Source organism: Arthrobacter sp. TJ-58 (assembly GCF_058269295.1).
This window is the reverse complement of record NZ_JBZCNM010000009.1, coordinates 1-55,067: the sequence shown is the minus strand read 5'-3', so window position 1 is coordinate 55,067 and position 55,067 is coordinate 1. Positions and strand designations below refer to the sequence as shown.

General features: G+C 64.8%; 56 protein-coding genes, 1 pseudogene and 1 riboswitch (1 of these 58 running past the window's edge). Of the genes and pseudogenes, 25 read left to right on the top strand and 32 right to left on the bottom strand.

The annotated features are described in order from the left end of the window. Nucleotides 1-673 carry the 3' portion of an XdhC family protein gene (locus AC4D2W_RS17065; RefSeq protein WP_490928122.1) on the top strand. The gene continues 470 nt to the left of window position 1, outside the view, so 673 of the gene's 1,143 nt are visible here — the last part of the coding sequence; its start codon lies off the left edge, out of view; the stop codon is at nt 671-673. 20 nt (nt 674-693) lie between these two features. Here AC4D2W_RS17065 and AC4D2W_RS17060 read toward each other — a convergent pair whose 3' ends face one another. The 3 genes from AC4D2W_RS17060 to AC4D2W_RS17050 all read right to left on the bottom strand — a co-directional run bounded on the left by AC4D2W_RS17060 (nt 694) and on the right by AC4D2W_RS17050 (nt 4,126). Beyond that, nucleotides 694-861 carry a hypothetical protein gene (locus tag AC4D2W_RS17060; protein ID WP_490928121.1) on the bottom strand — a complete coding sequence of 56 codons (168 nt, stop codon included), beginning with the start codon at nt 859-861 and terminating at the stop codon, nt 694-696. A gap of 86 nt (nt 862-947) precedes the next feature. Beyond that, nucleotides 948-2,345: an FAD-binding oxidoreductase gene (locus tag AC4D2W_RS17055; RefSeq protein WP_490928120.1), complete on the bottom strand. Its 1,398-nt coding sequence runs from the start codon at nt 2,343-2,345 to the stop codon at nt 948-950. Between the two features lie 2 nt (nt 2,346-2,347). Next, complete coding sequence (locus AC4D2W_RS17050) at nt 2,348-4,126, bottom strand: L-lactate permease (protein WP_490928119.1); 1,779 nt, start codon at nt 4,124-4,126, stop codon at nt 2,348-2,350. Nucleotides 4,127-4,354: 228 nt separating this feature from the next. On the opposite strand from AC4D2W_RS17050, the gene AC4D2W_RS17045 reads away from it, so the two are divergent. Further along, a complete protein-coding gene (locus AC4D2W_RS17045) occupies nt 4,355-5,839 on the top strand; it encodes a mannitol dehydrogenase family protein (RefSeq protein ID WP_490928117.1) in 1,485 nt (494 codons plus the stop codon). On the opposite strand, the gene AC4D2W_RS17040 is transcribed toward AC4D2W_RS17045, so the two are convergent. Further along, complete coding sequence (locus tag AC4D2W_RS17040) at nt 5,836-6,702, bottom strand: sugar-binding domain-containing protein (RefSeq protein ID WP_490928115.1); 867 nt, start codon at nt 6,700-6,702, stop codon at nt 5,836-5,838. The genes AC4D2W_RS17045 and AC4D2W_RS17040 overlap by 4 nt on opposite strands. 206 nt (nt 6,703-6,908) lie before the next feature. On the opposite strand from AC4D2W_RS17040, the gene AC4D2W_RS17035 reads away from it, so the two are divergent. Genes AC4D2W_RS17035 through AC4D2W_RS17025 form a run of 3 tightly spaced genes read left to right on the top strand, consistent with a single transcriptional unit; the run spans nt 6,909 to nt 10,128 of the window. Beyond that, the gene (locus AC4D2W_RS17035) at nt 6,909-8,291 is read left to right on the top strand and encodes an ABC transporter substrate-binding protein (protein WP_490928114.1); all 1,383 of its coding nucleotides are present in this window, start codon (nt 6,909-6,911) and stop codon (nt 8,289-8,291) included. Then, nucleotides 8,288-9,232 (top strand): carbohydrate ABC transporter permease, encoded by a 945-nt coding sequence (locus AC4D2W_RS17030; RefSeq protein WP_490928113.1) that lies wholly within the window; start codon nt 8,288-8,290, stop codon nt 9,230-9,232. The genes AC4D2W_RS17035 and AC4D2W_RS17030 overlap by 4 nt, the downstream gene beginning before the upstream one ends. Before the next feature lie 2 nt (nt 9,233-9,234). After that, a complete protein-coding gene (locus AC4D2W_RS17025; protein ID WP_490928112.1) occupies nt 9,235-10,128 on the top strand; it encodes a carbohydrate ABC transporter permease in 894 nt (297 codons plus the stop codon). Between the two features lie 24 nt (nt 10,129-10,152). Here the strand turns inward: AC4D2W_RS17025 and AC4D2W_RS17020 are convergent, their stop codons facing one another. The 6 genes from AC4D2W_RS17020 to gcvP form a co-directional block, all read right to left on the bottom strand. Further along, the gene (locus tag AC4D2W_RS17020) at nt 10,153-10,575 is read right to left on the bottom strand and encodes a ChaB family protein (protein WP_490928110.1); all 423 of its coding nucleotides are present in this window, start codon (nt 10,573-10,575) and stop codon (nt 10,153-10,155) included. A gap of 38 nt (nt 10,576-10,613) precedes the next feature. Continuing rightward, complete coding sequence (locus tag AC4D2W_RS17015) at nt 10,614-12,029, bottom strand: L-serine ammonia-lyase (protein ID WP_490928109.1); 1,416 nt, start codon at nt 12,027-12,029, stop codon at nt 10,614-10,616. Nucleotides 12,030-12,039: 10 nt separating this feature from the next. Continuing rightward, a complete protein-coding gene (gene glyA / locus AC4D2W_RS17010; RefSeq protein ID WP_490928108.1) occupies nt 12,040-13,341 on the bottom strand; it encodes a serine hydroxymethyltransferase in 1,302 nt (433 codons plus the stop codon). Then, nucleotides 13,338-13,715, bottom strand: coding sequence for a glycine cleavage system protein GcvH (gene gcvH, locus AC4D2W_RS17005; RefSeq protein WP_490928107.1), 378 nt, complete (start codon nt 13,713-13,715; stop codon nt 13,338-13,340). Before gcvH ends, glyA begins: the two co-directional genes overlap by 4 nt. A gap of 118 nt (nt 13,716-13,833) precedes the next feature. Further along, entirely contained in the window at nt 13,834-14,955 is a 1,122-nt protein-coding gene (gene gcvT, locus AC4D2W_RS17000; RefSeq protein WP_490928106.1) for a glycine cleavage system aminomethyltransferase GcvT, read from the bottom strand. Between the two features lie 19 nt (nt 14,956-14,974). After that, nucleotides 14,975-17,887, bottom strand: a complete 2,913-nt coding sequence (gene gcvP / locus AC4D2W_RS16995) for an aminomethyl-transferring glycine dehydrogenase (RefSeq protein WP_490928104.1) — start codon at nt 17,885-17,887, stop codon at nt 14,975-14,977. Nucleotides 17,888-18,038: 151 nt separating this feature from the next. Next, nucleotides 18,039-18,161, bottom strand: a riboswitch (glycine riboswitch). Nucleotides 18,162-18,446: 285 nt separating this feature from the next. Here gcvP and cycA point away from each other — a divergent pair. Continuing rightward, nucleotides 18,447-19,943 (top strand): D-serine/D-alanine/glycine transporter, encoded by a 1,497-nt coding sequence (cycA, locus tag AC4D2W_RS16990; protein ID WP_490928102.1) that lies wholly within the window; start codon nt 18,447-18,449, stop codon nt 19,941-19,943. 138 nt (nt 19,944-20,081) lie between these two features. On the opposite strand, the gene AC4D2W_RS16985 is transcribed toward cycA, so the two are convergent. From AC4D2W_RS16985 to AC4D2W_RS16955, 7 genes are all read right to left on the bottom strand, one after another. Further along, a complete protein-coding gene (locus tag AC4D2W_RS16985) occupies nt 20,082-20,426 on the bottom strand; it encodes a DUF805 domain-containing protein (RefSeq protein ID WP_490928101.1) in 345 nt (114 codons plus the stop codon). Between the two features lie 29 nt (nt 20,427-20,455). Next, complete coding sequence (locus AC4D2W_RS16980) at nt 20,456-21,310, bottom strand: MBL fold metallo-hydrolase (protein WP_490928100.1); 855 nt, start codon at nt 21,308-21,310, stop codon at nt 20,456-20,458. Nucleotides 21,311-21,314: 4 nt separating this feature from the next. Beyond that, nucleotides 21,315-21,914: a hypothetical protein gene (locus AC4D2W_RS16975; RefSeq protein WP_490928099.1), complete on the bottom strand. Its 600-nt coding sequence runs from the start codon at nt 21,912-21,914 to the stop codon at nt 21,315-21,317. A gap of 65 nt (nt 21,915-21,979) precedes the next feature. Beyond that, complete coding sequence (locus AC4D2W_RS16970) at nt 21,980-22,546, bottom strand: DUF6286 domain-containing protein (RefSeq protein ID WP_490928098.1); 567 nt, start codon at nt 22,544-22,546, stop codon at nt 21,980-21,982. Beyond that, the gene (locus AC4D2W_RS16965) at nt 22,543-22,965 is read right to left on the bottom strand and encodes an Asp23/Gls24 family envelope stress response protein (protein WP_490928096.1); all 423 of its coding nucleotides are present in this window, start codon (nt 22,963-22,965) and stop codon (nt 22,543-22,545) included. The genes AC4D2W_RS16970 and AC4D2W_RS16965 overlap by 4 nt, the downstream gene beginning before the upstream one ends. Further along, entirely contained in the window at nt 22,962-23,141 is a 180-nt protein-coding gene (locus AC4D2W_RS16960; RefSeq protein ID WP_400930503.1) for a hypothetical protein, read from the bottom strand. Before AC4D2W_RS16960 ends, AC4D2W_RS16965 begins: the two co-directional genes overlap by 4 nt. A 72-nt stretch (nt 23,142-23,213) precedes the next feature. Then, nucleotides 23,214-23,777, bottom strand: a complete 564-nt coding sequence (locus AC4D2W_RS16955) for an Asp23/Gls24 family envelope stress response protein (protein WP_490928095.1) — start codon at nt 23,775-23,777, stop codon at nt 23,214-23,216. A gap of 196 nt (nt 23,778-23,973) precedes the next feature. Between AC4D2W_RS16955 and AC4D2W_RS16950 the strand changes: the two genes are divergently transcribed. The 5 genes from AC4D2W_RS16950 to aceB all read left to right on the top strand — a co-directional run bounded on the left by AC4D2W_RS16950 (nt 23,974) and on the right by aceB (nt 27,899). Further along, nucleotides 23,974-24,609, top strand: coding sequence for an RNA polymerase sigma factor (locus tag AC4D2W_RS16950; protein WP_490928093.1), 636 nt, complete (start codon nt 23,974-23,976; stop codon nt 24,607-24,609). Beyond that, complete coding sequence (locus AC4D2W_RS16945) at nt 24,600-25,160, top strand: Asp23/Gls24 family envelope stress response protein (RefSeq protein ID WP_490928092.1); 561 nt, start codon at nt 24,600-24,602, stop codon at nt 25,158-25,160. The genes AC4D2W_RS16950 and AC4D2W_RS16945 overlap by 10 nt, the downstream gene beginning before the upstream one ends. Next, on the top strand, nt 25,153-25,557 hold the full coding sequence (locus AC4D2W_RS16940; RefSeq protein ID WP_490928091.1) for an Asp23/Gls24 family envelope stress response protein: 405 nt from the start codon (nt 25,153-25,155) through the stop codon (nt 25,555-25,557). Before AC4D2W_RS16945 ends, AC4D2W_RS16940 begins: the two co-directional genes overlap by 8 nt. A gap of 6 nt (nt 25,558-25,563) precedes the next feature. Then, complete coding sequence (locus tag AC4D2W_RS16935) at nt 25,564-26,208, top strand: hypothetical protein (protein ID WP_490928155.1); 645 nt, start codon at nt 25,564-25,566, stop codon at nt 26,206-26,208. A gap of 92 nt (nt 26,209-26,300) precedes the next feature. Then, nucleotides 26,301-27,899, top strand: a complete 1,599-nt coding sequence (gene aceB, locus AC4D2W_RS16930) for a malate synthase A (protein WP_490928089.1) — start codon at nt 26,301-26,303, stop codon at nt 27,897-27,899. Here aceB and AC4D2W_RS16925 read toward each other — a convergent pair. After that, a complete protein-coding gene (locus AC4D2W_RS16925; RefSeq protein WP_490928087.1) occupies nt 27,881-28,927 on the bottom strand; it encodes an alpha/beta hydrolase in 1,047 nt (348 codons plus the stop codon). The genes aceB and AC4D2W_RS16925 overlap by 19 nt on opposite strands. A gap of 158 nt (nt 28,928-29,085) precedes the next feature. Here AC4D2W_RS16925 and AC4D2W_RS16920 point away from each other — a divergent pair, with 158 nt between their 5' ends. Together AC4D2W_RS16920 and ald are read left to right on the top strand one after the other, a co-directional pair. Continuing rightward, nucleotides 29,086-29,580, top strand: coding sequence for a helix-turn-helix domain-containing protein (locus AC4D2W_RS16920; RefSeq protein ID WP_490928086.1), 495 nt, complete (start codon nt 29,086-29,088; stop codon nt 29,578-29,580). Between the two features lie 73 nt (nt 29,581-29,653). Beyond that, nucleotides 29,654-30,772 carry an alanine dehydrogenase gene (gene ald, locus AC4D2W_RS16915; protein WP_490928085.1) on the top strand — a complete coding sequence of 373 codons (1,119 nt, stop codon included), beginning with the start codon at nt 29,654-29,656 and terminating at the stop codon, nt 30,770-30,772. A 53-nt stretch (nt 30,773-30,825) separates the two neighbouring features. On the opposite strand, the pseudogene AC4D2W_RS16910 reads toward ald, so the two are convergent. Next, a pseudogene (locus AC4D2W_RS16910) lies at nt 30,826-30,981 on the bottom strand (ANTAR domain-containing protein); the annotation flags it as partial. A gap of 171 nt (nt 30,982-31,152) precedes the next feature. Between AC4D2W_RS16910 and AC4D2W_RS16905 the strand changes: the two are divergent. Beyond that, nucleotides 31,153-31,338, top strand: coding sequence for a hypothetical protein (locus tag AC4D2W_RS16905; RefSeq protein WP_490928084.1), 186 nt, complete (start codon nt 31,153-31,155; stop codon nt 31,336-31,338). Continuing rightward, on the top strand, nt 31,335-31,757 hold the full coding sequence (locus AC4D2W_RS16900; protein ID WP_490928083.1) for a hypothetical protein: 423 nt from the start codon (nt 31,335-31,337) through the stop codon (nt 31,755-31,757). Before AC4D2W_RS16905 ends, AC4D2W_RS16900 begins: the two co-directional genes overlap by 4 nt. A gap of 103 nt (nt 31,758-31,860) precedes the next feature. Here the strand turns inward: AC4D2W_RS16900 and AC4D2W_RS16895 are convergent, their stop codons facing one another. Continuing rightward, nucleotides 31,861-34,065, bottom strand: coding sequence for a catalase (locus AC4D2W_RS16895; RefSeq protein WP_490928081.1), 2,205 nt, complete (start codon nt 34,063-34,065; stop codon nt 31,861-31,863). An 86-nt stretch (nt 34,066-34,151) separates the two neighbouring features. After that, entirely contained in the window at nt 34,152-34,748 is a 597-nt protein-coding gene (locus AC4D2W_RS16890) for a TetR/AcrR family transcriptional regulator (protein WP_490928080.1), read from the bottom strand. Between the two features lie 105 nt (nt 34,749-34,853). On the opposite strand from AC4D2W_RS16890, the gene AC4D2W_RS16885 reads away from it, so the two are divergent. Continuing rightward, nucleotides 34,854-35,414: an NAD(P)H-dependent oxidoreductase gene (locus AC4D2W_RS16885; protein WP_490928078.1), complete on the top strand. Its 561-nt coding sequence runs from the start codon at nt 34,854-34,856 to the stop codon at nt 35,412-35,414. An 83-nt stretch (nt 35,415-35,497) separates the two neighbouring features. Here AC4D2W_RS16885 and AC4D2W_RS16880 read toward each other — a convergent pair whose 3' ends face one another. Together AC4D2W_RS16880 and AC4D2W_RS16875 are read right to left on the bottom strand one after the other, a co-directional pair. Continuing rightward, a complete protein-coding gene (locus AC4D2W_RS16880) occupies nt 35,498-35,689 on the bottom strand; it encodes a hypothetical protein (RefSeq protein ID WP_490928076.1) in 192 nt (63 codons plus the stop codon). 41 nt (nt 35,690-35,730) lie between these two features. Continuing rightward, nucleotides 35,731-36,687 (bottom strand): lantibiotic dehydratase C-terminal domain-containing protein, encoded by a 957-nt coding sequence (locus AC4D2W_RS16875; RefSeq protein ID WP_490928075.1) that lies wholly within the window; start codon nt 36,685-36,687, stop codon nt 35,731-35,733. A gap of 499 nt (nt 36,688-37,186) precedes the next feature. Here AC4D2W_RS16875 and AC4D2W_RS16870 point away from each other — a divergent pair, with 499 nt between their 5' ends. Continuing rightward, complete coding sequence (locus AC4D2W_RS16870) at nt 37,187-38,143, top strand: helix-turn-helix transcriptional regulator (RefSeq protein ID WP_490928154.1); 957 nt, start codon at nt 37,187-37,189, stop codon at nt 38,141-38,143. A 47-nt stretch (nt 38,144-38,190) separates the two neighbouring features. Continuing rightward, nucleotides 38,191-39,483, top strand: coding sequence for an aminotransferase-like domain-containing protein (locus AC4D2W_RS16865; RefSeq protein WP_490928073.1), 1,293 nt, complete (start codon nt 38,191-38,193; stop codon nt 39,481-39,483). A 12-nt stretch (nt 39,484-39,495) separates the two neighbouring features. Here AC4D2W_RS16865 and AC4D2W_RS16860 read toward each other — a convergent pair whose 3' ends face one another. From AC4D2W_RS16860 to AC4D2W_RS16840, 5 genes are all read right to left on the bottom strand, one after another. After that, nucleotides 39,496-39,705, bottom strand: coding sequence for a hypothetical protein (locus AC4D2W_RS16860; RefSeq protein WP_490928072.1), 210 nt, complete (start codon nt 39,703-39,705; stop codon nt 39,496-39,498). 69 nt (nt 39,706-39,774) lie between these two features. Further along, nucleotides 39,775-41,184, bottom strand: a complete 1,410-nt coding sequence (locus AC4D2W_RS16855) for a dihydrolipoamide acetyltransferase family protein (RefSeq protein WP_490928071.1) — start codon at nt 41,182-41,184, stop codon at nt 39,775-39,777. Between the two features lie 63 nt (nt 41,185-41,247). Further along, nucleotides 41,248-42,222, bottom strand: coding sequence for an alpha-ketoacid dehydrogenase subunit beta (locus tag AC4D2W_RS16850; RefSeq protein ID WP_490928070.1), 975 nt, complete (start codon nt 42,220-42,222; stop codon nt 41,248-41,250). Further along, nucleotides 42,219-43,439 carry a pyruvate dehydrogenase (acetyl-transferring) E1 component subunit alpha gene (gene pdhA, locus AC4D2W_RS16845; RefSeq protein WP_490928068.1) on the bottom strand — a complete coding sequence of 407 codons (1,221 nt, stop codon included), beginning with the start codon at nt 43,437-43,439 and terminating at the stop codon, nt 42,219-42,221. The genes AC4D2W_RS16850 and pdhA overlap by 4 nt, the downstream gene beginning before the upstream one ends. 142 nt (nt 43,440-43,581) lie before the next feature. Beyond that, complete coding sequence (locus AC4D2W_RS16840) at nt 43,582-44,721, bottom strand: histidinol-phosphate transaminase (RefSeq protein WP_490928067.1); 1,140 nt, start codon at nt 44,719-44,721, stop codon at nt 43,582-43,584. A gap of 83 nt (nt 44,722-44,804) precedes the next feature. Between AC4D2W_RS16840 and AC4D2W_RS16835 the strand changes: the two genes are divergently transcribed. Then, nucleotides 44,805-45,203, top strand: a complete 399-nt coding sequence (locus AC4D2W_RS16835) for a phage holin family protein (RefSeq protein ID WP_490928066.1) — start codon at nt 44,805-44,807, stop codon at nt 45,201-45,203. Here the strand turns inward: AC4D2W_RS16835 and AC4D2W_RS16830 are convergent. Together AC4D2W_RS16830 and AC4D2W_RS16825 are read right to left on the bottom strand one after the other, a co-directional pair. After that, complete coding sequence (locus AC4D2W_RS16830) at nt 45,180-46,379, bottom strand: hypothetical protein (RefSeq protein WP_490928065.1); 1,200 nt, start codon at nt 46,377-46,379, stop codon at nt 45,180-45,182. The two genes, AC4D2W_RS16835 and AC4D2W_RS16830, sit on opposite strands and share 24 nt — an antisense overlap. Before the next feature lie 162 nt (nt 46,380-46,541). Further along, the gene (locus AC4D2W_RS16825) at nt 46,542-46,976 is read right to left on the bottom strand and encodes a hypothetical protein (protein WP_490928064.1); all 435 of its coding nucleotides are present in this window, start codon (nt 46,974-46,976) and stop codon (nt 46,542-46,544) included. Nucleotides 46,977-47,066: 90 nt separating this feature from the next. Here AC4D2W_RS16825 and purB point away from each other — a divergent pair, with 90 nt between their 5' ends. Then, complete coding sequence (purB, locus tag AC4D2W_RS16820) at nt 47,067-48,488, top strand: adenylosuccinate lyase (RefSeq protein WP_490928062.1); 1,422 nt, start codon at nt 47,067-47,069, stop codon at nt 48,486-48,488. Nucleotides 48,489-48,580: 92 nt separating this feature from the next. Further along, nucleotides 48,581-48,994, top strand: a complete 414-nt coding sequence (locus tag AC4D2W_RS16815; protein ID WP_490928061.1) for a VOC family protein — start codon at nt 48,581-48,583, stop codon at nt 48,992-48,994. Between the two features lie 13 nt (nt 48,995-49,007). On the opposite strand, the gene rlmN is transcribed toward AC4D2W_RS16815, so the two are convergent. After that, complete coding sequence (gene rlmN, locus AC4D2W_RS16810) at nt 49,008-50,261, bottom strand: dual-specificity RNA methyltransferase RlmN (protein WP_400930448.1); 1,254 nt, start codon at nt 50,259-50,261, stop codon at nt 49,008-49,010. Between the two features lie 137 nt (nt 50,262-50,398). Between rlmN and AC4D2W_RS16805 the strand changes: the two genes are divergently transcribed. Beyond that, on the top strand, nt 50,399-50,935 hold the full coding sequence (locus AC4D2W_RS16805; RefSeq protein WP_490928060.1) for a GNAT family N-acetyltransferase: 537 nt from the start codon (nt 50,399-50,401) through the stop codon (nt 50,933-50,935). 7 nt (nt 50,936-50,942) lie between these two features. On the opposite strand, the gene AC4D2W_RS16800 is transcribed toward AC4D2W_RS16805, so the two are convergent. Next, nucleotides 50,943-51,422, bottom strand: coding sequence for a nucleoside deaminase (locus tag AC4D2W_RS16800; protein ID WP_490928059.1), 480 nt, complete (start codon nt 51,420-51,422; stop codon nt 50,943-50,945). A gap of 267 nt (nt 51,423-51,689) precedes the next feature. Between AC4D2W_RS16800 and AC4D2W_RS16795 the strand changes: the two genes are divergently transcribed. The 3 genes from AC4D2W_RS16795 to AC4D2W_RS16785 are packed head-to-tail and all read left to right on the top strand — an operon-like array spanning nt 51,690 to nt 54,941. Further along, nucleotides 51,690-52,100: a VOC family protein gene (locus AC4D2W_RS16795; RefSeq protein ID WP_490928057.1), complete on the top strand. Its 411-nt coding sequence runs from the start codon at nt 51,690-51,692 to the stop codon at nt 52,098-52,100. A gap of 26 nt (nt 52,101-52,126) precedes the next feature. Then, nucleotides 52,127-52,498, top strand: coding sequence for a VOC family protein (locus AC4D2W_RS16790; protein WP_490928056.1), 372 nt, complete (start codon nt 52,127-52,129; stop codon nt 52,496-52,498). Nucleotides 52,499-52,541: 43 nt separating this feature from the next. Further along, nucleotides 52,542-54,941: an ATP-binding cassette domain-containing protein gene (locus tag AC4D2W_RS16785; RefSeq protein ID WP_490928055.1), complete on the top strand. Its 2,400-nt coding sequence runs from the start codon at nt 52,542-52,544 to the stop codon at nt 54,939-54,941. The last annotated feature ends 126 nt before the right edge of the window (nt 54,942-55,067 follow it).

Genomic DNA, 55,067 nt, shown 5'->3' with positions numbered 1-55,067 from the left:
TGCCTCGGCTCCTGCAGCTGAACACCTTCGGGACTTGATGAGCCGCGGCTTTACCGGGACGGTTCACATCACCGGCAGCCCGCTGGTCCTGTTCCTGGAATCCCGGCAGCCGGCCCCGCGGCTGTACCTGGTCGGCGCGAATGACTTCTCCGCAGCGCTCTCGGCCATGGCCCATCAGCTTGGCTACCGGGTCACCGTCTGCGATGCCCGGCCTGCCTTCACCTCCCGATCGCGCTTTCCCGACGCCGAAGAAGTGGCAGTGCAGTGGCCGGACACATTTCTCCGCGAGCGCGCCGAGGACGGAGAACTCGATGCCAATTCCCTGGTGTGCGTCCTGACCCATGACGCAAAGTTCGATCTGCCGGTGCTGGAGTATGTCCTCCAGCGGGATCTGGCCTACGTGGGTGCCATGGGATCACGCCGCAGCCATGCCCAGCGCATGGCTGCGCTGCGGGCCTCAGGCGTCTCCGAGGACCACCTCACCCGCCTGCATTCGCCTGTCGGGCTGGACATTGGCGCGCTCACACCGGCCGAGGTGGCCGTTTCCATCCTGGCTCACATGGTGGCCGTGAGAAACGGAAACCGCAGCGGGGCACCCCTTACTGCTGTGTCCGGGCCCCTGCATCCTGCCGGACGCCACTCGGCAGAGATTGCAGCTATGTGCGCACCGTGACGGCAGCGGCGGTGGCGCGCCTACCGGGGAGACGCGGATTCCGCAGACGCAGCGCGCAGTTCGGCAATGCGCAGCCGCAGGAAGATGATCAGCAGCACCAGCGCCCACACCGCCAGAACGGCCACTGCGGCGACCACCAGGAAATACAGAATGACGACCAGTGCGCCCACGCCTGTTCCTACGCTCATCACGTTTACCCCATCCTTCAGTGTTGCGGGACCTTCAGTGTTCCGGGGCACCTGTGCGCCGCCGGTGCCCCGAATACTACCGGCGCTCAGATGGCCTTTCCCGGATTCAGGATGCCCAGCGGGTCCAGGGCACGGCGGATGGAGTGCTGCACGCCCACTGACACGTCGCCGAGTTCGGCTCCCACCCAGTCCCGCTTGAGCAAGCCGACCCCGTGTTCGCCGGTCAGGGTTCCGCCGAGCCCCTTGGCAAGGAAGAACATCCGGCCCAGGGCGTCCTTCGCCGGCCCGTCCGTTACGGAATCCCCGGGATCCATCACGATCATGGGATGCAGGTTTCCGTCCGAAGCATGGGCGATCGTAAAAATCCGCACTCCGGTGGCAGCGGAAATTTCTTCCAGCCCGGTGACGGCTTCGGCCAACCGGCCGCGGGGCACACCGATGTCCCCGATTGAAACCCGTCCGATCTTCTCCAGCGAGGGGATGGCGTCCCGCCGGGCGCGGACCATGGCGGCCGCTTCCTCGTCGTCGGCGGCTTTCTCGCATGAGGCGGAATGCTCGCGGACGGCCTGCTGCACCACGTCCTGCTCCAGGTAGGCACCGTAGCCGTCCGTCTGCACGAGAAGGAACGAGGCGCCGCGGGAGCGGAAATCAGTGCCCGTTGCGGCATCCACCGCTGCCAGGGTGGGCCCGTCCATCAGTTCCATCATGGAGGGCTGGATCCGGGCGGCCACCACCGCCGAGGCCGCTCGGGCAGCGCTTTCGACGTCGGGGAAAAACGCCGCCACGGTCGCCGTGGCGACCGGCAGCGGGCGCAGCCGCAGCGTGGCTTCGACGACGACGCCCAGGGTTCCTTCGGAGCCGATCATCAGCGCGTTCAGGTCATACCCGGTGACGCCCTTGATGGTTTCCCTGCCGGTGCGCAGTTCCCGGCCGTCGGCCAGGATAACGCGGAGGGCGAGCACGGATTCCCGGGTGACGCCGTACTTGGCGCAGCGCATTCCGCCGGCGTTGGTCGCGATGTTGCCGCCGATGGAACAGATGGCTGTGCTGGCAGGATCCGGCGCGTAAAACAGGCCGTATTCCGCGGCTGCCGCGTTGATCTCTGCGTTAAGGACCCCGGGCTGGACCACCGCCAGCTGCTCCAGGGGATCGATGCGCAGGATCTTGTTCATCCGGGAGACGTCCAGGACAACTTCCCCCGCGCGCGCGGATGATCCGCCGGCCAGGCCCGTGCCGGCGCCGCGTGTCACCACCGGCACCCGATGCCGGGTGGCGAGGCGCAGCGTGGCCGCCACATCCTCCGCAGACTCGGCAAACACCACACCGTCCGGGTGCGAGTCAGCCACAAATCCCGAGCGGTCCGTGCTGGCATGCTCCCGGTGCGCTGCCTCGCGGGAAGCATGCGGTGCCAGATCCAGCAGCGTAGCGCTCGGCGCCGGGCCTGAAGGCCCGACGGCGGCATCAGGGTCGGAGAAGATGCTCACGGTTACGGGACCATCCAGCCGAGGACGGAGGTTGACTGGAGCCAGATCAGCAACGTCATCAGCACCAGCAGGCCGAGGCTCCAGCCGATGAGTTTGCGCAGCAGCGTGCTCTCAGCCCCTTCAAGGCCCACCGCGGCAGAGGCAATGGCCAGGTTCTGCAGCGAGAGCATCTTCCCCAGTACGCCGGCGGAGGAGTTTGACGCCGCCATCAGAGTGGCCGAAAGCCCCGTCTCATTGGCAGCTGCCACCTGCAGCTGGCCGAAGAGCGAATTTGAGGAAGTGTCCGAACCCGTCAGCGCCACGCCTATCCATCCCAGCAGGGGTGAGAGCAGTGCAAAGAACCCGCCGGCCGAGGCCAGGGCCACGCCCAGTGTGGTGGTCTGACCGGAAAGGTTCATCACGAAGGACAGCGCCAGCACGGCACAGACCGTCACAATGGTCCAGCGCAGCTGCTTCAGCGTTTCTCCGTAGACCTTTACACCCTGGCCGGGGCGGATCCGGTACAGCAGCATGGTCAGGATTCCGGCGAACAGCAACAGGGTTCCGGTGGCCCGGATGTGGTCGAAACGCAGCGTCTGGGCGCTGACGGGCTTGCCGTTCGAATCCACGACGTCCAGACCCGGCCAGTGAAAGGTGACGCTGCCGATCTCCATCAGCCAGGCCTTGACGGCCGGTATCTGCGCAACGGAAAAGACGGCAATGATGATCAGGTACGGAGCAGTGGCCGTCCATACGCTGCGGGCATCGGGACGGGGAGTATTTCCGCCCGCAGCGGCTCCCGCTCCCGGCAGCCCGGCCGAACGGCGGCCCCGGTCCGGAGCGTCCGGACCCGGGCCGTCCAGGGCGCTTCCTGCACTTCCTGCGCCCGCTGCGTCCACCGTTTCGCGGGGTGCGGCCGCTTCCTCCCGGATATCCTCGGTTCCCTGCACCTGCCCCGACATGCCGATGATTTCCGCGGGCTGCCAGACCCGGAGCATCAGCAGCACGGCAATGACGGTGGCTACGGCAGCCACCACGTCGGTCAGCTCCACCACAAAGTAATTTGAGGCCACAAACTGCGAAAGCCCAAAGACAATTCCGGCCACCAGGGCAACCGGCCAGGTTTGCCGCAGCCCGCGCTTGCCGTCCACCAGGAAAACCAGAATCAGGGGTACCACCAGGGCGATGAACGGTGTCTGCCGCCCGGTCATGGACGACAGCTCCTGAAGCGGAATGCCGGTGACACCGTTCAACGCGATGATCGGGGCCGCCATGGCGCCGAAGGCTACGGGGGCAGTGTTGGCCAGCAGCGCCACGATTGCGGACTTGAGCGGTTTCATCCCCGCGGCCATCAACATGGCAGCGGCAATGGCCACGGGCGCGCCGAACCCGGCGAGGGACTCCAGCAATGCACCAAAGCAGAAGGCGATCAGGATGGACAGGATCCGCAGGTCGTCGGAGATGGATCGGATGGTGCGCCCCAGGACCTCGAACCAGGGGGTGGCGACCGTCAGCTTGTAGATCCACAGGGCGTTGATCAGGATCCAGAGGATGGGGAAGATGGCGTAGAACGCACCCAGACCGGTGGCTGCTGCCACCTGTCCCGCGGGCATCTGCCATCCCACGACCGCCAGCACAATGGACAGCACCAGCGAGATGAGACCGGCCTGATACGCCTTCATCCGGAAGACACCGAGCAGGACAAACAACAGCAGCAGCGGCAGGGCCGCCAACACAGCGGACAGGACCAGGGAATCGCCAATCGGGTCCAGCTGCTGGGTGAAAGCAAGCGGTGTCCTCACAAAAACTCCTTTGTCTTTGTTTCACGTCCGTCTGCCCGGTGTTGCCGCTCCAGCATCATCCGCGGTGACGATGGGTTGAGAGTAGGCCGCAACCGTGGGCGGGTCAACGGTGGCGGAGAGATTCCATCCCTCCTCATCACGCGGGGTATCCGCTCATCTGAGGACCCGATATTGCTCACATGATAAGTTGAGCGGCACCTATCCGACTGTCGGCCACGAGGCGGAACCATGAGCAAACTCAGCAGCGCATCCCTATCGAACCTGCCGGGCAATCTGTCCGTTCCCTCCTATGACCGGTCTGAACTCAGCGTTGGCATTGTCCATTTTGGTGTTGGCGGATTTCACCGGGCCCATCAGGCGATGTATCTGGACCGGCTCATGAACGACGGCGGTGCTCGGGATTGGGCGATCTGCGGCGTCGGGGTGTTGCCTGGCGACGCGGCCATGAAGACCGTAATGGATGCCCAGGACTGCCTGTACACACTGGTGCTCAAGAATCCCGACGGCAGCCGCGAGGGGCGCGTCATCGGCTCGATCATCGAGTACTTGCTGGCCCCGGAGGACCCCGAAGCGGTCATTGAGAAAATGGCTGCCCCGGGCACGCGGATCGTCTCGCTGACCATCACGGAGGGCGGCTACAACTTCCACCACGTCACCGGGGAATTTGACGCCGACAACCCCGCAGTCGCCGCAGATCTGCAGCCGGGCGCCACTCCGGCGACGGTCTTCGGGCTGGTTGCGGAGGCACTGCAGCGGCGCCGGGACAGGGGCCTGCCGCCGTTCACTGTTATGTCCTGTGACAACATCCAGGGCAACGGCGATGTGGCCCGCAAAATGTTCACGGCCTTTGCTTCCCTGCGCAATCCCGAGCTGGGTGCCTGGATGCAGGAGAACGTTGCCTTCCCCAACTCCATGGTGGACCGGATCACTCCGGTGACCACGGACCAGGACCGCGCCATGGTCGCGGAAGACTTTGGCGTGGAGGACGCCTGGCCGGTGGTGAGCGAGGACTTTGAGCAGTGGGTGCTGCAGGACGACTTTCCGCAGGGTCGTCCTGCCTATGAAGACGCGGGCGTTCAGCTGGTGGACGACGTCGAACCCTATGAGCTCATGAAGCTGCGCCTGCTCAACGCCAGCCACCAGGGCCTGTGTTACCTGGGTTATCTGGCCGGTTACCGATACGCACATGAAGTCAGCCAGGATCCGCTCTTCGCCGGTTTCCTGCTGGACTACATGAGCCGGGAGGCGAGCCCCACGCTGGCACCCCTTCCCGGCGTCGACCTCCCCGCCTATCAGCACCGGCTGATTGAACGGTTCTCCAACGAGCACGTCCGGGACACCCTTGCCCGGCTCTGCGCCGAGAGCTCGGACCGGATCCCCAAATGGCTCCTGCCGGTCATCCGCGAAAACCTGGCTTCAGGCGGGGAGATCCACCGCTCGGCGACCATTGTGGCCGGTTGGGCGCGCTACGCGGAAGGCACAGATGAGCAGGGCAGACCGATCGAGGTGGTGGACCGGCTGCGCGAAACCCTGATGGCGTCAGCGGCGCGGAACCGCGAAGATCCCCTGGCCTTCATTGCGAACAGTGACCTCTTTGGCGATCTGGCCTCCAACGACCGCTTTGTCCAGGCTTACACCGCTGCTCTGGAGTCCCTGCACGAGGCCGGAGCCGCAGCCACCGTCGCCGGCCTGACTGGGGGTAACCAGGCTTAGGCGGCGCTGCCGGAAAGAGCCGCCGCCAGCTCTTCATCCACCACCAGGGTGGTCACAAAGCCGGCTGCCAGCACTGCCCGGACCGCTGCCGCCCGGGCGGCTCCCTGGGCCACGGCAATGACGCGGGGAGTGTGCTGCAGCTGCTCAAGGGTTACCGCCACAACGCGGCCGTTCAGCTCTGAGTCCACGGGCCTGCCCGCCGCATCCAGCAGCCGCCCGGAGCATTCGGCCACCGCGCCGGCGCGCGCTGCCGCCAGCCGCACACGGTTGTCCACCCGGTCCCAGACAGTGGAGAGACCCGGCTGCCAGGCGCCCACCGCTACGACGGCGACATCCAGGGTGCCGGCCCGTGCCAGGGTGTCGGCGATCTCGGGCTGTCCGCGCAGGCTTTGCGCCGTGGCGGCGTTTTCCACCACCAGGGGTGCCCAGAGCGGCCAGGTTTCCACGCCGTCGTGCCGGCCCAGGTTCTGGATCAGTTCCAGTGAATTTCCACTGCCGGCAACCGGCAGCGCCCCGGCGAGCTGGACGATGCTGCAGGACGGCAGCGCTGTCACATGGCCCGCTGCGAGGTCCAGGGTGCGGGACCACGACATACCCACGGCGGCACCGTCGAAAACTGCTGCCATGAGCTCCTCCGCGGCAGCCTGTGCCATTCCTTCACGGGTGGTGCGGGCATCCGGCCCCGTGGACGTGATGCGAATCTGTTCGATGCCCAGGGCAGCAGCCAGCCCGGCGGGTTCAGCGCTGCAGGAGGCGGCGGCAGGGAAACGGACGTCGATGCGCACGATTCCGAGTGCACGGGCCTCTTCCAGATAACGCGCCACCTGAAAGCGGGAAATGCCGCAGGTCCGGGCTATTTCCACCTTGGAGAGGTTGTTGAGGTAGTAGTCACGGCCAATCCTGGCCAGCAGCTCCTCATGGGATGCGTCTATTCCGGTAATGGCCCTCGCCCTTCCTGTCCCAAAGCCCGTCCTCGAAAAGCATCCGACTGTTGCCCAATGGGATGCATGTGTTTAGAGTTACTCCCCAAATGAGCACAACGCAATTCTCAGATGAGCAAAGGTGACATATGAGAACAGGACGCAGCAGGCCGGGAAGCCGCGGACGCGGTTACCGAAGGAGCGCGGCCGCAGGAGCGGCGGTCCTTGCCCTCATACTCGCGGGGTGCGGCAGCAACAGCGCTGACGGACCCGAGGAAATTGTGGTGGCCATCGTTTCCAACCCGCAAATGACCGATGCAATCTCGCTGGAGGATGAGTTCCGCGCCCGGTACCCGGACGTCGATCCCCAGTTTGTCTCGCTTCCCGAAAACGAGGCCCGGGCCAAAATCACAGCATCCGTGGCAACCGGGGGCGGGGAGTTCGACGTCGTGATGATTTCGAATTATGAAACGCCCATGTGGGCCGAAAACGGCTGGATCACCAATCTCCAGGACTACACGGAGGACACCCCGGGCTATGACCCGGAGGACTTCATTCCCAATATCCGTGAATCGCTCAGCTACGAAGGGGATATGTACTCGGTGCCGTTCTACGGGGAGTCCTCTTTCCTGGCTTACCGCAAGGACCTCTTCGAGGAGGCCGGGCTGGAGATGCCGGCCAAACCCACCTGGCAGGACATCACCGAGTTTGCCGAGAGGTTTAACGACCCGGACAACGGGTTCTCGGGTGTCTGCCTGCGCGGCCTGGCCGGATGGGGCGAAGTGATGGCTCCGCTGACCACCATGATGAACACCTACGGAGGCGGCTGGTTTGACCAGGACTGGAATGCCACCCTGGACTCACCGGAGGTGGAGGCAGCCGTTACCGACTACGTGAACCTGGTGCGCAGCTACGGGCAGCCGGGCGCAGCCACTTCCGGGTTCGGCGATTGCCTCACCCAGTACAGCCAGGGCAACGCGGCCATGTGGTACGACGCCACTTCCATGGTCTCCTCGGTTGAAGATCCGGAATCCTCACTGGTGGTGGGAAAAACCGGCTACGCCCCGGCACCCGTGAATGAGACGGATTCTTCGGGCTGGCTGTACAGCTGGTCTCTGGCCATTCCCGCCACCAGCGAAAAGAAGGATGCAGCCTGGGATTTCATCTCATGGATGACCGACAGGGACTATATCCAGCTGGTCGGTGAGAAAATCAGCTGGGAGCGGGTGCCGCCGGGCAGCAGGCTGTCCACCTACGAGATTCCCGAATTCGCCGAGGTTGCCGAGGCCTATGCCCAACCCACGCTGACCGCCATGGCGGGGGCCTCGCAGGAGTCCAGCATGTTGGGCTCAGTACCGTATCCGGGGCTGCAGTTCGTGGGCATTCCCGAGTTCCAGGACCTCGGCACCCGGGTTGCTCAGCAGATCTCAGCAGCGATCGCGGGACAAAAAACGGTGCCCGAGGCCCTTGAGCAGTCACAGCGCTACGCCGAAACCATCGCGGAGAGCTACCAGTCAGGAGACAGCAAATGAGTGCCCTGGTAGACAAGCACCAAGCCAAGGTCCGCCGGGACGCTGAACAGCGCCATACCCGCGGCATCTCCAGTGCCGAAGGCTGGCGGCGCCGCGCACCGTTGCTGCCGGCACTGGTCTTCACGCTGATCGTGACCCAGGTTCCCTTCCTTTTCACCATTTGGTATTCGCTGCAGAACTGGAACCTGCTGAATCCGGAGGGCGACCGCTTTGTTTGGTTCTCCAATTACATTGAGATTTTTGCCGACTCCACCTTCCGCCAAGCCGCCCTGAACTCGGTGATTTTCACTTTGGGCTGTGTTTTCTTTGCAATGCTCCTGGGCATTGTGTTCGCCATCCTGCTGGACCGGTCCTTCAGAGGACGGGGAATCGTCCGGACCCTGCTGATCACTCCTTTCCTGATCATGCCGGTGGCCGGTTCCCTGCTCTGGTCGGTGTCCATCCTGAACCCCAACTACGGGTTGCTGAACTGGCTGATCGGCCTGGTGGGCATCTCCCCCGTGGACTGGACCTCGGCCCATCCGATTGCCTCCATCCTCATGTCCCTGGTGTGGCAGTGGACGCCGTTCATGATGCTGCTGGTCCTGTCCGGGCTCCAGTCGCAGCCCAAGGACGTTCTGGAAGCAGCGCAGGTTGACGGGGCCGGCTGGTGGCGCACCTTTATTTCGGTGACGCTGCCGCAGCTGCGCCGGTACATCGAACTCGGCGTCCTGCTTGGTGCGATTTACGTGGTCAACACCTTCGACCAGATTTACCTGATGACCGCCGGCGGGCCCGGCACGGCCAGCGCCAACCTGCCGTTTTACATCTACCAGCGCGCCTTCCTGGGCTTCGACATTGGCCAGGCCGCTGCCATGGGCGTGGTGGTGGTGGTTGCCACCATCATCATTGCCACCTTTGCCCTTCGCCTGATCTTCCGCAGCTTCGACGTAAAGGACTAGCCGTGAGCACCCAAACCGAACCGGCTCCTTCCAGAGGCGTCCCCTCCGCGTCCGAAACCCCGGCGGTCCGGCCCAGGCGGGGGAAGCCCCGGACAGGCGCGTCACTACTGACCGCACTGACCTGGATCCTCGCCATCGGCTTCTTCTCGCCGGTGCTGTGGATGGTGCTGACGTCCTTCAAGCAGGAATCGGCCGCCGCCTCCAACCCGCCCACCTTTTTCTTCACGCCCACGCTGGACCAGTACCGCGCAGTGCTCGACGCCGGCGCCGGCAGTTACTTCATCAATTCAGCGATTGCCACCGGAGTGTCCACCCTGCTGGTGGTGATCATGGCCGTTCCGGCGTCCTATGCGCTGAGCATCCGCCCCGTGAAAAAGACCTCCGACGTGCTGTTCTTCTTTATCTCCACCCGGATGCTGCCGGTGGTTGCGGTCATCATGCCCATCTACGTGATTGCCGGGCAGCTGAAGGTGCTGGACAACATCTGGACACTGGTGGTCCTCTACACCTCGATGAACCTGCCGATTGCGGTGTGGATGATGCGCTCCTTCTTCCAGGAGGTTCCCGCTGAGGTGCTCGAGGCGGCGCAAATGGACGGAGCGGGCCTGTTGAAGACACTCTGGCGCGTGCTGATGCCGATGGTCGCCCCCGGCCTGGCGGCCACCGCGCTGATCTGCGTGATCTTCGCGTGGAACGAATTCTTCTTCGCGCTGAACCTTACGGCTGCCAAGTCCGCCACGGTGCCCGTGTTCCTGGTGTCGCAGATGACCAGTGAGGGCCTGTACCTGGCGCAGTTGTCCGCCGCATCGGTCCTCGCGTCACTGCCGGTGGTCCTTGCCGGCTGGGTGGCGCAGAAACAGCTGGTCCGCGGCCTGTCCATGGGTGCCGTGAAATAAGGCGCGGGCAAGACCAGCGGGGAGTCAGTCCTCCCTGGACCTCCGGGTCGCCTTATCGTTGGCCTTTTGAATCGCGTCCACGAGCTCGCTCTTTGTCATTTTCGAACGGCCGGAAATGTCCAGTTTCGTGGCTACGTCATAAAGGTGTTCCTTGGACGCATTCGCGTCCACCCCGCCGGCGGTCTGTGAGGATGAATTCCGCCCTTCCGCAGCTTTGGCGTCGGACGGGCCTTTCTTGTCCTTTTCTTCCCAGTGGTCCCCCACCTTTTCGTGGGTGTGCTTCAAGGCAGCATAGGCAGTGCGGGCAGCACGCTCCGGGTCCCCGTATTCCTCCTCGGCGGAGTCGAACGTCTTGGCGAAGGTGTCCTGTGCCAATGTGTCCGACCGCTGCAAAGTGGAAGGGATTTCTTCCTTGAGGGCATGGCCGTTCTTTCCGGTCTTTGGCATAACGCGTCCTCTCCGTCAGCTGTCAAAAGTCCTTGGAGTCAGCACTCCACCACATTGACGGCCAGTCCGCCAAGAGCGGTCTCCTTGTATTTTGAGCTCATGTCCCGGCCGGTTTCGCGCATGGTGACAATAACTTCGTCCAGCGAGACGCGGTGGTCTCCGTCGCCCCAGAGCGCCATTTTCGCGGCGTTCACGGCCTTGGCGGCACCGATGGCGTTGCGCTCGATGCAGGGGACCTGCACCAGTCCGCCAATCGGATCGCAGGTCAGGCCCAGGTTGTGTTCCATGGCGATTTCGGCGGCGTTTTCCACCTGTTCCGGGGTTCCGCCCAGAATTTCGGCCAGGCCGGCTGCGGCCATGGAGGACGCGGACCCCACCTCGCCCTGGCAGCCCACCTCCGCACCGGAGATGGAGGCCTGTTCCTTGTAGAGAACGCCCACGGCGCCCGCGGCGAGCAGGAACCGCACAACGACGTCGTCCTTCTGTTCCTGCGTGGCGTTTTCCATGCCGGGGCCGTAGTGGGTGGCGTAGAACATGACGGCGGGAATAATGCCGGCGGCGCCGTTGGTGGGCGCGGTGACCACCCGGCCGCCGGACGCGTTTTCCTCGTTGACGGCCAGCGCCACGAGGTTCACCCATTCCTGCCAGAACTTCGGATCGCGGTTCGGGTCCTCGGCGCGCAGCCGGGCGTGCCAGGCCGGCGCCCGGCGGCGGACCTTGAGTCCGCCGGGCAGCAGGCCGGTGCGGCGGATGGCGGAGTTCTTGCATTCCTCCATCACGTCGCGGATGTGAAGCAGGCCCGCCCGGATTTCGGCTTCGGGGCGGGAAACTCGTTCATTGGCGAGCATGACTTCGGAAATGCTCAGCCCGTTGTCGGTGCAGTGCTTGAGGAGCCCGACGGCGGTGCGGAAGGGGAAGGGCAGGGCCGCCTTGGTGGACTCGAGCTCTTCCCGGGCAGCGTCTTCCTCGCCGTCGCGGACAATGAACCCGCCGCCCACGGAGAAGAACGTGGCCTCGTGCAGCACCGATCCGTCAGCGGCACTGGCGGCGAATTTCATGCCGTTGGTGTGCCGCGGCAGGACGGTGAGCGGGTGCAGGACAATGTCCGCTTCGCCGTATTCCAGCACGCAGTCCCCGGCACCGGGCACCTGCGAGCAGAGCTGCAGTTTCCGGGTCGCTTCGATGGCGGCCAGGCGCTCCTCGACTTCTTCGGGCAGGATCTTCTCCGGAGCGAACCCTTCCAATCCCAGCAGCACCGCGGTCATGGTGCCGTGGCCGCGGCCGGTCGCCGCGAGTGACCCGTACAGGTCAACGCGGAGACCGGCCACGGATTCCAGGATGCCGGCGTCGACCAGCTCCGCCGCGAAAACGGCAGCGGCACGCATCGGTCCCACGGTATGGGAACTCGACGGGCCGATGCCCACGGAGAACAGATCAAAAACGCCAACAGCCATGAATATTCCTTTAAACGTGCGCCGGAGCGGTGGCCAGATCGGCCACCTCGGTGTAAAGCGGATGTGCGGAGGCCAGCGCGGTGACGCGGGCCTTCAGTTCCGAGAGGTCCTCGTCTGCACCGGCGATCAGGGCCAGTGCAATGATGTCGGCTACTTCGCGGAAGGCGTCTTCATCGAAGCCGCGGGTGGCCAGCGCCGGGGTGCCGATCCGCAGGCCCGAGGTCACCATCGGCGGCCGCGGGTCAAAGGGAACGGCGTTGCGGTTCACGGTGATGTCGATTTCCGCCAGCCGGTCTTCGGCTTCCTGGCCGTTGAGCTCGGCGTTGCGCAGATCAACCAGCACCAGGTGCACGTCAGTGCCGCCGGAAACCACGGAGATGCCCTTGGCGGCGACGTCGTCGGCCAGCAGGCGTTCGGCGAGGATCCGCGCGCCGGCGAGCGTGCGCTCCTGGCGTTCCTTGAACTCCGGGGTGGCCGCGATCTTGAAGGCAGTGGCCTTTCCGGCGATCACATGCTCCAGCGGGCCGCCCTGCTGCCCGGGGAACACAGCCGAGTTGATCTTCTTGGCGATGTCGGCGTCGTTGGAGAGAATGATGCCGCCGCGCGGACCCGCGAGGGTCTTGTGCGTGGTGGACGTGACCACGTGGGCGTGGGGAACGGGGCTGGGATGCAGACCGGCAGCCACCAGACCCGCAAAGTGGGCCATGTCCACCATGAGGTAGGCGCCCACCTCGTCGGCGATGCGGCGGAATTCGGCAAAGTCCAGCTGGCGGGCGTAGGCGGACCAGCCGGCCACGATCAGCTTGGGCTGGTGCTCGCGGGCGAGGCGCTCCACCTCTGCCATGTCCACCTGGTGGGTGTCCTCGGCAACGTTGTACGGAACCACGTTGTACAGCCGGCCGGAGAAGTTGATCTTCATGCCGTGCGTCAGGTGGCCGCCGTGCGCCAGCGAAAGGCCCAGGATGGTGTCGCCCGGACGGATCAGGGCGTGCATCACCGAGGCGTTGGCCTGGGCGCCGGAATGCGGCTGCACGTTGGCAAAGTTGGCACCGAACAGGGCCTTGGCGCGGTCGATGGCCAGCTGCTCAATGACATCCACGTACTCGCAGCCGCCGTAGTAGCGGCGTCCCGGGTAGCCCTCGGCGTACTTGTTCGTCAGCACCGAGCCCTGGGCTTCCATGACGGCCACGGAGGTGTGGTTTTCCGAGGCGATCATTTCCAGGCCGGACTGCTGGCGGCGGCGCTCGTTGTCGATCTGCTCCGCCACCTCCGGGTCAATCTGCGCCAGATGGGAGTTCAGGTAATCGGTCACAGTTCGCCGCCGTTCTTTTCCGCGTACTCTTCAGCGCTGAGGAGTTCGCCCTCGGACGTGGTGCTCACGGTGAAAAGCCAGCCGGCACCGTACGGGTCCTCGTTCAGCAGGGCCGGATTGTCGATGGCCTCTTGGTTGATTTCCATGATTTCGCCGGAGACCGGAGCGTACAGATCCGAAACGGACTTGGTGGACTCGACTTCGCCGCAGGTCTCACCGGCGGTGATGACAGAGCCGACCTCGGGCAGGTCAACATAGACCACATCGCCCAGGGCGTCGGCAGCGACGGCGGAAATGCCAACCTTGACGGGGCTGGAAGCGTCCACCCACTCGTGTTCGGCGGAGTAGCGGAGTCCTGCGTTCACTTTGCTCATTGTGTGCCTTTCGGTGCATCTGAGGTTCTGCCGGGTTACTTCAAAGTCTAGGCCGCGCGGGATGGCAGTAAGTGCGCGTCTCAGGGCTGAGAGGCGCACTTACTGCCATCTCGGGAGATTAAGAGGGGCGCTTGTAGAACGGGAGAGCGACGACGGTGAAGGATTCAGGCTTCCCGCGAAGGTCCACGTCCAGGGAGGTGCCCGGTTCGGAGAAGGCAGTGTCCACATAGGCCAGCGCGATCGGGTAACCGAGGGTGGGGCTGGGGGCACCGGACGTGACTTCGCCGATCACCGCGCCGTCGGACAGGACCGGGTAATGAGAACGGCCGGCCCGCCGGCCGGCACCCTTCAGCCCCACGAGACGGCGGGCCGGAGCCTGCTCCTTCTTGGCCTCCAGGGCGGTGCGGCCCACAAAGTCCCCCTCCTTGGAAAGGGCGACCACGGGGCCCAGGCCCGCAGCGTAAGGGTCCAGGTCCAGCGTGAGCTCGTTGCCGTACAGCGGCATCCCGGCCTCCAGACGCAGCGAGTCACGGCAGGCCAGACCTGCGGGAATCAGTCCCCGGTCCGCTCCGGCGTCGAGCAGGGCAGCCCACAGGATGGGCGCGGCGTCGTTGGTTACGTAAATCTCAAAACCGTCCTCGCCCGTATAACCGGTGCGGGCCACCAGGAGGTCCGCAGTCCAGGCGCCCAGCACCATCGGCACCTTCGCGGCGGCGTAGTACTTCATCCCTGTAACGGCGTCCCGGTGTTCCGCCGGAACCAGGGCCAGCAGGATGGCTTCCGCGTTGGGTCCCTGTACGGCCACCAGCGAGGTGCCCTCGGAAATGTCGTTGACGGTGACGTCAAAGCCCTCGGCGCGGGCTTCCAGCTCCGCGGCGACTACCTGCGCGTTGCCGGCGTTGGGCACCACCAGGTAGGAGTCGTCGTCGAGCCGGTAGCTGATCAGGTCGTCGATGATCCCGCCGTCGGCATTGGTGATCAGCGAGTACTTGGCCTTGCCCACCTTGACGGCGGACAGCTTGCCCACCAGCGCGTAATCCAGGAAAGCGCCGGCGTCAGGTCCGGTGACCTTCACTTCGCCCATGTGAGAGAGGTCAAACAGTCCCGCTGCTTTGCGGACGGCGTGGTGTTCGGCCAGCTCTGAGCTGTATTTCAGCGGCATCTGCCAGCCGCCGAAGTCGGTGAAGGAGGCGCCGAGGCGTTTGTGCTCTTCGTAGAGCGCAGTGTATTTCTCAGTCATTGTTCTCAGCCTTTGCGCTCTAGTTTTCGAAGTCTTCGATGGGCGGGCAGGAGCAGATGAGGTTGCGGTCCCCGGCTGCTCCGTCGATCCGGCCCACCGGCGGGAAGTACTTGTCCATGCGCTGGCTGCGCATCGGGAAGGCCGCCTGTTCACGCGGGTAGGCGCGGTCCCACTCGTTGCCGGCCAGGACGACGGCGGTGTGCGGCGCGTTGCGCAGCGGGCTGCCCTCCAGGGTGAAGTCCCCGGCGGCAACCTGGTCGATCTCGGCGCGGATGGCGATCATGGCGTCGATGAACCGGTCAATTTCGCCCAGGTCCTCAGACTCGGTGGGTTCCACCATCAGGGTGCCGGCCACCGGGAAGGACAGGGTGGGCGCGTGGAAGCCGTAGTCCACCAGGCGCTTGGCCACGTCTTCTGCGGTCACGCCGGTCTTCGCGGTCAGGTCCCGCAGGTCCAGGATGCACTCGTGCGCCACGAGTCCGCCGCGGCCGGTGTACAGCACGGGGAAGTACTCGTTGAGCCGTGCGGCCACATAGTTGGCGGCCAGCAGGGCGCTCTTGGTGGCTTCGGTCAGCCCCTCGCCGCCCATGAGGTTCACGTAGGCCCAGGAGATGGGCAGCACGCCGGCGGAGCCGAAGCGCGACGCGGACACCGGAATGTCCTCGCCTTCGGTCCAGGTGGCGGCATCGCCGGGCAGGAACGGTGCCAGGTGGGACTTTACGGCCACCGGGCCCACGCCCGGACCGCCGCCGCCGTGCGGGATGCAGAACGTCTTGTGCAGGTTCAGGTGGGAAACGTCGCCGCCGAACTCGCCCGGGCGGGCCAGCCCCACCAGGGCGTTGAGGTTGGCGCCGTCAATGTAGACCTGGCCGCCGGCCTCGTGCACGGCCTCGCAGACGTCGCGGACGTCGTCGTCGAACACGCCGTGCGTGGAGGGGTAGGTGATCATGATGGCGGCCAGGTTGTCCCGGTGCGCATCGATCTTGGCGCGCAGGTCCGCGTGGTCAATGGCGCCGTCATCGGCGGTGGCGACCACCACGACCTTCATGCCCGCCAGGACGGCGGAGGCGGCATTCGTGCCGTGCGCGGACGCGGGGATGAGGCAGACGGTGCGCTGGTCCTCGCCGCGGGAGTGGTGGTAGCCGCGGATGGCCAGCAGGCCGGCCAGTTCACCCTGCGAGCCGGCGTTGGGCTGGATGGACACCTTCTCGTAGCCGGTGATGACCGCGAGCTTCTCTTCGAGGTCCGCGATCAGTTCACGCCACCCCTCAGTCTGGGAATCCGGGGCGAAGGGGTGGATGGAGGCGAACTCGGGCCAGGTCATCGCCTGCATTTCGGCCGTGGCGTTGAGCTTCATGGTGCAGGAGCCCAGCGGGATCATGGTGCGGTCCAGAGCCAGGTCGCGGTCCGAGAGGCGGCGCAGGTAGCGCAGCATCTGGGTTTCCGAGCGGTAGGAGGAGAACACCGGGTGCGTCATGAAGTCTGACGTGCGACGGATGTCGGCAGCCAGCTCAAAGCCTTCCGGCTCGCCGGAGAAGTTCGCACCGGCACCGAAGGCAGCGGCGACGTCGGCGAGGATGGCCGGCGTCGTCGTCTCGTCACAGGAGATGCCCACCGTGTCCGCGTCGATGCTGCGCAGATTGATGCCGCGGGCTTCGGCTGCGGCAACGATTTCGGCGGCGCGTCCCGGGACACGGGCGGTGACGGTGTCGAAGAAGCTCGTGGAGAGCAGTTCGACGCCGGCGGCCTCCAGGGCGGCGGCCAGGGTGCGGGCGGAGTCATGGGCGCGGCGGGCAATCCGCCGCAGGCCCTCGGGGCCGTGGTAGACGGCGTACATGGAGGCAACGATGGCCAGCAGCGCCTGCGCGGTGCAGATGTTGGAGGTGGCCTTCTCGCGGCGGATGTGCTGCTCGCGGGTCTGCAGGGCCAGCCGGTAGGCGGGGGTGCCGGCGGAGTCCTTGGAGACGCCCACCAGGCGGCCGGGCAGGGAGCGTTCCAGGCCCTTGCGGACGGCCATGTACGCAGCGTGCGGACCGCCGAAGAAGAGCGGAACGCCGAAGCGCTGCACGGAGCCGACGGCGATGTCCGCCCCCTGTTCGCCGGGAGGGGTGATCAGGGTCAGTGCCAGCAGGTCCGCGGCCACGGTGACCAGCGCGCCGCGTTCCTTGGCCTCGGCGATCAGCGCCGCCTGGCTGCGGACGACGCCGGAAACGCCGGGCTGCTGCAGGACCAGGCCGGTGATGTCGCCGTCGGGCAGTCCGTTGGCGAGGTCCGCTACGATCACGTCGAAGCCCAGGGCCTTGGCCCTGCCCTTCACCACGGCGATGGTCTGCGGCAGGGTTTCAGAGTCAAGCACAATGGCGCCGCTGGCTTTGGACTTGTTGGAGCGGCGCATCAGCAGCACGGCTTCGGCCACTGCGGTGGCTTCATCCAGCAGGGAGGCGTTGGCGATGGGCAGGGCGGTGAGGTCCTGGACCATGGTCTGGAAATTCAGCAGGGCTTCAAGCCGGCCCTGGGAAATTTCGGGCTGGTACGGGGTGTAGGCGGTGTACCAGGCGGGGTCCTCGACGACGTTGCGGAGGATCACCGGCGGGGTGTGCGTGCCGTAGTAGCCCTGGCCGATCATCTGCACGGCCGTCTTGTTCTTGCCGGCAATCGTCCGCAGCTGCGCGAGGGTTTCCTCTTCGGAGCGGGCGGGATCGAGCACCAGTGCGCTGCCCTGACGGATCGCGGCGGGAACCGCCATGTCCGCCAGTGCGTCGAGGGAATCGTAGCCCACGGCCTTGAGCATGGCTTCGGCGGAGCCCGCGCGGGCACCAATGTGGCGGTCAACAAACCCTTCCGCCAGCGGCGCTGCCTCGGCGGCGCCAAGGGAATGCGCGGCGGACGCGGAAGCGGCGGGGGTTGGGGCAGTGGATAGATCAGCAGTCATTAGGGGCTCCTGGAAAGGCAGACGGGGTACGCCAACAAACGTTGGGTCCTCCCCGCTCTGTATTGGACCTGAGAGATTCCGCGGGGGTGGGTCCCGCTTGCACCGTCGGTGAGTTCCACACCGGAGTGCGGAAGCTGCTTTCCAGAGTTGCCTCGCTGTGGCGGTACAGGGGCCTGAGAGATTCCCGGGGAGGGTTTGCTCCTACGGCGCCCGCCGGTGCAGTCGCCTACAAAAAGAGGGGGCTGCAGTAGCGGAACTCTCCCGCCACGGCTGATAAAGGCATATTCACTTGTGTGTTTCCACATGTGACCCTACTCTCATGCGGGTAGCTCAACAACTGAGTGACGCCTGCCGCGGGCTTATTGACGCCGGTGTGCTGCGTCACCACGCAGATCTTCGGCCGCCTGGCCCTCAAATTGACACGGCGCGTCCGCGACTTCCACACTGGACTGTCGGCGGTGGCGCCAACACCTCTCATACGGCCTCATCCGGGCCTTCCGCGCGCGTAGCGGCGTCACGCGCGCCGGCGGGTGCCCATATCTATATGAGAAAGATCGCCATGTCTGACCGCCTGACCAGCCCTTCCCCCGCGGAGACCGCTCCCGGAGGGACAAGCTCCTCCGAGCCGGAACTCTCCCGCTCCCTCTCCAGCCGTCACATCCAGCTCCTGGCCATCGGCGGCGCCATCGGAACCGGCCTGTTCATGGGCTCCGGCAAGACCATCTCGGTCGCCGGTCCGTCAGTGATTTTCGTCTACATGATCATCGGCTTCATGCTGTTCTTCGTCATGCGGGCCATGGGCGAGCTGCTGCTCTCCAACCTCAAGTACAAGTCCTTCACCGACTTCTCCGCCGATCTCCTGGGCCCCTGGGCCGGGTTCTTCACCGGCTGGACCTACTGGTTCTGCTGGGTGGTGACCGGAATTGCGGACGTGGTGGCGATTTCGCACTACGTCACCTTCTGGTGGGCGGATGCACCGCTCTGGATTCCGGCCCTGGCCTGCATCCTGGTGCTGCTGGCCCTGAACCTCCCCACGGTTAAGGCCTTCGGCGAAACAGAATTTTGGTTTGCCCTGGTCAAAATCCTGGCCATTGTCACCCTCATTGTGGTGGGCCTGGTCATGATCTTCACCCGCTTCACCTCCGGTGACGGAGACACCGCCGGGTTCAACAACCTTTGGGAGCACGGCGGATTGTTCCCCACGGGCCCCATGGGCTTTGTGGCCGGTTTCCAGATTGCCGTGTTCGCGTTCGTCGGCATTGAACTGGTGGGCACGGCAGCCGCGGAAACCAAGGATCCGGAAAAGAACCTCCCCCGCGCCATCAACTCCATTCCGCTGCGCATCATGCTCTTCTACGTAGGTGCCCTGGTCATCCTGATTTCGGTGGTCCCGTGGGATAATTTCAGCGCGGATGACAGCCCCTTCGTGGGCATGTTCGCCCTGGCCGGTCTGGGCGCAGCGGCCGCCGTGGTGAACTTTGTGGTCCTGACTTCCGCCGCATCTTCAGCCAATTCGGGCATCTATTCCACCTCACGCATGGTGTTCGGCCTGGCGCACGACGGCGACGCCCCTCGCCCGTTCGGCCGCCTGTCCCGGCGCAAGGTGCCGCAGAACGCCCTGTTCTTCTCCTGCACCTTCCTGCTGGCCGGCGTGGCGCTGTTGTACGCCGGTGAATCGGTCAGCGCAGCGTTCACGCTGGTCACCACCATCTCCGCGCTGTGCTTCATGTTTGTGTGGACGGTCATCCTGTTGAGCTACCTGGCATTCCGCAAGCGCCGTCCGGCGCTGCACGAGGCTTCGAAGTTCAAGATGCCCGGCGGCGTGGTGATGGTCTACGTGGTCCTGGCCTTCTTCGTCTTCATCCTGTGGGCGCTGACCACTCAGGCGGACACCCTGCAGGCGCTGCTGGTCACGCCCATCTGGTTTGCACTGCTGGGGATTGTCTATGCGTTCCTGCGCCGGACTCCGCTGCACCAGGCCCGGGTGGCAGAGTACAAGGCCATGGCCGCTGCCGAGCGCGCCGCGCTGACGCCGCAGGCAGAAGCGGTCAAGTAACCCCCGCCCGGCGGGACCGCGGTCTTATCCGGGGAAAAACGCAGTAACGCCGCTGCGCAGTGATGCACAGCGGCGTTACGCGGCGGCACCCGCAGGTCCGCTTCTTATTGCATTATTCTTTAGCTTTCCTCCCCCGGGTTATGCCTGGGGGTAGGGGACGTACTGTTCCTGCCGGGCGGCACCGGCGTCGAACCGTGCGCCCTCAGGCTTGCTGGGCATCAGCGCGAAAACCAGGAAAGCGATTGAACCGACAAACGGAATGAGTCCGAGCAGGATGAACCAGGCGGTGAAGCCGCCGTCGTGCAGCCGGCGGACGAACAACGCCAGGCCGGGCACCAGAATGGCCAGCCCGTAGAGCATGAGCAAGGCATACGGAAGGACAAATCCGTTGCCGGTCAACTCATTGGTGTAAGGGTCAATGCTGTTGACCAGGGAGGTGAAAGCCCAAGCCGCCAGCAAACCCGTGACGACGAAATTGAACAAGCTGACCGCATCACCGACGAATCCGCCTGCTATTTGCCCCGCGTAAAGGCGAGGTACCGCCGGGCGGACTCCTGCACAATCTGATCTGCCCCGTGCGGGATGATCCGGTCCCACCAGCCGCCGTACAACCGGTCGAATTGAAGCGGTTCCAGTCGGGCTGCGGCCTCCTGCACCACCTCGGGCCGCTCGGGAATCTGGTTGGGGTAGCTGTACAGGAAGGACACGTGCGTTCGGTCCGGAATGACGTTGATGATGTCACCGGTGAAAAGTGCTCCGCCGCCGTCCGGATTCTCCTCCCAGTGCAGAACCGTTCCGCCGGCAAAGTGGATGCCCGCGCGGTAAAGAGTCAGGCCCTCGGCCAGGGCGAAACTGTCCCCGTTCCAGAACTGCAGCGCGGGATCCGCCCGCCCGACCCATTCCCGGTCGGCCGCGTGCAGATACACCGGCGCCTCAAATTCATGCGCCCATTCCACCATGGTGGTGTAGAAGTGCGGATGGCTGACGGCGATCGCACAGATGCCGCCCTCGGCACGGATCAACGCGGCCAGCTCGTCGTCCAGATAGGCCTGGCAGTCCCACAGCACATTGCCGCCGGCTGCACGGATCAACAGCGGGCGCTGTCCGATGGCGAAGGACGGCTCGCAGCCGATTCCAAGGACGCCCGGCCCCTGGGAATGAATGGTTCCGCGGTGGGAAGGGCCGCGCAATTTCTCCAGCGTGCTCCAGGCTTGGCCGGTCAGCGGCACGTATTGGCGTTCGTCATCGCAGATGGGACAGCTCTCCCGCGCCGCTCCATACTGTGTTCCGCAGGTAACGCACAGCGGAAACTCCGCGGAGGGGCCGGGCTGGGAGCGGGCGCTGCGCTCCTGAGGCGTAGCCGGCATGGGCCTAATAAACCACGGTTCCGGTGGAGCTGGCAGCACCACCGGCAAAGGCCGCCTTATTACTGGCTTCGAGTTGGATCCCCAGGCTGTGCAGCGGATTCTCCAAGGCCGACGCCAGGTTAGGCACTACTGTTTCCTGGATCCGGCGCACCACCTCGCCGATGTCCGCCCGGGCGTTGACCGTCACTTTCAAGGTAAGGTCCGGCTCCTCGGCGGTGCCGCGCAGCATCGCCGAGGAATCCACCACACCCGGAATCTGGTCCGTGTCATTTTCGACCGCGGCAGCAAGGACCGACGGATTGCAGACAGTGGTCCCGCGGGATGGACTCTCCTGCAGCCGGAACGGTCCGGCGGCCGCGCGCCGCGGAATCTGGGCCAGGATCCACCACAGGCCCAGCAGTCCTATCAGCAGGCCGCCGAGGATAGCCACAACCGGCGCATAGTCCGGATCAGTGACGTTTTCCGGCGGACCGTACAGGACCGGGTCCTCCGCGCTGCCCACCACTGAGGAAGCAAGCAGGATGACATAAAGTCCCGCTGCAAGGCACAGCAGTCCAAGAATGATCAGCCACACACGGTTGGCGGTGCCGGCATGCTGGCGCATGGTGTTGCCCTTCTGTCAGTTGTGGTCCAACAATGCGGTTCCGCCGCCTGCAGCGGCGGAACCGGTCAGCTGTTGGACCTGATGGTGACGCTGATCTTCGGAACAGGTTCCAGGCCCGCTGCCTGCAGCCGTGAGCGGACCCCGTCTGTGACCCAGTGCTGCAGGTCGGCGGTGTCGCGCAGTGCCGTGTTGACGGAAACGCGCACTTCCCGGTCCGAGGCCGTTGCGGATGCCGAAGAGACACCGTCGATGTGTTCGCACGTGGCTGCCGCCAACCGCGCCGCGGCACGGCGGGACATCACGGCGCGGCTTTGGCCTGTTACCTCCGGAGCTGCACCAAAATGCAGGGGCAGAGAATGGAAACGCCCGGGAATGAGGACCGACAGCAACAGGACCACGCCTATAACGGCGAGGATGATTCCGGCGATCCAGCTTCCGGTGCTGTTCCAGCTCAGCGAAGCAAGCCAATCAGACACCGCTGTGAAGAAAGGCGGCCACTCGCCCCGGGCCAGCCGCTCAATTCCGGCCCAGACCAGCGCCACTGACAAAGCCAGCAGGACCAATCCGCAGATTATTGCCGGGACCGCCCTGCTGGGCCGCGGTCGCAGGGACACCTCAGGAGCGTCGCTCACAGCAGCCTCCGGCGGCCGTTTGCGGATTCTTTGGGCCGCAGCCAAGACACGGTGACGTCCACTTGGCGCACCTCCACCCCGGTGAGTTCGGTGACCCGGGAGGATATCCGGTCCCTCAGCTGGTCAGTGGCCTGACGAAGCGGAACCGGATACGGCAGCCCCACATCCACTTTCAGCGAGGCAATATTGCCTGCCAGCTCCACATGGGCCCGGGGCCTGGCAGAAAGATCAGCCCGCGCTCCGATGCCCAGGAAACCGCCCGAGCTGCCTCCCGCGAAGGTCTCGTCCTTTGCGATTTGGCCGGCAATTTTCTCCAGCACCTTCCGAGCGATCACGGTGGAGCCGCGGTCTGATCCAGCGGGCGGCGGCTGCCGGACGAGACCCGGAGACAAGCCGCTCTGGATTTCAACTGTGCTCATCTGCTGGACGCCCTGCCGAACATTGTCTGGAAGTCGAGCCTGCCTTCGGCTGCCATACCCACCAGCAGTCCGACCAGCCCGAACAGCACCGCCAGCAAGAGGGCATACCAGCCTCCGAAAGCAAGTACGATTCCCAGGACCAGGCCTACGGACATGCACCATTTTGTTGCAGACATGCTGATCTCCTTCAGTAGTACGCCGGCCGGGACCCGCTGGCTCCGGCCGGGTGGTTGCTTGGCACCCGGTGGCTATTCCAGCCGGCCGGAGGGCTTTTTCGCGGAATCCTGGTCGTCGTCGGAATCGTCGTCCGGCAAATGCACGTCAGTGACGTTGACGTTCACTTCCAGGACTTCCAGACCCGTGGCGTTTTCCACCGACCGGATCACGTTGCGGCGGATGCCCTGGCTGACCTCAACAATGGAGAAGCCGTACTCCACCACGATGCTGACGTCGATGGCCGCCTGCCTTTCCCCTTTCTCCACGCTGACGCCGTTGCTGACATTCGTCTGGGATCCGGGAATCCGCTCGGTCATTGAGCTGAAGGCTCGCCGCGCAGCGTTGCCCATCGCGAAAACACCCGGAACTTCACGCGTAGCCATGCCCGCGAGTTTCTGCACCACCGTCTCTTCAATGGTGGTGTCGCCATGAGGGGTGTGCAGCGGACCCGGCTTGCCGGCCTGTTCAAGGTCACTGGGGCTGGTGGCCGTGCTTGCGCCACCGGTGCCGGCATTGGAACCGGAAGATCCTCCGCTGCCCTGTGAGGTGGATACCGGCCCTACGGACGGTGCTGACGGTTTCTGGGCATCTGCCATGTCATTCATCTCCTGCTTTGGACTGGATCCGCGGGGATCTCGTACGGAATTAAAGACGCGGTGGCAGCACAATCGTCACGCTGTTCCGCAAAGTTCTTTTTCTTTATCCCGCCGGAGCCGGACAGTATTCCGCGCCGTGAAACGGTCTGCCATATTGGGAAAGGACCGGCATCCGCCGGACCGGACAGGGGCCTGAATGGCAGCGGCTCAACTGCCGGAAGAGTCCGGCACCTTTGTGCAGTCCAGCCTCCCGGCAGGATCCGGAGGCCTTTCAGAATTGGCCCGCTTGGACGAGGCAACAGTAGTGGCCCGCGCCCAGGACGGTGACCTGGCCGCTTTTGAGCATTTAGTGGAGACCTACCAGGGGCGCCTGTTCCGGCTGGCCATGCGAATGCTCAATGACCGCGGGGAAGCCGAAGACGTCGTCCAGGACACCCTGACCGCGGGATGGCGGGCGCTTCCCGGCCTCGACAGGTCAAGTGCCTTCGGCGGCTGGGTCTACCGGACGGCAACCAACCGTTGCTTTGACGTGCTCCGCCGCCGCAGCACGCATCCGGAGGACAGCGTGGACGGGGCGGCATTGTGGCCCGCGATGGACCTCCAAGCCGGTGATCCGCACCGCAACGCCGAGCTCGCTGCGCAGTACGAGTGCTTGTCCAAGGCTCTAGCGGACCTGCCGCCTGATCAGCGTGCCTGCTGGCTGCTGCGTGAATTCCATGACCAGAGCTATGCGGAGATTGCTGCGACCCTGGGGATCGGCCCCGGCACCGTGCGCGGCCGCCTGGCCCGGGCACGCGAAAACCTTGCGGAGGCAATGATCCAATGGCACTAGAGAACCGGCCGCCCACGCTGGCCTGCGGGCGCAGCGTCAACCGCGTCTGGCAGGACATCAACCGCTCCCCGGACCCCCACACCCTTTCCTGCGCGGACTGCCGGACAACCCGAAACAGCCTGAAAGCACTGTCCAGCGCCACATCGCTCCTGCGGGACCAGGACCTGCTGCACCCGGAACTGCGTCCGCCGCACGGTTTGAAAGAAGCCGTCCTGGACGTGGCCTGCTCCCAGGTCCGGCGGGGCATCCGGCTTCCCTTGGCCGGCAGCCGCGACGGAAGCATCGTGATCAGCGAAACCGTCCTGGCCGGCGTCGTGCGGGACGCAGCCCGGGACCTTGGCGGCGTCCGGGCGCGCCGCTGCCGCATTGACCAGGCTCCCGGTGCCGGATTGGGCTTGCTGATCCATTTGCGCACTGCCGTGGCACCCGGCGTCGACATCCAGCGTGCGATGACGTTCCTGCGGCTGCGCATCCGTGATGCCGTGGAAGCTTCGGTGGGAATTGTGCCGCACACCGTGAACCTGACCGTGGAGGATTTGTACGATGAGTGACCGTCCGCTGCGGGGCAAAGTGATCGGAAGTTCGGTAGTTGCGGGGGTTGCCGCACGCGCCGCGAGGGAGACTCCCGGAATCCTCCGGCTCGGAACAGGTCTCGGCCAACTCCTCGTACGGTGGGGCGCCGCCGCCAGGAACAACCTGCGCCGGGTTCCTGATTCCGGAACCCGGACGACCCGCGACGGCGTTGTTGTCTCCGTTGCCGACGGCCGGGCGACCATCGATGTGGAGGTGGCCACTGATGCCCGGTTCAACGCCCTGGAAGTGGCCGCGGACCTGCAACAGCGGGTCCGCCGGGCCCTGCGCGGTACCGGTGTTGCCGCAGGGCCTGTCAATGTCACCATTTTCGCGATTGAAATACCCCCCTCCGCTCCCCCGCGTCCAGGACGGTGACGCGGATTGGGACCCTGGCAAAGCAACTTCACCCAGTGGGCTCCTGCCTGGGCCGCCGTCCGCGGCCTCCGCAGCACGCTCGACGGCGATGCGGTACTGATGGCTCCTGCGGGCGGCGGAGCCACGCCGCAGTACGTGGTCACGTGGCCGGGGCGGGACACTCCGCGTGCAGCGGCAGAGGTGGCAGGCCTCCGCGGAGCACGCCTGACCCTGGTGACGGACGATGCGGAGACCGCGGGTGAATTCGCGGCGGGACGGGGGCTGACCTCCCTGTCCCGGCTTGCCCTCCTCACGGCAGATCCGGCTGACCTGCCGCAGGTGCCCCAGCTGCCTGAGGGCGCGGAACTGGCCCTGACCGGCTTTCAGGATTACGCGGCGGCGGAGATCAGTGCCTACACGGAAGTGGTGGCGAGCGGGCGGATTGCCCGCGGAGACGGCTTCGCGGTGTTTGGCGGGATTGATATCCGTCGCCCGGACCCGGACCACACCATGGAGACGGCAGTGCTGGCTGCGCTGGCCGAGGAGGCGGCATACCGGGACAGCCCGTTGATCCTCATGCCCGCGCTGCCCAAGTCTGCCCTGTGGTACGCCCGGCAGGGGTGGGGGCCGACGGCGGATGTCCTCACGTTTATGCGCGCGCGTGACGCCTGAGGCTTCTGGGGTGCCGGAACCGGCGCAGGTGTAAACTCCCACACGGCGCCGCCCGCCATCCGCTAAGAGGCATAAGACTCAGGGAGAACACCATGGCCATTGATGTGAGCGATCTGTCCCCGGTGGAGGGGGCAGACAAAATCCTGACGCCCGACGCGCTGGAGTTCATTGAAGAACTGCACCGCCGGTTCCGGTCCACCAGGGACGAACTGCTGGCAGCCCGCGCGGACCGGCGCACTGCCATTGCCGCGGGCAAGAGCCTTGACTTCCTTCCGGAGACAGCGCATATCCGCGAGGGGAACTGGAAGGTCGCGCCGGCCCCGGCTGCCCTGACGGACCGGCGGGTGGAAATGACCGGTCCCGCTTCTCCGGCCAAAATGGCCATCAACGCCCTGAACTCCGGCGCGAAGGTCTGGCTGGCGGACCTGGAGGACGCCCACACCCCCACCTGGCACAATGTGGTGGACGCCCAGGTGAACCTGTACGGCGCCACTCGCGGGGACCTTTCCTTCACCAGCGGGGAGGGCAAGGAATATGCCCTTCGCAAGGACGCCCCGCTGGCCGTCATGGTGGTCCGCCCCCGGGGCTGGCACCTGCCGGAGAAGCACGTGACCATCGACGGCGAACCCGGCGTGGGCGCACTGGTGGACTTTGGACTGCACTTCTTCGCCAACGCCCGCACCCTGCTGGAAAACGGCTCCGGCCCGTATTACTACCTGCCGAAGATGGAGAGCCACCTCGAGGCCCGGCTCTGGAACGACGTTTTCAATTTCGCCGAGGAGTACACGGGCGTTCCGCAGGGCAGCATCCGCGCAACGGTGCTCATCGAAACCATTCCGGCCGCGTTTGAAATGGACGAGATCCTCTACGAGCTGCGGGACCATGCCTCCGGGCTGAACGCCGGGCGCTGGGATTACCTGTTCAGCATGATTAAGGTCTTCCGCGACGCGGGCAAGACTTTCCTGCTGCCGGACCGTGCGGACGTAGCCATGACGGCGCCGTTCATGCGGGCCTACACCGAGCTGCTGGTGAAAACCTGCCACCGCCGCGGGGCTTTTGCCATGGGCGGCATGGCCGCCTTCATTCCGAACCGGCGGGAACCGGAGATCACGGCCAAGGCGTTCGAAAAAGTCACCGCAGACAAGACCCGCGAAGCCACTGACGGCTTTGACGGTTCCTGGGTGGCCCATCCTGACATGGTTCAGACGTGCCGCGAGGTTTTCGATTCCGTGCTGGGAGAGAAACCGAACCAGGTGGACCGGCTGCGGGACGATGTTTCAGTTTCTGCCGCAGATCTGCTCGACGTCAGTACCGCCGGCGGTTCCATCACCGAGGCCGGCCTGCGCTCCAATCTCTATGTGGCGGTGGCCTATACCGCCGTCTGGCTGTCCGGCAACGGCGCGGTGGCCATCCATAACCTGATGGAGGACGCGGCCACGGCGGAGATCTCCCGCTCGCAGGTGTGGCAGCAGGTCCGCAACGCCGTGGTCCTGGAGGACACCGGCGCCACCGTTACGGAGGATCTGGTGGAGCGGCTGCTGGCGGAGGAGACGGAACGGCTGCGCAGCGAGGTGCCGGAGGATATGTTCACCCGCTACTACGCTCCGGCCAGCCAGCTGATCGCGGATATCAGCCTGGCTGAAGACTACGTGGACTTCCTGACCCTGCCGGCTTACGAGCTGATCGACTGAGTACCCGCCCGCAGCTCCGGCACCGGTTTCGAAGCTGCGGGCAGGTAACCGCTGCCCCAGCGGGTCACTGCGGCATAGGCGCGGCGCCGCACCGGGCCCGGTGACAGAAAAACGTCGTGGAGGGCGTCGGGAATCCGGTTGACGCTCACGCTGGAACCCAGCGACAGTGCCCGGTGGGCCACCACGTTCACGTCCAGGGCGACGTCGGAGGTCCCGGCGTCGACTGACCAGCGGGGCTGCAGGTAGCTTTTGTCTGAGAGCAGCACCAGGACGGGGATCTCCAGGTGAAGTCCCGCCGCGACGACCGCCTGCGCCCGGAACACGGCATTGAGGAAGGCCAAGGTGACCGGAAAGCCCCTCAGCGGCCGCCACGCCAAGTTATAGGTCCACTCACCGCCAAAGGCGGAGAAGGTGGCCCGCGAGTAGTTGCCCGAGTCCACCGGAGGAAGCAGTGCCAGCGGCCGGCGCTGCGCTTCCAGCCCCACCAGCGGAGAGATCAGCCGCCGGGCCAGTTCCGAGGCCTGGAATTCAAGCCACGGACTGTTGAGCACCAGGGCGGACGCAGCAAGCGGATGCCTGGCTGCCCAAAGGCTCAGCGTGAGCCCGCCAGTGGAATGCCCCACCAGGATCAGGGGCCGCCCGGAGGCGGGGAAATCGGACGCGGGATCAGGGCGCCCCATGGCCGCGAGCGCGGCCGCAATATCGGCGTCGTAATCCCCGAGATCGGTGACGAACCCCGGGCTTTGCCCCGGGCGGAGGCTGCGCCCGTAATTGTGCAGGTCCAGGGCGTAGAACCGGGCTCCTGCTGCGGCCCAGTACTGCGCAAGTTCGGTTTGGAAGAAGTAATCCGACCACCCGTGGACGTAGAGGACATCGGCATCCCCGGCGCACTCTTCGTCAGGGGAATACCGGACCAGCGTGGCCGGAGCCCCGCCGGGAAGCTCGAGGGTCAGCCGCTCATAGTCATCCCCCAGGATGTCGGGACGCCAGGACGAGGAGCCGCCGGAGCTGGGTGCCAGTTCTTGCAAGGAGTTCCCTTCACGCCGTCACTCACAGATCCGTTGGTGTCCGGACGGCTACTGTCCATCGTCCGTGCCGCCTCGCCGCCGGTCAACGCGGCCGGCGCCAGTGGCGTCCGCAGCGGGCGCATACACCGGATGCTTGCGATCTTTGGCAAGATGGCAGCATGACCCAGAGCCCCCACCACACCCCCGCGCTCCCCGCTTCGGAAGTGCGGGCACTGTCCCGGGCACTTTCCGCCGGGGACGTAACCGTATTTGTTGACGGCACGGCGCTTCGCCTGCCCGCCGCCGCCCGGGATGCGGTCCTGGACCTCCTCGTCCGGCTTGGACGCGGCGAAGACGTTGTGATCACTTCCGGCACTGCGCCCGGTGGCGAAGCGGCGGCCGCCGAGCGCGCTCCGGCAGATGCATCTGCCGGACGGAACCCGGCGGCCGCCGCCGGGTCCAATGTTCCCCTGCTAACGACGTCGCAGGCGGCCGCCGCCGCAGGAATATCCCACACGTACCTGCGCAACCTCACGGACGCTGGCGTCATCCCGGTGGAATACCGCGGCACGCACCGCCGCATCCGCCTGTCCGACGTCGAAGCCTGGCTCCGTGACCAGCAGGCGGCAAGGACGGCCCGGGCAGCCGGCAGCGAAGCACCGGGCGGGCAGTGACCGACTCCCTCCCCTATGCTGGTGTGGAAACCCGGCGGTCCGCCGCCTCACCTGCAATGCAATGGAGCAAGCTGTGATTATCGGTATCCCCAAGGAAATCAAGAACAACGAGTTCCGGGTGGCCATCACGGCCTCCGGCGTGCATGAATTCATCACCCGCGGACACACCGTCCTCGTGGAGAGCGGTGCCGGAACCGGCTCCAGCATCAGTGATGAGGAGTATGCCGGCGCAGGTGCCCAGATCCTTGATTCCGCCGACGACGTGTGGAGCCGGGCCGGCCTCATCCTGAAGGTCAAGGAACCCGTGGAGTCGGAGTACCGCTTCTTCCGTCCCGACCTGGTGCTGTTCACCTACCTGCACCTGGCTGCAGCGCCTGAGCTGACCAAGGCACTGCTGAAATCCGGCATGACCGCCATCGCGTATGAGACCGTGCAGGAAGGGCGTGTGCTGCCGCTGCTGGCACCTATGTCCGAGGTGGCCGGGCGGCTCTCAGTCCAGGTGGGTGCGCAGTGCCTGACCTCACCGGCCGGCGGTCCGGGACTGTTGCTGGGCGGCGTTCCCGGCGTCCGGCCGGCAAAGGTAGTGGTTCTCGGCGCCGGAGTGGCCGGCACCAATGCTGTGGCCGGCGCGGTGGGAGCCCACGCCGACGTCTCCGTCCTGGACATCAACATCGACCGGCTGCGCCAGCTCGACGCCCAGTACGCCGGCCGGATCCGCACCGTCGCGTCCAACGCGTTTGAAATTGAACGTGCCCTGTCGGACGCCGACCTGGTGATTGGTTCGGTACTCGTCCCCGGTGCCCGGGCGCCGAAGCTGGTCAGCAATGAGATGGTCTCGCGGATGAAGAGCGGCAGCGTCCTGGTGGACATCGCAGTGGATCAGGGCGGGTGCTTCGAGGACAGCCGTCCCACCACCCATCAGGATCCGACGTTCCGTGTCCACGGGTCCCTGTTCTACTGCGTAGCCAACATGCCCGGAGCCGTCCCGAACACCTCCACCTACGCCCTGACCAACGTGACGCTTCCCTACGCCGTTGCGCTGGCCGACCGCGGTGTGCGCGGAGCCTTTGACGCCTCTCCCGCGCTGGCCCGCGGACTGAATATTGCCGGCGGCAAGGTGGCCCACGCCTCGGTGTCCACTGCCCTGGGGCTGGAGCTTGCAGAGGACTGGACCGAGCTCCTGCCGGCCTGAGCTGAAATGCACGGCGTGTGCTGACACGTCCCGCTCTCACATACCTTCAGGTTCTGGCTGCTGGACGCCCGCCGCAGAGTGTCAAAGACCTCCTGCTGCGTGCAGCAGTTTTGTCCCATGACGATTCCCACGGCCAGGTCAATGTCGGTGCGTGAGGCCAGGACTGACTGACTGAAGGTCCTCCACCGTGGGTGACGGGGCTGTTTCACGCTTCGGGTCGTCCATGTTTCCTCTTGCTCGGGATTCCACGGAGATAGACACCGGTTTGTAGCCTCGGCAGCGCCGGTCCGGAATTGTCTGCCGTGCGGTTCGATATTACGATAATTTACCTACGGTCAAGACGCGGCCATGACATTCTGCAACCCCAGCAGAGGATACTCATGGATCCCGCAGTGCAATTTCCCGTCTGCCACCAGTGCGGTGTGGACGACTTCCTCATTTTTGAGTCCTTCACCCCGGCCACTGACAATCTCCCCGGTGTCGCCAATTACACCTGTTCCGCCTGTGAAACCTTTGCCGGTCACCCGGTGCCGGCCGGCTGGACCCCGCCGGGATGGCGCAGTTGAGCCCTGAACCTCATCCGGCGGGATACGTTCCGCGGCTGCTCTCCGCAGCGGCCTTCATCACCGAACGGGCAACCGAACAATCACTGGCCGAGCTTCGCCTCACCCACGAACGCACAGCCGTCCTGGGCCTGCTGGTCGGCTCCCCGTCGGACCAGCAGGGTCTCGCGGAGGCCTCAGGTTTGGGGGAACACTGCGTGCGGGACTGCCTGTCGTCCCTGCAGCGCTGCGGGTACGCCGACGCCGGTGCAGACGGCCGATGGAGCGTCACCGAAGCCGGTAAGGAGATTCATGCCACGGCCGCTGCTGCTGAAGCGCGGCTGCTCACCCGCAGCAGCGACGACGTTGAGGGACTGCGTCAGGAGCTGCATGCCCTGATCCGCGCGCTGAAGCCGCCGGCGGCGGGACCGCCGCCGCAATAAGCAACCAGCTCAACAAGGCAAGCAGACAGCAGAAGGGAGCTCCGGCGCGCGGCCGGAGCTCCCTTCTGGGGAAGCAGCCCCCGGTCAGGGGGGCTCATTTCAGTTACGCAGCCGCAGTGGGAAACCGTTCCCAGACGCGGTGGTTGGCCAACAGTCCGCTGACGCCCGTAACGACGTCGGCGGCAGTGCCCGTGACAACACCGGGTGCCTCGACAGGGACACCGGCGGCCATGAGAACGGAGGCACCGTCACCGAAGGCACCGATGGCCTTCGCATGGCGGAATGCTTCAGCCAGGAGCAGCGTGATCCGCGGGTCCAGGGAAGGATGTCCCTCGGGGTTGCCTGCCTTGGCGTCGAGGCTGTCCACGGCGTCGGGAGCCGGAGCACCTGACACGGCCACCACGACGGCGTCGAACTCCGTGGAGCGGGCGGTGAGGTAGGTCCGCTGGACCGTGGCACCTCCGGCCAGCGTTCCGCCGTGCGGAGCTACCACCAGCGGAACCATGCCCTCTGCGTTAACCGCGGTCAGAACCTCGGACAGCGCCGCGGGATCGGTGAAGTCGTCGGCAATAACGCCAACAATCCGGCCCGCAACAGGCCAAGATCCGCCAAGCTGGCTCAGCGCCGGGCTCGGGGCGGTGTCCGCCACCTCGATCTCGGGCGCCGGGGCCTCAAGTCCGAGGCCGGTTGCCACTTCCGTGGCCAGCCGCTCATCGATGTTCGCCAGCGCCTGCAGCTGGCGCAGGCGGATGTTCTCCTCGTAGCACTTGCCCAGTTCAAAGGTGTAGGCCTGCACCACGTGGTCCTGCTCCACCGGAGTCAGGGAGCGGAAGAACATCCGCGTCTGGCTGTAATGGTCATCAAACGTGGCCGGATTCTCGCGCACCTTGCGGGCAGCGGGAACCTCAACGGGGACGTCAATGAAGGCACCCATGTCCGCACCGGCCATGAAGGGGCAGCCGCCGTCGAGGGAGTTGGGCTGATACGGCGCAACTCCGGCGTGGTCTGCATCCTGGTGGAAGCCGTCGCGGAGCATGTCATTGACCGGTGCATGCGGGCGGTTGATCGGGATCTGGCTGAAGTTGGGTCCGCCGAGCCTGGTCAGCTGCGTGTCAATGTAGGAGAAGAGGCGGCCCTGCAGCAGCGGATCATTGGTGACGTCGATTCCGGGCACCAGGTGTCCGGGGTGGAACGCCACCTGCTCGGTTTCGGCAAAGTAGTTGGTGGTGTTCTTGTTGAGCGTCATGGTTCCGATGATCTGCACCGGGGCAAGCTCTTCGGGAACAAGCTTGGTCGGATCCAGCAGGTCAATGCCCTCAAACATTTCATCTTCGGTGTCCGGGAACACCTGGATGCCGAGGTCCCACTGCGGGAAGGCCCCGGCTTCGATGGAGTCGGCGAGGTCACGGCGGTGGAAGTCCGGATCCATGCCGTTGATGATCTGTGCTTCCTCCCAGACCAGGGAGTGCACACCCTGCCGGGGCTTCCAGTGGAACTTCACCAGAGTGGTTTCACCCTGGGCATTGACCAAGCGGAAGGTGTGGACACCGAAGCCTTCCATGGTGCGGTAGGAGCGGGGGATTCCCCGGTCCGACATGTTCCACATGGCGTGGTGCTGGGCTTCGGTGTGCAGCGAGACAAAGTCCCAGAAGGTGTCGTGTGCGCTCTGCGCCTGCGGAATTTCCCGGTCCGGATGCGGCTTGCCCGCATGGATTACATCGGGGAACTTGATGGCGTCCTGGATGAAGAACACGGGGATGTTGTTGCCCACCAGGTCATAGACGCCTTCGTCCGTGTAGAACTTGGTGCTGAAACCGCGGGTGTCACGGACGGTGTCCGCGGAACCGCGGGAGCCGAGCACTGTGGAAAACCGTACAAAGACCGGTGTCTCGGTTCCCTTGGAGAGGAAGCCTGCCCGGGTGACACCCTCTGCTGCACCGTTGGCCACGAAAACACCGTGGGCTGCCGCACCGCGGGCGTGAACCACGCGCTCCGGAATACGCTCGTGGTCAAAATGCGTGATCTTTTCACGAAGGTGGTGGTCCTGGAGAAGCACCGGTCCGCGGGGACCTGCCTTGAGGGAATGGTCCGTATCCTGCAGGCGGGCGCCCTGCGCCGTGGTGAGGAACCTGCCGCTCTGGGCGTTGGAGGACTTGGGCGCTCCGGAGGGAACGCCTGTGGGAGACACGGTTTCCGGCCCGTCCTGGTCCGGTTTGGGCGGCAACGGTTCGCGCGGCTCCGTCGGTTCAGCCAGCTTCGGCGCTTCCGGTGCCGGAACGCCCGGGATGGGTGTGCTCTTGTCAGACATGTAGCCTCCATGATGGTTAAACCTGGCAGCCGCCCGAGTGCGGCGGCCCTCACTACACCCTACTTACTTGCTAAGCATGCTGACAATTACTTTTGCGTCAGAGTCTCCACGAGTTTTAGCCAGCCGTCAGTAATCCGCTCCAGCGGCATCCCTGCTGTCCGGTGAAGATGCAGCAGCAGGCCTGCCTCCAGAAACGCTTCCAGCTGATAGGCCGTCAGTTCGGGATCACGAACATTCGGGAGCGCCGCAAGGAGCATCGTGAGGTGGGCAAGCTCAAGCCGGCGGACGGGGTGCCCGTGAGAGGAAAACCGGTCCACGTCCGCAGCCTGCCGCAGTTCACCGGTAAGGTCCAGGGCCCGGATCCGCGCAACTCCGAAGGCCCGCAGGCGATCCAGCGGTGCAGCCCCGGGGCCCAGCGGCGGCGGCCCGCTCATGTAGCTTTCCTGGAACCCCCGCTGGGCGTGGTCAAGGACAGCCTGCATCAGGCCTGCCCTGCTGCCGAAGCGTCGAAACACTGTTCCTTTTCCCACACCCGCACGCCGGGCAAGGTCATCCATCGTTAGCGCTTCGGCCCCGCGCTCGGAAATGATGTCCAGTGCCGTGGCAAGCAGCAGCCTCCGGTTTCGGGCGGCGTCGAGACGCTCGCATCCGATCTCTCCGGCTTCTGGTCCAATGTCCTGCATGCGCGCCAGTCTAACCCGCGCGGAATATAAACGGACCAGGGTCCGTTTATAGTTTGAGATGCACCATCTGTGCCGTCAGCGGCACGGTCCCCGATAGGAGTTCACTTGAGCACTAAAGTACTTACCCTGCTCGGCAGCCTTCGGGCCGGTTCAGTTAACCGCCAGCTCGCAGAAACGGCCGTCCTGAACGCCCCGGAGGATGTTGACGTCATCATCCACGAGGGCCTCGGCACAATTCCGTTCTACAACGAAGACATTGACGTTGAGGGATCCGTTCCTGAAGCCGCAGCCGCCCTCCGCGCTGCCGCAGCGTCTTCAGACGCCCTGCTGCTGGTCTGCCCCGAATACAACGGGACCATGCCCGCCGTCCTGAAGAACGCCATTGACTGGCTGTCGCGCCCGTTCGGCACCGGAGCCGTTTCCGGTACGCCCGCGGCCGTTATCGGGTCCGCCTTTGGCCAGTTTGGCGGCGTGTGGGCCCACGACGACGCACGCAAGTCCCTGGGCATTGCCGGCGCCCTCCTGGTGGAGGATGTGCGCCTCTCGATCGGCGGCTCGGTAACGCGCTTTGCCGAGATCCATCCGAAGGATGATGCAGAAGTTGTGGAGCAGCTCCGCGCTGTGCTCACAGCTCTTGCCGATGCTTCAGCCGCAACTGCGGCCTAACAGCTTCAACTCATACGCAAAAGGACGGGTCGGCAACGCCGAACCCGTCCTTTTGCGTATGACCCCAGCTGTTTCCAGAAGCGCTACTCCCAGAAACCGCCGGCCCAAGCTGCATCCCTGAGATAGTCACGGGCCGGTCCCACATCCCACAGTTCCCCGCTCGATGAGACGATTCCCATGTCCCGCAGGTCTTCAACAACGTCTTCAGAGCATCCCAGGACCTCGGACAGGTCCTGGGTACTGGCAGCTACGACCAGCTCGTTGCGATTTTCCACGGATGTCCTTCCAGATGGGCTTACGTTTTGCGGTGGGCTTGCTACCTGGCCAGCAAAGTAGCTTCACGTTCCGTGCTCCAGCTCCGTGCATAGAGACCGAGCGCGGCTTCTTCCCGGAGGGAGAGTCCAATCCTGTTGAGCAGCATGTGTGCCTGATACACCGTCAGGTGCTGGGCGCTGCGGCTGAGACGGGCTTTATCTGCACGGTAGAGGTAGCTGTCGATAGTCCTGAACCACCGGCGGCGCCAGTTCTCGACGGCGTTTTCTGCGGCCGTGGCGGCCATCAACCGATGCGTGGGGGCAACCTTGGCGGCAACCTGAACGGTCATTGCCTGCCGCACGCTGGCGGCACGCGGACCGAAACCCGCGGTGCAGCTGCGCAGATGGCTGTCCCAGTAATAGTCCCAGGAAACGCGCCGGCGGTCCGGCCAGCTGGCCGAGCGCGGCCCCTTCATCATGCTGCGCGCCGAATCAAAAAGAAGCAGGGATCCAAAGGCCCATCTGTTCTGGACCTTGGGGAAGCGGGCCGTAGCCCACGCACCCAGCTCCGATGAAAGTTCAAAAATTTCTTCAGCCAGTGTGAGGCCTTCGAAGCCGCCGTACTTGGCCAGATCGGCCTCGAGCCGCGGATTCTGCACCTCGGCACCCCCGGGACCCATCCGGTCCGCCGCAGGTTCACTGAACTGCTGGGTCATCTCCAGGTGGCCGATCACACCTGATGCCTGTTCGCGCAGCGCCGCCAAAAGGCACTGCAGCCGCTCAATAGTTCCGGGCTCTCCGAGGATCCGGAGCCGGACGTGTGCGTTGGCCGGCTCCATGCACCTGGTGTAATACCACCGCTGGACGCCTTGGGCCTGAGCTTGGGCCGCCAGCGGGGTAACCAGTTCTCCAATGATGCCGTCCGCTACATCGAAGCCCCCGGTGTAGAAGGAGAGCGTCCACCACTGCGCGGTTGAGCGAGTTCGCGAGGCGTTTCGAACTGCAGTCAGCTGAGTCATGGCGTGCATCCCTTCCGGGGTTGTGCTTGGCTACCGCCGCTGGCGGGACTAACTTTTTCCTACGGATACAACTGTTGGTTGATTTCCCCCCGAGGGGAGTTTGCTAGAGCCAGTCCCAAACTTTGGTCATTTTCATTCCCCTCCTGTACCTGCGGCTGAGTCCCAGCCTGTGCGGTTGATTGACTCCGAAAGCTTCCCCCGCGCAGCAATACCCCGTCTACCCTTTGAAATGCCCGGTTGCTGTCATGACCCAATCGACTCTTGCACTTCACGGGTCAATCAGAAACGCCGCCGGGAAAACCGCAGGGCGATGCCGAGTATCGGCAATTGGTGGCCTCCGGAGCGTCCGTCCGGCATAGTGGCATTAAGCGGCCATGTCCGTTATTTCCGCCGGCTGGGAAACCTCTTGGCTGCCGGCGGTCCGCCGCCCGGAAATAGACCCGCCCCGTGGGTAGGCTGGTCCCCAATTTGATGAATAGGAGCGGATATCTTGGATGATGTGTCCCAGGCCGTCTACCGGTACGCGGTCAGCTCCCCGGGCTGGACGATCGAGGAGGCCTCTGAGGCGCTGGGCCTTACCACGCGCTCCATCCAGGGTGCCATCCGGGAGCTGGTCGACCGGTGCCTCTTGGTGCAGGCCAACGAAAACCAGCACAGTTACACCGCAGTCTCCCCCGACGTCGCCCTGGCTGAATTGGTGGACCCTGACGAACGGGCCCTCTTGGACCTGCGTTCGCGCATCGCAGCCAAGCGCCGCGAACTCGCGGGCCTGGTGCCGATTTTTGCCGAAGCAAGCCGCCAAGTGTCCACCGACGCCTCGGTGGAAGTTCTGGAAAATCCGGATCAGGTGCTGCGCATCCTGATCGAGTATGCCCGCTCGGCGTCCGAGAGCGTGCTCATGGCCCGCCCCGGGCAGGGCGCCACAGCTGATACTCAGGAGGAGAGCATCCAGAAGGATGTAGACCTGCTCCAACAGGGAATTGAACGCCGCACCCTCTATCACTCGAGCCTCCGCGACCACATGCCCACCCGGAAGGCCATCGAAATTGTCACGGCGGCCGGCGGGGAGTTCCGCACCCTGCCGCACATCCCTTTGCGGGCAGTCATTTTCGACCACAAGGTTGCCGTTGTTCCGCGCGCGAAGGACAGCCGGGACCGCGCTGGTCTGGTTGTCCGCGATCCTGACATCGTGCAGATGTTTGTCTACATGTTTGAATTCGCCTGGGAACTGGGCGAACCGTTCCTGACTAAGGATCCGGCGCCGGGCCAGCTCAACAGCACCCAGCGATCAATTCTTCGTGCTCTCGCCTCAGGACACCCGGATGAGGTGATTGCCCGCCGGATGGGCATCAGCGTACGGACGTGCCGTCGGCATATCGCGAAGATGCTGGAGGATCTCGGAGCCGGAAGCCGTTTCCAGGCCGGCGTGAAAGCCCACCGGGCAGGGTGGATTTAGGCAACGAATGTTGTCCCCAGGTGAACCTTGGGGGCTAGGATGTGGGGATGACTTTCGAGGAGACGGCCGTCACAGTCCTGACCGCCGAGACCCAGACGGCATTGGACCGGGCAGTTGCCTCGGCCCACCGCCATGATGCCCTGTTCTCCGACCGGGCCTTCCACATCAAGCAGTCGGCCGTCCGAGACGTCTTCGACATTTCCATCCGCCCCGGACTGATCTCCCTCGCCGGCGGAAGCCCCTATCTCCGGTCCCTTCCCCTGGAGGACCTGGGTGAATCGGTCCGGCGCATCGTTGCGGATCGGGGGCTGGAATCCCTGCAGTACGGCGCAGGTCAGGGCATGGAGGAGCTTCGTGTCCAGGCCTGCGAGGTCATGGCGGCGGAGGGCATCCACGACGCCGATCCCGCGGACATCGTCATCACCACCGGCTCCCAGTCCGCACAGGACGTAGCGGCCAAGGTTTTCTGCAACCCCGGAGATGTGGTGCTGTGCGAAGATCCCACCTACGTGGGGGCTCTCAACGCGTTCGAGGCCTATGAAGTGGACATGCAGGCCCTGCCGGTGGACAGCGAAGGACTCATTCCCGAGGCCCTGGAGGAACGAATCACCTCGCTGCGGGAGCAGGGAAAGACCATCAAAATGCTCTACACGATCCCGAGCTTCAACAATCCCAGCGGAGTGACCCTGGCCGCACACCGGCGCCCGCGCATTGTGGAAATCTGTGCCGCGGCGAACATCCTCATCCTGGAAGACAACCCGTACGGGATGCTGCGCTTTGACGGGCAGCCGCTCACTCCGCTGCGGGCCGGAAATCCGCACGATGTGCTGTACCTGGGATCTTTCTCCAAGATTTTCGCCCCCGGGGTCCGCGTCGGATGGGCACTGGTCCCCCGGCACCTGCACCGCCGCTTTTACCTGGCCTGCGAGGCTGTGGTGCTCTGCCCGTCCCCGCTGACCCAGATGCTGGTTTCCGCCTACCTGCGGGACTACGACTGGATGCAGCACATCAGGGATTCGCGGGTGCTGTACGCCTCGCGCTGCACTGCCATGCTCGCAGCTCTGGCCACGGAGCGGCCCGACGGCGTCACGTGGACGGTGCCCGACGGCGGCTTCTTCGTCTGGCTGAGCCTGCCCGGCGGCGTCGACACCTATCCCCTGCTCCAGGAGGCCATCGAGGCGGGCGTCGTCTTCATTCCGGGAGCCGCCTTTTCACCGTCGGACGAACCCTCCAACAAGCTCCGCCTGGCCTTCAGCGCAGTGTCGGAAGCGGACATTGCCGAAGGCGTGCGACGCCTCGCTCCTGTCCTGCGCCGTGCAGTGGAGCAAGCTGCGGGGTAACGGTTCCGCGGGTTACCGGTTTCTTCTGCGCCGTTCAAGGAACGGAAAAACCACGAGGAACAGGCCCAGGATAATCAGCAGCCGCCAGAAAGTCCCCAGCCCCGGGAAAAGTACGATCAGCAGGCTGGACACAACAAACGCCGCCACGAGCAGGATGAGTGTGCGCTTAAGGTCAATGGACGGACGGCCGCCCCGGCCCTGGGGCCCGCGAGGATTAGTCATAATTTCCGATCGTATCCGGACTGCCGGGGCCTAAGCAGCACCGGCAGCCCGGAAACGGTCCGCAGCAGGCTAATCGAGCAGCAGTGCCGGTTCCTCAAGGATTGAAGCGACGTCTGCGATGAACCTCGCGGAAAGGTCCCCGTCCACCACCCGGTGGTCAAAGGATCCGCCCAGGGTGGTTACCCAGCGCGGGACTACTTCGCCGTCCACGACCCAGGGCTTCTGCTTGATGGTTCCAAAGGCCACGATCGCAACCTCTCCGGGGTTGATAATCGGCGTTCCGGCATCAATTCCCAGCGCTCCGATGTTCGTGATCGTAAGGGTTCCGCCCCGCATGTTCTCCGGCGGGGTCTTCCCTTCCCGTGCGGTGGTTGCCAGGGAGTTCAGGGCGACCGCCAGCTCCTTCAGGGAGAGGTCCTGGGCGTCCTTAATATTCGGAACCATCAGGCCGCGGGGCGTGGCAGCGGCAATGCCGAGGTTCATGAAGTGCTTGACCAGGATCTCGTCGCCGGCCCAGGACGCGTTCACTGACGGATTGCGTGCGGCGGCCCAGATTACGGCCTTGGCCACGATCAGCAGCGGTGAGACTTTAATGCCCTCGAAATCCCGGGATGCCTTCAGCCGCTTGACGAATTCCATGGTCCGGGAGGCGTCCACATCCACGAAGATACTGGCGTGGGGGGCGGTAAATGCGCTCTCGACCATTGCCTTGGCAGTGGCCCGGCGTACGCCCTTGACCGGGATCCGCTCGATCCGCTGATCGGTGTGCGTTTGGGGCGCTGATCGGTTGGTGTCGCTGGCGTCCTGCGCGGAGGTACGCTGCGCGGAGTAGGTGAGCAGATCCTGCTTGGTCACCTCGCCGCTCGCTCCGGTGGCCGGAACGTCCGCCAGATTGATGCCGAGGTCCTTGGCAGCCTTGCGCACCGGCGGCTTGGCCAGGACGCGCTGGACGAGCCGGGTGAGCGCGTCCTGCACGACCGCCCCCGCAGCCTGCGGTGTCACAGCAGGGCGTGTCACAGCTTGCGGAGCGGCAGGCGCGGGTGTTGCTGCTGGTTCCGTCGGAGCCGCGTCCGGTCCGGCGGGCGGGCGGTTGGTCCGGGGACGCCGCTTCACGGCGTCGGCCTTGGGCCCGGTACCGGTAAGGGAAGCGCTGGGCTGTTCGTCGTCGCCCGCTGCCGCCGGAACGGGCGCGGGCGTCATGGGAGCTCCGGGCTGCTGGCCGGTTTCCTGCGCCGGGGAACCAGCCGCAACCGTAATGATCGGCGACCCGACGTCCACGGTCTGGCCCTCCTCCACGAGGAGCGCGGAGACGGTGCCTGCGTAGGGCGACGGCAGTTCCACCAGCGATTTCGCCGTCTCAATTTCGACGATGACATCATTGATCTCCACCGTGTCTCCGGCTTTGACCTTCCACTGGACAATGTCAGCCTCTGTCAGGCCTTCTCCCACGTCGGGAAGGTGGAAAGTTCTCTCAGTCATGGCTTCTCAATCTTTGTGGACGCATGGTGTGCTGCGGACGTGGGACGGGACCTTCGGTGCCGTTCAGTAGGCGAAGGACCGGTCCAGGGCGTCCATCAGTTTGTCAATATCCGGCAGGTAGTGCTCTTCGACCTTTGCCACCGGATACGGCATGTGGAACCCGCCGACGCGGATCACCGGCGCCTCCAAAGACAGGAAGGCGCGTTCAGTGACCCGGGCCGCGATTTCACCGCCGATGCCGCCGAACGTGGGTGCTTCATGGGTCACGATCAGGCGGCCGGTCTTCCGGACCGAATCGGTGACGGTGTCAAAATCGATGGGCGAGATGGAACGCAGGTCCACCACTTCAATGCTGCGCCCGTCCTCCTCCGCCGCTTTGGCCGCGGCCAGTGCGACCGGCACCAGCGGCCCGTAGGTGACGATGGTGGCATCAGTGCCCTCACGGAGCACATGTGCCGCGTAGGGATCCCCGGACGGCTTCCGCGTATCAACATCACCCTTGAGCCAGTAGCGGCGCTTGGGCTCAAAGACGATGACGGGATCCATGCCGGTCATCGCCTGCTGGATCATCCAATATGCGTCCTGGGGATTGGACGGCGTGAGGATCCGCAGCCCGGCGGTGTGAGCGAACAACGCTTCCGGCGATTCCGAATGGTGCTCAATGGAACCAATTCCGCCGCCGTAGGGAATCCGGATGATCACCGGGGCGGTCAGGGTACCTTCGCTGCGGGAATGCATCTTGGCCAGCTGGGTGGTGATCTGGTTAAACCCGGGGAACACAAAACCGTCAAACTGGATTTCGCACACCGGCCGGTAGCCGCGCAGCGCCAGGCCGATGGCCGTACCGATAATGCCGGACTCCGCCAGCGGGGTATCCATCACCCGGTCCGCCCCGAACTCTGCCTTGAGCCCCTCGGTCACGCGGTAGACGCCGCCGAGGTCTCCGATATCTTCGCCCATCAGCAGGGACTTGGGGTTTTCGGCCAGTCCAGCCCGCAGGCCGGCGTTGATGGCCTTGGCCATGGTCATGGTGCTCATGCGGTGGGCTCCTGGGAATCGGCGAAGCCGGCTTCATAGCGGCGGTGGAAGTCCAGTTCTTCCTGGATCAGCGGATGTGCCTCGGCGTAAACGTCAGTGAACGCATCAGTGAATCCGGGCGATGACATGGCCAGCACGTCCTCCCGAAGCTTGTCGGCCATGACCTGGCCGTCCTTGGCCACCGATTCAAAGAAGGAGTCATCGGCAAGGCCCGCGCTTCGCAGGTGCTTCTCCAGGCGGGTCAGCGGGTCACGGGAAACCCAGGCCTCTTCGTCGGCGCTCAGCCGATACTTTGTGGGGTCATCAGCGGTGGTGTGGGCACTCATGCGGTAGGTGAAGGCCTCGATCAGCACCGGCCCCTTGCCCGAGCGCGCGTGTTCGAGTGCCCATTTGGTTACTGCCCGGACGGCAACAACATCATTGCCGTCCACCCGGACGCCGGGGAAGCCGTAGCCCTTGGCACGGTTGGCCAGCGGGATCCGGGACTGCACCTCGGTGGGCACCGAGATGGCCCAGTGGTTGTTCTGGCAGAAGAAAACCACGGGCGCGTCATAGGAAGCTGCAAAGACCATTGCCTCGTGGACATCACCCTCGGAACTGGCGCCGTCGCCGAAATAGGCAACCGTGGCTGCTTCCGGGAGCTGCGGCTCCATCTTCCGGTCACGCGCCATGCCCATCGCATAACCGACGGCGTGGGGAACCTGGGCGGCCAGGACCAGCGTGTACAGGTGGAAATTAGCCTCCTTGGGATCCCAGCCGCCGTGGGAAACGCCGCGGAAGCGGCGCAGAAGCGAGGACAGCTCCAGCCCGCGGGTCATCGCCACACCGTGTTCCCGGTACGTGGGGAAGACGTAGTCCTGGGCCTGCAGGGCACGGCCGGAACCGATCTGTGCACCTTCCTGGCCTGTCATGGGGACCCACATCACCAGTTCGCCCTGGCGCTGCAAAGCCGTGGCTTCCTGATCAAAGCGGCGGATGGTGGACATATCCCGGTACAGTCCGCGGAGCTCCTCTGCGCCGAGGTCTGCAGCGTAAGGGCTGTACACATCGTCCTTCAGGAGTTCTCCCTCGGGGCTGAGCAACTGCACCATCTCCGGACGTGCTCCATCCCCGGCAGGGCCGGCGGCGGCTCCGCCCGCGGCGCTGCCGAGGTCAGCTCCGGGCAGGCCGAAGGAATCAGCGGCCTCCGTCCGGGCAGCCAGATGCTTCAGGTCCATACTTACTCCTCGCCGGGCCCAGATGACCTGCACCGCGCTAGATATATGCCCCACTGGGAATAGAACACCGGCAGGGCATATATGTGGAACGTTCTTCACTCAGCCTAACGAGCAGCGGCTCCCGGTCCGCACTTAGGACACGCTAGGAAACTAGGGGCCCCTTTGTATAAGTCGCACATAAAGCGAGGAATCGGGTGTTTGCCTCGTCCTCCCCGATGGTGACCCGAACGCCTTCGGAGCCAAAGGCCCGCACGGCGATGGCCTGCTGCTCCGCCAGCGCCGCAAACTCGGGGGTGTTGTCCCCCAGTTCCAGCCACACAAAGTTCCCCTGAGCCTCGGGAATCCGCCATCCGAGGGCCTTCAGGCCCTCAACCACCCGGGTCCGTTCAGCCACGAGTCCTTGTATTCTTTCCACAAGTTCGCCGTGGTGGCGCAGGGACACCACGGCGGCCGTTTCGGCCAATTGCGAGACGGCGAACGGGACAGCGGCAACGCGCAGGTACTGGGTCACGTGCGGATGTGACACGGAGTAGCCCACGCGCAGGCCGGCCAGTCCCGCGCCCTTGGAAAACGTGCGCAACACCACCACGTTGGAGTACTTGCGGTACATGTCGATGCCGTTCACGGCCTCCGGATCCCGGACAAAATCCTCGTACGCCTCATCGATTACCACGATCACGTCCGAGGGCACCTTTGCCAGGAAATCTTCAACCTGGACGGCGGTCAGGGCCGGACCGGTGGGGTTGTTGGGCGTGCACAGCAGGATCACACGTGTCCGGGGGGTTATGGCCGCGGCCATGGCCTCCAGGTCATGGGTTCCATCCGCGCGCAGCGGCACCTGGACACTGTCGGCGCCGGACAGGCCAACGCTGATGGGATAGGCCTCGAAGGACCGCCACGGGTAGATTACCTCGTCGGGAATGCCGAGCTCGTCCTGTCCGGCAAAGGTGGACAGCAGCTGGTTTAGCGCACCCAGGCTGCCGCCTCCGGTAACGATGTCCTCCGCAGGAATATCCAGGAAGGACGCGAGTTCAGTGCGGAGGGCTGTGGAGAGCGGATCCGGGTACCGGTTGATGTCCTGCCGGTTGCTGATGGCTTCGAGCACGGCAGGAAGCGGCGGAAACGGGTTCTCATTGGAAGACAGCTTGTAACTCTGCAGTCCGTCAATGCTGGCCGGCGGCTTACCCGCGGTGTAGCGGGGCAGCTTCGACATCACATTGCGGGGGAGAATCTCGGGTACCCGGACGTCAGCGGCGTGGGTGTCCTTTTCGGTGGTGGTCATAGACTTAACCCTAATAGCCTCCGGGGGCTTTCGTGATCTGGGCCACTCGAACTCGGGAATTGCCGGTGTGCCAGCATGGAGCCATGCGCTTCCTGATTCAGATCATCATTAATGCCCTTGCCCTCTATGTGGCCGCGTGGCTGGTTCCCGGCATCACGGTCATCGAAACGGGAGGCGCCGTCACGGGCAACCCCACCGTGGATGTTGTCCTGGCCTTCCTCTTCATTGGTTTGTTGTTCGGCATTGTCAACGCCCTCATCCGGCCGATCGTCAAACTCCTTACCCTGCCGCTGACCATCCTGACCCTTGGCCTTTTCACCATCATCATCAATGCGGGAATGCTGATGCTGACCTCCTGGCTGAGCAGTTACACGCCGGTTGACTTCAGTGTGGACTCCTTCTTCTGGACCGCCGTCCTGGCCTCGATCATCATCAGCCTGGTCTCTCTGGTGGCCGGTTCATTGACCGGCACCCGGCGGTAACGGATGCGCCTGGGGTGACGGCGAGGGTGTAGGCCGAGGCGCCGGCGCCGGCCTTGATGTCGCAGAAGGTCCGGGAGGGTGGCTGGGTTTCCTCGAGAACTTGAAGAGGCCACGCGTGGCGATCGACGCGGGCGGAATGATCTCCGCCAACGAGCCCAGGGACTCCCTCAGGGAAGGGTCTTGGCTGGCATCAGCTTCAGCGGCCAGTTCCAGGTACAAGTCCAAGTCGTGCGCCGGTCCGAGGCCGCCCCGGCTGCCTTCAGCCGGCGCAGGCTTCCGACCCGTCACCGTGATCCGGTCCGGCGTGTCAGGATTCATGGTTCCGTCCGTCCCCGGAACCCAATCCTGGTAATTCTCGAAATGCAGGACCGATACCCCGTCCGGCGTGCTCCTGTCCCCCGCCGGAGCGCCGGCCGTCACAATCATTTCAACGGAGAACTCACCGGACTCTCCCAGCCGGGCCCCCACATTCACTGCGTGAATCCCGCCCTGGCTGTAACCCACCAGGATCACCGCGTCATCCGCCGAGGCTCCCGCCAGCCGGAGCGATTCCGCCACGGCGTCGGCAATGAAACGACTGTCCTCGGCACGGCCCTCAGCGTTGCCGTAATTATCAAACGGGTTGGGTCCCACAAGAACATCCCCGGCGTCCTGGGTACCGGGCAGAGTGACAACGCGAACGCGCCGCGTGCCTGTTTGCACGGTCAGGATCTCCACGACGCCGCGATCCGGTCCGTCCAACAGCACCTTGGAGCGCTCCAGCAGGGCGCGTGCCGTACCACGCAGCTCAATATCCGCCTGCCCGCCCTGACCCCTGGTGACGTTGATGGGGCGAAGTTCTCCAAACCCGCGGCCCGCGAGCTGCTCCATTACCTTCTCTATGAGAAAGCCGTTGAACGGCGGAACCATCAGTTCGCTCTCTACCCGGTCGGGCAATCCGCTGCCGCCGCGCCGCCACATTTCCAAACCCGCCGGCGCGCCCGCCAGCCAGGCCAACCCCTCTGCCAGTCCTCCCTCAGCCTCCAGATAGTTCCGGGCAGCCTGGCGGAGATCGTCAGCCGCTTCCTCCACATCCCGTTTGTTCCGCGAAAGGTCTCTCAGAACAAGATCAGCCGCATCGGCGGCCTCCCGGGCAGAGGGATGCACGGGACTGGTGGTGCAGAGGAGCATGTACATGTCCCTGCATCCTGTCCGCAGCGATGACAGCTGAGCGGCAGACTGATCCAAGGTTCCCGCCACCGACTCCAGTTCCCGGTACTCCACGGTCAACCCGTGTGCGCCGCCCCGGACATGAATCCCCGGCACTGAATTGTCCTCGGCAGACCACTGGGACGGCATCTAGTGCGTCTCAGTTCCTGCGGCGCGGATTTTTTCCAGATGCCCCGAAACAGCGGCAGCACAAATCTTCAGATCCTCCAGCGTTCCCGCAAGGCTCTTGATGTGCCGGCTAAGGACCTCATCAAATTCCCGGGCCGCCGGAGAACGCCACTCCATCCTGCTGAGCGCCGGCAGGTCCTGTTTCATGCCCGCCAGTTTCTCCGCTGCCTCCGCCACATAGGCGGCAGCCTGTTCCGCCGCTTGAATATCACGCGGACTGGCCACCGGCTCCCCAAACATGTCCATCGATTCTCTCCATCCCTGACGCCGGAACACCCGTCCGCTGAATGCCGCTTCAGTTCTTTCATGCCGCGGTGCGCCACGGGCCACCCGGGCTTTCGCTGGGGAAAAACAACCCGATCTTCGCTCCGCGCAGGTTCTGTGGAGGACAAGCATGTTCCTGCCGGGAACGGACACAGCGGAACGGGGCCCGGGCCGGCAAGTCACAGAGCGGTCCCTCCCGCCGGAGCATGAAAGAATTGCGGCATGGCTGAATCCGCTGCACCCCGCGTCCCCCTTGCCTCCGTTACCCCCGCCATTGCCCTGGGCCCGTTGGATGGCCGGTACCGCGGCGTCACGGCTCCGCTGGTGGACTACCTGTCCGAAGCGGCCCTGAACCGCGACCGCACGCACGTGGAAGTGGAGTGGCTGATCCACCTCACCTCACATTCCGTCCTGCCGGGCACCTCGCCGCTGAGCGCCGAGCAGCAGGCCCAGCTGCGCGAAATTGTCTCCGGTTTCGACGGCAACTCAATTGCCGAGCTTGCCGAAATTGAGCAGGTGACCGTCCATGACGTCAAGGCCGTGGAGTACTACATCGGCCGCCGGCTGCCGGCGATCGGCATCGAGAACCTGACCTCCCTGGTGCACTTCGGCTGCACCTCGGAAGACATCAATAACCTCTCCTATGCACTGGGAGTCAAGGGTGCCGTCGAGAACGTATGGCACCCCGCAGCCCTCGACCTGGTGGACCGGATCACCGCCATGGCGGAGGAAACGCGTTCCGTTCCCATGCTTTCGCGCACGCACGGGCAGCCTGCCACCCCCACCACACTGGGCAAGGAACTGGCGGTGACGGCCCACCGGCTGACCCGCCAGCTGCACCGCATTGAAAAGACCGAATACCTGGGCAAGATCAACGGTGCCACCGGCACCTACGCCGCGCACTACGCCTCGGTGCCTGGTGCGGACTGGGAGCAGGTGGCCCGCAGCTTCGTGGAAGGCCTCGGCCTGACCTGGAACCCGCTGACCACCCAGATCGAATCCCATGACTGGCAGGCCGAGCTGTACGCGGACATTGCCCGCTTCAACCGGATCCTGCACAACTTCTGCACCGATGTGTGGAGCTACATTTCCATCGGCTATTTCAAGCAGATCCCCGTGGCCGGCGCTACCGGGTCCTCCACGATGCCGCATAAGGTCAACCCAATCCGCTTCGAGAACGCCGAAGCGAACCTGGAAATCTCCAACGGTCTGCTGGACACCCTGGCCTCCACTCTGGTGACCTCCCGCTGGCAGCGCGACCTCACCGATTCCTCCTCGCAGCGCAACATCGGCGTGGCCTTCGGCCACTCGGTGCTGGCGATTTCCAACGTGGTGAAGGGCCTGGAGCGCCTGGACGTCGCCGACGACGTGCTGGCCGCCGATCTGGACACCAACTGGGAGGTGCTCGGCGAAGCCATCCAGATGGTCATGCGGGCCGAGGCCATCGCCGGTGCTCCCGGTATGGACAACCCCTATGAGCGCCTGAAGGAACTGACCCGCGGACACAGGGTTGACGCGGATCGCATGCGTGAATTCGTTACCGGCCTGGGGCTGCCCGCCGAGGCCGAGGCCCGCCTGCTGGACCTCACTCCGGGCAAGTACATCGGCATTGCCGATTCCCTGGTGGACCACGTCACCAAATAGTCCAAAACGTACGACGACGGCGGGAGGCCGGGTTTTCCAACCCGGCCTCCCGCCGTCGTCGTTTGACGGTCCGGCGCCGTTATTGTGGGCCCATGACCGGTTTCCCGCAGCTGCTCCACACCGTTTTGGACACGCCCGATGTGAGGGGGCTGGCGGAGTCCTACCGCCAGCTGCTCGGGCTGCACTATCGCCACGGAGATGAACCCGCGCCGGACGGCGCACCCGGCGACGTCGACTGGCTGGTGCTGACCGACGCGCACGGCAACCGAAAACTCGCTTTTCAGCAGGCAAAACATCTTCGGCGAACCACGTGGCCCAGGCCTGATGTGCCGATGCAGATGCACCTCGACCTCACCGTTCCCGACCGTAAGACACTCGGAGACCAGCATTCCAGGGCACTCGCACTGGGGGCTGAACTTCTTTTCGACCGTACAAATGATTCCGATGAGCCGTTATATGTCTACGCCGACCCGGCCGGGCACCCGTTCTGCATCTTCGTCGCCTGAAGCAGACCCAAGATTAGTCCGCAGCAGCCAGCTGGCCGCAGGCGCCGTCGATCTCCTTGCCGCGGGTGTCGCGCAGGGTGGTGGGGATGCCGGCGTCGATCAGGCGGTTGATGAACTCGCGGGTCACGTGCGGTTCCGGCGAGGTCCAGATGGAACCCGGCGTGGGGTTCAGCGGAATCGGATTCACGTGCACCCAGCCGCGGCCCCGGGCGTTGAGCTTCTTGGCCAGCAGGTCCGCGCGCCACGGATGATCGTTCATGTCCTTGATCAGCGCGTACTCGATCGAGACGCGGCGGCCGGTGACGCGGTAGTAGTTGTACGCGGCGTCCAGAGCCTCGTCCACCTTCCAGCGGCTGTTGACCGGGATCAGCTCGTCACGCAGCTCGTCATCCGGAGCATGCAGGCTCAGCGCGAACGTGACCGGGATGTTCTCCTCGGCCAGCTTGTTGATTGCCGGCACCAGGCCCACGGTGGAAACGGTGATGTTGCGGGCGCTCATGCCCAGGCCCTCGGGAACCTCGGCGGCCATCCGGTGCACGGCATTCATCACGCGCTTGTAGTTGGCCAGCGGCTCGCCCATGCCCATGAAGACAATGTTGGTGACGCGCTCGGCGTCGTGCCCGCCGTCGCGGCGCTTGCCGCCCAGGCCGCCTTCCTTGATCACCCGGTTGGCCTGGACAATCTGGTCCAGGATTTCCGCGGTGGACATGTTCCGGGTCAGGCCGGCCTGGCCGGTGGCGCAGAACGGGCAGTTCATGCCGCAGCCGCACTGGCTTGAGACACACAGGGTGATCCGGCCGGGGTAGCGCATCAGCACGGACTCAACCAGCGAACCGTCAAAGAGGCGCCAGAGGAACTTGATGGTGTCGCCGTTGTCCGTGGTGAGCCGCTTCACTTCGGTCAGCAGCGTGGGGAACATTTCCTTCACCAAATCATCGCGGCGCTCCTTGGGGAGGTCGCTCATGGCTTCGGGGTCCGTGGTGTAGTGCTGGAAGTAGTGCACCGAGAGCTGCTTGGCGCGGAAGGCCGGCAGGCCCAGTTCCTTGAGCTTGGCCTGGCGCTCGGGCAGCGTCATATCGGCCAGATGGGCCGGAGGCTGGGAAACACGCGGCGACTTGAACTGAAGCAGAGGACGGCCGTCGGGCTCCTTGGCCTGTTCCCAGCCCTCAGTGGCGGGCCGAACCTGCGTTTTCCGTGCCTGCAGCTGGGCCTTGGAGGTGCCAACCGGCTTGGACGGGGTTGCGGGGGAAGTTTCAAGGGAAGTCATCCCTTCTATTTTTGCACGCATCCGCATTCTCCGCTTTCTGTTAGCCCACTTGGCACGATGCTGAAACACCGCTGAAACCGCCTGCTCCTAGATTGAAGGAAATGCCCGCTCCGGCACGCCCCCAGTAGGAGGTCTCCATGCTTGCCGACCAGCCACCGCACCTCACCATCCGCGAGGTGCCCTGGAGCAATCCCGTAGGCGCCGATCTGCGCGCTGCCCAGCAGGCGGAACTGGATGCACGGTTCGGGTCCTTTGACCATGAACCGGACCCGCCGTCCGCCGAGGATACCGCCGTGTTCCTCGTCGCCTATGACAAGAGTTCCGGCCAGCCGCTGGGCTGCGGAGGGCTGCGGCAGCTGGATGACAGGACTGCTGAAATCAAACGGATCTACGTCCTGCCGTACGCCCGGGGATCCGGGGTGGCCACCGCCGTGCTGACTGCCCTCGAGTACCGGGCCCGGGCCGCCGGCTACGCAGTCATCACGGCCGAAGCAGGGTCGGCCCAGCCGGACGGACGGCGGTTCTACCAGCACGGCGGCTACACGGTGGTGCCTAACTTCGGCCCCTACACCGAGTTGGAGGACTCGGTGTGCTTTGCGAAGACCATTGGCCCTGGCCGCTATCCGCCGGACTCACCCGCCGCCGCGGCCCGTAACCGGATGACCCGGGACTGAAAGGAGCTCAGTAGGTGATGCGGCTCTCCGTGGCGGTCCAGGCGTCAAACGGCGAAGTGGCCGCAACCTCGTGCGGCTCCAGCTGCGTCACCTGCAGGGACCGGTCCGCCACCGGAGTCTCGAAGTACTCATAGAACACGGCGTCGTCGAACCCGGCGCGGGCGGCGTCGTGCCGGTCCGCCGCAAAGACCACCCGGTCCAGCCGTGCCCACAGGGACGAGGCGAGGCACATGGGGCAGGGTTCGCAGCTGCTGTACAGGACAGCACCGCTGAGGTCATGGGTTCCCAGGCCCGCTCCGGCAGCACGGATGGCGGTAACTTCGGCATGCGCCGTGGGGTCATGGTTGGCCGTTACCCGGTTCACGCCCTCAAACACCCGTCCGTCCGGGGTGACGACGACGGCGCCAAACGGTCCGCCGCTTTTGGCCACATTGGCGGTGGCCAGGCTAACGGCACGGTCAAGGTATTCGGCGTCGGTGGTGGTCATGCGTATCTCCTTGGATGCGGATAACCGGCGGCTGCCGCCGGCTCGGCCAGGTAGATAGCACCCGGAGGTGCCCGCCTTCGGCAGAACAAGGCTAGCACCCGGACGCACTGCTGCATCGGATGCCGCCCGCCGCTGCTCCGGGTTGAGAACTCTGGACTGAGGGGCGCCCGTGTGGGAGCGTACAGGGACAGGCTTGGGCGCTCCGGTTGCTGTGTCCGCCCGGCCGATAAGCCAAAGTGGTGCGATCGATTCCGGGAGGAACCCCCGATGGAACGCATGATTTTTCCGAACCTCGCCGTCATGGATCTGGCCAAATCAACGCAGTTTTACCGGGGGCTGGGATTTGTTGAGAACCCGGAGTTCAGCAATGAAGACGCTACCGCGATGGTCATTTCCGACACCATTGTTGTCATGCTGCTGAGACAGGACTTCTTTCAGAAGTTCCTTCCCGAAGGAGACAGGCCGCATCTGCGGGCTGCCGGCAAGGAAGTCCTCAACTGCCTGAGCTGCGATTCACGCGAAGAAGTGGATGCCTTCCTTGAAAACTGCACCAAGAGCGGCGGGGCCGTTTTCCAGCCGGCCCGGGAACAGATGCCGGGCATGTATTCCGGGGCGGGCACAGACCCGGACGGACACGTCTGGGAATTCATGTGGATGGATCCGTCCATCCCCGAATAGAACCGGCAGAGCATGGAAGGCACCGTTTGTATCCCGTCATTTATCCGCATCTCCGGGTGGCCGATCTGGACCGGTCCACCGGCTTTTACATGGGCCTGGGATTTTCCCTTGATGAAAGGCTCACCACTGCTGACATGTCGGCCCTGAACATCTCCGCCGCTATTGTCCTGGTCCTTCTGCCCCGGCCCGTGGGCCAGGGCACCCGCACCGCACTGGCCTTTCCCACCCGCAGCGACGTGGATGAGATTCTCGCGGCCTGCCATGCCAACGGCGGAACGGTGACTTCCCGCGCCCGGGTCCGGGCCAAGGGCGTCTATCTGGGAACGGCTGCGGATCCGGACGGGCACCTCTGGGATTTTTTGTGCCGGGACGCCGAACCATTGGAGGCGAACCTGTAGCCTCAGGCAGAACCACTGACTCATCAGAAGAAACGGCACGGCCATGGCCATAAGTTCAGGAACCGCAGCAGAAACGGGACGCGGGTCCCCGCACGCGGCGGACACCCAAGATGTAATCCGGGTCCGGGGAGCGCGGGAGAACAACCTCCGGGACATCAGCGTTGAGATCCCCAAGCGCCGTCTGACTGCATTTACCGGCGTCTCCGGCTCCGGTAAGAGCTCGCTGGTTTTCAGCACCATTGCGGCCGAGTCCCAGCGGCTGATCAATGAAACCTACAGCGCATTTGTGCAGGGGTTCATGCCTAACCTGGCCCGGCCGGACGTGGATCTGTTGGAGGGTCTCACCACGGCCATCATCGTGGACCAGGAACGGATGGGAGCCAACCCGCGCTCCACGGTGGGCACCGCCACGGACGCCAATGCCATGCTGCGGATCGTCTTCAGCCGGCTGGGCCAGCCTCAGATCGGCTCACCCAACGCCTACTCGTTTAACGTCCCCTCGGTAAAAGCCAGCGGAGCCATCACCGTGGAACGCGGCGGCAGGACCAAGGCGGAGAAGGCCACCTATAACCGGCTTGGCGGCATGTGTCCGCGCTGCGAAGGCATGGGTTCAGTAAGCGACTTCGACCTGACCGCTCTCTATGACAGCAGCAAGTCCCTGAACGAGGGCGCGCTCACCATCCCGGGGTACAGCATGGACGGCTGGTACGGCCGCATCTACAGGGGCACCGGATACTTCGACCCGGACAAGCCGATTGCCAGGTTCAGCAAGCGGGAACTGCATGACCTGCTTTACAAGGAGCCCACCAAGATCAAGGTGGAGGGCATCAACCTGACCTATGAGGGGCTGATCCCCAAGATCTCCAAGTCCATGCTGTCCAAGGATCCGGAGGCCATGCAGCCGCACATCCGCGCCTTTGTGGACCGCGCCATCACGTTCAGCGTCTGTCCCGAATGTGACGGAACCCGGCTCAGCGCCGAGGCCCGCTCCTCCAAAATCAACGGCAAGAACATTGCCCAGGCATGCGCCCTGCAAATCACCGACCTCGCGGAATGGCTCCGCACCCTTCACGAACCGTCAGTGGCGCCGCTGCTGGCCGGGCTGCAGCACCTGCTGGACTCCTTTGCCGAGATCGGCCTGGGCTACCTCAGCCTCGACCGGCCCTCGGGCACCCTGTCCGGCGGGGAGTCCCAGCGCACCAAGATGATCCGCCACCTCGGATCTTCACTCACGGACGTCACCTATGTCTTCGACGAACCGACCGTGGGCCTGCACCCGCACGACATTGAGCGGATGAACCGGCTGCTCCTGCAGCTGCGGGACAAGGGCAACACGGTGCTCGTCGTCGAGCACAAACCCGAAACCATTGCCATTGCCGACCACGTAATCGATCTGGGCCCGGGGGCCGGGAGCGACGGCGGTATGGTCTGTTTTGAGGGCACCGTCGAGGACCTGCGCGGCAGCGGAACCGTCACCGGGAACCACCTCGATGACCGCGCCCGGCTGAAGGACACGGTGCGCTCCCCTGCCGGCGTTCTGGAGGTCCGGGGAGCTGCGGATAACAACCTCCAAAACGTCGACGTCGACATTCCCCTCGGCGTGTTCTGCGTCCTGACAGGGGTGGCGGGCTCCGGAAAAAGTTCCCTGGTGCAGGGATCGGTGGCCAGACGGGACGGCGTCGTCGTCATTGACCAGGGTGCGATCAAAGGGTCCCGGCGGAGCAACCCGGCTACCTATACCGGCCTGCTGGAACCGATCCGCAAGGCCTTCGCGAAAGCCAACGGTGTTAAACCGGCCCTGTTCAGCTCCAATTCCGAGGGCGCCTGCCCGGTCTGCAACGGTGCCGGCGTAATTTTCACTGATTTGGGAGTGATGGCCACCGTGGAATCCGTCTGCGAAGAATGCGGCGGCAAGCGGTTCCAGGCGGCCGTGCTGGAGTACACCCTGGGCGGCAGGAGCATTGCCCGGGTGCTGGAGATGACGGTGGCCGAGGCCGGGGACTTCTTCGCCGGCAACGGGGAAGCTCCCCTGCCGGCGGCGCATAAGGTCCTGGTCCGGCTTGCGGACGTCGGCCTGGGCTACCTGCGCCTGGGCCAGCCGCTCACCACGCTTTCGGGCGGCGAGCGCCAGCGCCTGAAGCTGGCGGCCCAGATGGCTGAAAAGGGCACCGTCTACGTCCTCGACGAGCCCACCACCGGCCTGCACCTGGCGGACGTGAACCAGCTGCTGGGCCTGCTGGACCGGCTGGTCGATTCCGGCAAATCGGTGGTTGTCATTGAGCACCACCAAGCCGTGATGGCGCACGCAGACTGGATCATCGATCTGGGTCCGGGGGCCGGGCACGACGGCGGCCGGATCGTTTTCGAGGGCACCCCCGCGGACCTCGCGGCCGGCAGGTCCACACTGACCGGCCGGCATCTGGCCGCCTATGTCGGCGCCTGAGGGCTAGCTGTAACTCTTACGGTGGTTGTGAACGGCGTGGCAAGAGTTAAATAGGCGAGGGTCTCCGGTTCGATATGGGTTACCACACTCGTATCGGCCAACGGAGACCCTCGTGACCCACGCTAA

Coding starts and splice junctions, on each gene's coding strand:
- AC4D2W_RS17060 (WP_490928121.1), bottom strand. CDS start 861: ATGAGCGTAGGAACAGGCGTGGGCGCACTGGTCGTCATTCTGTATTTC.
- AC4D2W_RS17045 (WP_490928117.1), top strand. CDS start 4,355: ATGAGCAAACTCAGCAGCGCATCCCTATCGAACCTGCCGGGCAATCTG.
- AC4D2W_RS17035 (WP_490928114.1), top strand. CDS start 6,909: ATGAGAACAGGACGCAGCAGGCCGGGAAGCCGCGGACGCGGTTACCGA.
- AC4D2W_RS17030 (WP_490928113.1), top strand. CDS start 8,288: ATGAGTGCCCTGGTAGACAAGCACCAAGCCAAGGTCCGCCGGGACGCT.
- AC4D2W_RS17020 (WP_490928110.1), bottom strand. CDS start 10,575: ATGCCAAAGACCGGAAAGAACGGCCATGCCCTCAAGGAAGAAATCCCT.
- AC4D2W_RS17015 (WP_490928109.1), bottom strand. CDS start 12,029: ATGGCTGTTGGCGTTTTTGATCTGTTCTCCGTGGGCATCGGCCCGTCG.
- gcvH (WP_490928107.1), bottom strand. CDS start 13,715: ATGAGCAAAGTGAACGCAGGACTCCGCTACTCCGCCGAACACGAGTGG.
- gcvT (WP_490928106.1), bottom strand. CDS start 14,955: ATGACTGAGAAATACACTGCGCTCTACGAAGAGCACAAACGCCTCGGC.
- gcvP (WP_490928104.1), bottom strand. CDS start 17,887: ATGACTGCTGATCTATCCACTGCCCCAACCCCCGCCGCTTCCGCGTCC.
- cycA (WP_490928102.1), top strand. CDS start 18,447: ATGTCTGACCGCCTGACCAGCCCTTCCCCCGCGGAGACCGCTCCCGGA.
- AC4D2W_RS16980 (WP_490928100.1), bottom strand. CDS start 21,310: ATGCCGGCTACGCCTCAGGAGCGCAGCGCCCGCTCCCAGCCCGGCCCC.
- AC4D2W_RS16975 (WP_490928099.1), bottom strand. CDS start 21,914: ATGCGCCAGCATGCCGGCACCGCCAACCGTGTGTGGCTGATCATTCTT.
- AC4D2W_RS16965 (WP_490928096.1), bottom strand. CDS start 22,965: ATGAGCACAGTTGAAATCCAGAGCGGCTTGTCTCCGGGTCTCGTCCGG.
- AC4D2W_RS16960 (WP_400930503.1), bottom strand. CDS start 23,141: ATGTCTGCAACAAAATGGTGCATGTCCGTAGGCCTGGTCCTGGGAATC.
- AC4D2W_RS16955 (WP_490928095.1), bottom strand. CDS start 23,777: ATGGCAGATGCCCAGAAACCGTCAGCACCGTCCGTAGGGCCGGTATCC.
- AC4D2W_RS16950 (WP_490928093.1), top strand. CDS start 23,974: ATGGCAGCGGCTCAACTGCCGGAAGAGTCCGGCACCTTTGTGCAGTCC.
- AC4D2W_RS16945 (WP_490928092.1), top strand. CDS start 24,600: ATGGCACTAGAGAACCGGCCGCCCACGCTGGCCTGCGGGCGCAGCGTC.
- AC4D2W_RS16940 (WP_490928091.1), top strand. CDS start 25,153: ATGAGTGACCGTCCGCTGCGGGGCAAAGTGATCGGAAGTTCGGTAGTT.
- aceB (WP_490928089.1), top strand. CDS start 26,301: ATGGCCATTGATGTGAGCGATCTGTCCCCGGTGGAGGGGGCAGACAAA.
- AC4D2W_RS16920 (WP_490928086.1), top strand. CDS start 29,086: ATGACCCAGAGCCCCCACCACACCCCCGCGCTCCCCGCTTCGGAAGTG.
- AC4D2W_RS16905 (WP_490928084.1), top strand. CDS start 31,153: ATGGATCCCGCAGTGCAATTTCCCGTCTGCCACCAGTGCGGTGTGGAC.
- AC4D2W_RS16895 (WP_490928081.1), bottom strand. CDS start 34,065: ATGTCTGACAAGAGCACACCCATCCCGGGCGTTCCGGCACCGGAAGCG.
- AC4D2W_RS16890 (WP_490928080.1), bottom strand. CDS start 34,748: ATGCAGGACATTGGACCAGAAGCCGGAGAGATCGGATGCGAGCGTCTC.
- AC4D2W_RS16875 (WP_490928075.1), bottom strand. CDS start 36,687: ATGACTCAGCTGACTGCAGTTCGAAACGCCTCGCGAACTCGCTCAACC.
- AC4D2W_RS16865 (WP_490928073.1), top strand. CDS start 38,191: ATGACTTTCGAGGAGACGGCCGTCACAGTCCTGACCGCCGAGACCCAG.
- AC4D2W_RS16860 (WP_490928072.1), bottom strand. CDS start 39,705: ATGACTAATCCTCGCGGGCCCCAGGGCCGGGGCGGCCGTCCGTCCATT.
- AC4D2W_RS16855 (WP_490928071.1), bottom strand. CDS start 41,184: ATGACTGAGAGAACTTTCCACCTTCCCGACGTGGGAGAAGGCCTGACA.
- AC4D2W_RS16850 (WP_490928070.1), bottom strand. CDS start 42,222: ATGAGCACCATGACCATGGCCAAGGCCATCAACGCCGGCCTGCGGGCT.
- pdhA (WP_490928068.1), bottom strand. CDS start 43,439: ATGGACCTGAAGCATCTGGCTGCCCGGACGGAGGCCGCTGATTCCTTC.
- AC4D2W_RS16840 (WP_490928067.1), bottom strand. CDS start 44,721: ATGACCACCACCGAAAAGGACACCCACGCCGCTGACGTCCGGGTACCC.
- AC4D2W_RS16835 (WP_490928066.1), top strand. CDS start 44,805: ATGCGCTTCCTGATTCAGATCATCATTAATGCCCTTGCCCTCTATGTG.
- AC4D2W_RS16830 (WP_490928065.1), bottom strand. CDS start 46,379: ATGTACATGCTCCTCTGCACCACCAGTCCCGTGCATCCCTCTGCCCGG.
- AC4D2W_RS16825 (WP_490928064.1), bottom strand. CDS start 46,976: ATGCTTGTCCTCCACAGAACCTGCGCGGAGCGAAGATCGGGTTGTTTT.
- purB (WP_490928062.1), top strand. CDS start 47,067: ATGGCTGAATCCGCTGCACCCCGCGTCCCCCTTGCCTCCGTTACCCCC.
- AC4D2W_RS16815 (WP_490928061.1), top strand. CDS start 48,581: ATGACCGGTTTCCCGCAGCTGCTCCACACCGTTTTGGACACGCCCGAT.
- rlmN (WP_400930448.1), bottom strand. CDS start 50,261: ATGACTTCCCTTGAAACTTCCCCCGCAACCCCGTCCAAGCCGGTTGGC.
- AC4D2W_RS16805 (WP_490928060.1), top strand. CDS start 50,399: ATGCTTGCCGACCAGCCACCGCACCTCACCATCCGCGAGGTGCCCTGG.
- AC4D2W_RS16800 (WP_490928059.1), bottom strand. CDS start 51,422: ATGACCACCACCGACGCCGAATACCTTGACCGTGCCGTTAGCCTGGCC.
- AC4D2W_RS16795 (WP_490928057.1), top strand. CDS start 51,690: ATGGAACGCATGATTTTTCCGAACCTCGCCGTCATGGATCTGGCCAAA.
- AC4D2W_RS16785 (WP_490928055.1), top strand. CDS start 52,542: ATGGCCATAAGTTCAGGAACCGCAGCAGAAACGGGACGCGGGTCCCCG.